Below are 56,794 nucleotides of genomic sequence, written 5' to 3'. Positions count from 1 at the left end.
ATCTCGCAGCGGATCTCGCCCTGCGGCGTGGTGACCACCCATTCGTCCTTCTCGCGGCGCACGCCGGTGACAGGACAGAAGCGGATGATTTTCGCACCCAGGTCGCGCGCGCCCTTGGCCAGCGCCTGGGTCAATTGCGCCGGGTCGATGTCGCCGTCGCTCGGGTCATAGAGCGCACCCTTCAGGTCGTGCGTCTCGATGAAGGGATAGCGGCGCTTGATCTCGTCGACGCCCACCACGTCGATATCCATGCCCTGATAGCGGCCCATGCCCTTGGCGCGCTGGAATTCCCGCATGCGCTCTTTCGTATGGGCAAGGCGCAGCGAGCCGGTGACGTGGTAATTCATGGGATAGTCGACCGCGTCGGCCAGCCCGCGGTAAAGCTCGGTCGAATAGCGCTGCATGTTCATCAGCGACCAGGACGAGGAGAAGGTCGGCACATTGCCGGCGGCATGCCAGGTCGAGCCCGATGTCAGCTCGTTCTTTTCCAGGAGCACGCAGTCGGTCCAGCCCGCTTTGGCGAGATGATAGAGCGAGGAGGTGCCGACGACGCCACCTCCGATGATCACCACGCGCGCCGTGCTCGGCAAACCCGCCATGTTCTTCTCCCAGAAATGAAGCGCGTTGCGCTTCCTTTTTTGTTGTGATGCATGTCGTTATCCCAAAACCGCTGCACACTTTTGGGCGACATGCATGTCAATAAACCGGTGGCGAAACCACCCAGATGACAACCGCCGGCTCGGTGCCTGGATTGCGCCAGCGATAGGGCTTGCCTTCGAAGCGGAAGGAATCGCCTTCGCCGAGCCGGTGCCAGACGCCCGCAATCTCGATCTCGAAAATACCCGAGGCGAGATAGCCGGCTTCCTCGGTCGGCCGCATCTGCTCGGTCTTCATCTCCGCGCCCGGCGCGAAGATCGAGCGCACCATCTCGAAACTACCACCGAGATCGGGCGACAGGAGTTCTTCCACCAGGCCGGATTCGCTGGTGCCAAGCGTGCGGCGCCTGCCGGCGCGCACCACCACGCCGCGCTCGCTTTCGACCGGCACGTCATGGCTGAAGAACAGGCTGATCGGCACACCGAACAGTTCGGCGAACGCCCTGAGGTCGCTGAGCGACGGCGTCGACAGGCCGCGTTCGACCTGGCTGACCCAGCCGACCGAACGGCCAAGCTTCAAGGCGATTTCGGCGAGCGTCAGCCCGCGTGCCCGGCGCAGCGCCCTGATATCGCCAGCCAGCACGCGTTCGTCAGGTCCCTGCAATGTTCGCGCGGTAGGAGACGCCAAAACGCTCACTTCATGAAAAATTCAATCCGAATTTCATGAGAAATCAAGCTCATGAAAAAATCAAGTAGATTTTCACCAATGCTCAAGATTTGCTTGCAGGATTTTGACGGTTCATGCAAAGGCTCCGCCGCGAGCGGCGAGTGGGGACGTCCGATCGACGCTATGGCGAAGGGACGGCCCATGTTGGAAAAGAAGGCTCGAATCGAGGATGAGGCCGAGATCGTCGACGAGGCGATCATGTCGCGCCGTTCGGTGCGCGCATTTCTGCCCGACATGGTCGACGACAACACCATTCGCGATATTCTGGTGGTTGCGGCACGCGCTCCGTCCGGCACCAACATGCAGCCATGGCGGGTCTACGTTACTAAGGGCGAGACCAAGCAGCGGATCTCGGACGCCGTTCTGAATTCCGGTATCCGCGCCGAAAAGGCCGACTGGGACGAGTATCGCTACTATCCCACCCAGTTCTTCGAACCTTATCTGACGCGGCGACGCGCCAACGGTTTCGGCCTTTACGGCGCGCTCGGCATCGGCCGCCGCGAGGTCGACAAGATGCGTGCCCAGCACGACCGCAACTTCGTCTTCTTCGACGCGCCGGTCGGCATGATCTTCACCATCGACCGCCGGCTCAACCAGGGCTCGTGGATCGACTACGGCATGTTCCTGCAGAACATCATGGTCGCTGCGCGGGGCAGGGGCCTGCACACCTGCCCGCAGGCCGCCTTCGCGCCCTATCACCGGCAGATCCGGCCGGTGCTCAACATTCCCGACGAGGAGATCGTCGTCTGCGGCATGGCGCTCGGCTATGAGGACATCTCCAAGCCGGAAAACGCCTTCCGCACCGACCGCGTGCCGCTGGAAGAGTGGGTGACGTTCAGCGAATAGCTCCGCCGGCGGTTGACTTTCTCTTGCGCATGCCGTTGTCCCAAAACCGCTGCACACTTTTGGGCGACATGCATTATTCCGTATTCAGCTGTGCGCCGTGACCGCTGACATGGGCGCCGTCCTGCGGCGTCAGCTTGAAATAGGCAAGCAGCGCGCAGAGCGTGATGATGCCTTCGATCGCGAACAGGATCCGGAAATCATTGGTCACGGCAGGCCCGCGGCCGGCCAGAAACGACAGCATGGCCGCCGCCAGGCCGACGCTGACCGCCACCGCCAATTGCCAGAGGATGTAGTAGAGCGCGCTGAAGCGGGCGAGCTGGTCGGGGGCGATGTCGGAATAGGCGAGGTTGCCGGTCGAGGCCCATTGGACGGACCGAAAGACGCCGAAAGCAAAGATATAGCCAAGCACGATCCACACCGGCGTCGCCGCCTGCATCAAGGCAAAGCCGGCGACCATGGCGGCAACGACAGGCGTGTTGAAGATCAGGACACGGCGGAAGCCGAACCGGTTGAGGACGCGCGGCATGAAGAAACGCATGATCACCGAGCCGAGCGCGGCAACGAAGGTCAGCGATCCCGCCTGCACCGCGCTCATGCCGAAGCCGAGCTGGAACATCAGCGGTAGCAGGAAGGCGACGGAGCTCAGCCCGATCGTGTCCAGCCCGCCGCCGGTGAGGAAGGAGATGCGGAAGGTGCGGATGCGCAGGAGCTTGAGGTCGAGCAGGGGATTTGGCACGCGCAGGCAGTAGAGCGAGGCTATCGACAGGATGACGACCGCCAGCGCCAGTTCGCCGGCGATCATGCCGCCGGCGGCGTCCTTTGCGGCAAGCGAGTCCATTCCGAACACCAGCAGGATCATGCCGCTGCCGACCAGCAGGAAGCCTGGAAAATCGAACCGCGTGCGAACGGGCCTGGTCACGGTCGGGAACAGCGAGGCGGCAAGGACCGCCGCCGCCAGCGCGAACGGCACGTTGATGAAGAAAATCCAGCGCCAGGAAATGTAGGTGGTCAGCGCTCCGCCTACGAGCGGCCCGACCAACGGCCCGGTCTGGCTGGCGACCGAGATATACATGTTGATCTTCAGCGTCCGGTTGCGCGGAAAACTCGACAGGATGACGACCTGGCCGAGCGTGCCCATCAGCGCACCGCCAAATCCCTGCAGCGCGCGGGCGCCGACCAGTGTCCAGATGTTATCAGACAGGCCGCAGAGCGCCGAGGAGGTGGCGAACACCAGCAAGGCAAAGCAGTAGACGTTGCGCAGGCCGAAGCGGTCTGCGGCCCAGCCGCCGAGCGGCATCGAGATGATCAGGCTGGCGACATAGACAGTGATCAACAGGCCAAGCTGGCTCGGTGGGCGGGCAAGGCTTTCGCCGATGCCGGGCAGTGCCGTCACCACGACATTCTGGTCGAGGCTGGTCATGAACACGCCGCAAGCGACCGTCAGCGGTAGCAGGAGCAAGGCTCTGGCTGACACATCGGCGCGATCCGTGGCGCCGGCGGATAGTTCTGCGGTCATGGAGATGTTCGAACCAAACGAATTTGCCGAGCCTGAGACGGGATTTTTATCCCTTGGGCCGATCTGGCGGCCACGTTTTCCACAATGGCCACCCGCGGTGCGATTCTCTAGCGGCAGAAACGGCCGGCATTGAGGCCAGAAGCAGCCCCTTTGGGTCTCACCGCCTACTGCACCTCGTAGCCGACTTCCTCGCTGGCATGGCAGAGCGCCTTCCAGAACGAAAGTGCGAAGGAGCGGAAGACGTAGATGTCGAACTGGTCGGCGCTGGTGCGCTGGATCTGGGCGAAGACGTCGTGATGGGCGGTCGAGCGACCGGCGCCGACGGGGAAGGCCGGCAGCGCGAAGTCGATGGCGAAGAATTTCGCCAGCACCCACTCGGCCTTCGGCCCGGCGATGCGGATCGCGGTGCATCCGTGCGAGAGGTCCGTCACTGTGCCGATGGCCGGTGTCACCGCCTTGGCAAAAGCCGCGGTCAGCCCTTCGGCCTCGTCGGCCACGGTGAATTTTCCCGGCGCGAAGCCGAACACCGATTTTACGCCATCGCTCGAGCCGCCGCCGGCGCCGTCGGGCAGCGCCAGCCCGGTGACAGTGCGGATGGCAGCGATCAGTTTCTTCTCCTCGCCCGGCCAGGCGGCGAGCTGCACGATCGAGCCCGGCCTTGTCTCGGTCAGCAGGATCTCGATGCCATGCTCGAAATTGCCATGCGAGCCGACATGAAACGCCGGCTCGAGGGGGGATTGGCGCTCAACCATGCATGCGGGTCCCTTCCGGATCGTAGAAATGGTTGGAGACGATCTCGACCGGCCCGAACCTATTGCGCAACGGATCGGAGACATGGGCGCGGGTGCCGTGCCTGGCCTTGCCGCCCTCGACCAGCGCCAACGCGATGTGCTTGCCGAGCGCCGGCGAATAGCAGCAGGCGGTGATGTGGCCGATCGAGCCGTGCGGATTGGCTTCGTCCAACGCCTCGACAATGTGCGCGCCACCGTTCAGCGGCCGGTTGTCCAGCGCGATCAGGCCGACCAGTTCCAGGCGGTCGGACGCGATCAGGCCTTCGCGATCCATCATGGCCGAGCCGATGAACGGCTTCTTCTTCGACAGCATCCAGTCGAGATGCAAGTCGCGCGCCGTGGTGCGGCCGTCGATCTCGGCGCCGGTGACGTGGCCCTTCTCGATGCGCATCGTGCCCAGCGCCTCGAGCCCGTACGCGACCAGCCCGAACGGCTTGCCGGCTTCGATCAGCGCTTCCCAGACATGGGTGCCGTGGCCGGCGCCGGAATAGACCTCGAAGGCCATTTCGCCGGAGAAGGAAAGCCGGCAAATCATCACCGCCACGCCTGCTATCTGGCCATGGACGATGCCCATGAAGGGCAGCGTCGCATTGTCGACCGCGGTGCCGGTGACGCAGGCGGCGAGGATCTGCCTGGCTTTCGGGCCGCCGATCGCCGCACCCGCCCATTCGTCGGTCACCGAGGTGACGTGGACCTTGAGGTCGGGCCAGATCACGTCGAGGAAGTATTCCAGATGCTGCATCACCTTGCCGGCGTTCGCCGTGGTGGTGGTCATCAGGAAATCCTGTTCGCCGAGCCGCCAGGTGGTGCCGTCGTCGAAGGCGAAGCCGTCCTCGCGCAGCATCAGCCCGTAACGCGCCTTGCCGACGGCGAGCGTCGAAAACATGTTGGTGTAGACGCGGTCGAGGAACGCGGCGGCGTCAGGGCCCTGCACGGCGATCTTGCCTAGCGTCGAGACATCGACGATGCCGGCACTTTCACGCGTCGCCTTGGCTTCGCGCACATAGGCCTGCTCGATCGTTTCGCCTGAAAGCCCGTAGATCATCGGCCGGTACCAGAGGCCGGCGGAATACATGGTCGCGCCATTGGCGAGGTGCCAGTCATGCATCGGCGTCAGCCGTTCCGGCTTCAGGTCGCCAAAGCGCTCCGCCGCCAGCGAGCCGATCGACACCGGCGCAAAGGGCGGCCGGAAACGCGTCGTGCCGACTTCCGGGATCGGCTTGCCCAGCGCCTCGGCCATGATGGCCAGGCCGGGAACATTGGAGCTCTTGCCCTGGTCCGTGGCCATGCCGAGCGTGGTGTAGCGCTTGAGATGCTCTACCGAGACGAAGCCTTCGCGGTGCGCCAGCCGGACATCCTCCGCCGTCACGTCATGCTGGAAGTCGACAAAGCTCTTGCCCTTGGCCCTGATCTCGAAGACAGGCGCCGGATCGGGATCTCCGTGGACGGCTTCGACCGCGGGCAATGCCGCCGGCGTGCTCGTTCCACCGGCCGCTGCAAGGCCGGCGGCGCGGCCTTCGGCGATCGCCTCGGCCGTGGAAAAACTGCCGGTAAAAGCGCCGGCTCCGATCCATTGCTGCGCCGGCTTCGGCGGCAGGAAGGCCTGGCGTGCGGCATTCCATTCCGCTTTGGCGCCGGCCTGGCTGGCCAGATGGATGGTCGGCGACCAGCCGCCCGACATCAGCAGGCAGTCGGCATGGATGCTACGCTCATCGCCGGTGAGCGCGCCGGTGACCATGTCGAAACGCTGCACCTTGACGCCGGAGAGCGCCTTGCCACCCTCGGTGGCGACGACGGCGTGGCCGGCAAAGATCTCGGCCTCGGCCTCCGTGGCCAGCTTGCGCATCTCTGGCGAAAGCTCGGACCTGACGTCTGCGATGGCGACGACCGCCGCACCGGCCTTCTTCAGGGCGATGGCCGCGCGATAGGCGCTGTCATTGTTGGTGAACAGCGCGATCCGCTCGCCCGGCAGCACGCCGAACTCGTTGGCATAGCGCTCCGCCGCATGCGCCAGCATCACGCCCGGTCTGTCATTGCCCGGGAAGACCAATGGCCGTTCGAAGGCGCCGGTGGCCAGCACCACGGATCTGGCACGGATCGCCCAATAGCGATGGCGCGGCTCGCCCTTGGCGGGTTGTTCCTTGTGGTCGCTGACCCGTTCGAGCGCGGCAAGCGTGTTGTTGTCGTAATAGCCCCATACCGTCGTGCGCGGCAAAAGCCGGACGTTGTCGCGACCCTCGAGCTGGGTGACGGTGCGGCGCGCCCAATCGGCTGCCGGCGCGCCATCGATGGTTTCGTCCGACCAGTTGGTCGAACCGCCAAAACGCGGCTCGAGATCGGCCAGCATGACGCGCGCGCCCTGATCGGCGGCCGCCTTGGCGGCCATCAGGCCGGCCGGCCCGGAGCCGACCACCAGCACGTCGCAAAAGGCGTTCATGCGCTCGTAGCGGGCGGGATCCTTCGCTGATCCGGCGCTGCCGAGACCAGCGGCGCGGCGGATGAAGTGCTCGCAGAACATCCAGAAGCGCGTGCCTTTCAGCGGACCGATCACCGGTCCCATGAAGGTCTTGTAGTAGAAGCCGGCCGACAGGACCTTGCCGCCGAGCTGGTTGACGGCATGGATGTCCCAGGCGAGCGAAGGGAAGCGGTTCTGGCTGATCGCCACCAGCCCGTCATGGATCTCGACCATGGTCGCTGGAATGTTAGGCTCGCGCACCTCGCCCTTCAGCACCGTCACCAGTGCATTGGGCTCCTCCACGCCCGCGGTCAGCAGGCCGCGCGGACGGTGGTATTTGAACGAGCGGCCGAAAAGCGTGACGCCCTTGGCCAGGAGGGCGGAGGCCAGCGTGTCGCCGGCATGGCCGGTATAGGCAACGCCGTCGAAGCTGAAGCGGATCGTCTTCAGCCGGTCGATGCGGCCGCCGGTGTCGGTGCGGCGCGGGCTCATGCCTTGTCCTCCGCCTTGCGGCGCGCGGCCGAGGCATGATCGCCGCGCACGAAGGCGACGCTCGAAATCTCATGCGTCAGCGTGTTGCGCACGACGCGCAGATGCGCGCGGCAACCGCCGGAATGCTGCCAGATCTCATTGTGGTCGCCGGCCGGGTTCAGCCGGTCGTAGACATAGGCGTTCCACGCCTCGAAATTCTGCGAGGCCGGGTCGGGACGTTCGCGGTTGCCGTCACCCTGATAGGTGAATTCGATGACGTCGCGCGGGCCGCAATAGGGACAGGTGATCAACATCGGATATTCCTAATGCAGCCTTGCTTAGTGAAGTCTGGGGTTCGCGCCCTGGCCTTTGTCGTCGATGACGAGGCCGCGGTGGAAGCGATCGAGGGTGAACGGCGCGTTGAAATCGTGCGGCTCATCCTTGGCGATGGTCCAGGCAAAGGTCCAGCCGGAGGCCGGCGTCGCCTTGAAGCCGCCATAGCACCAGCCGCAGTTGAGATACATGCCGGGCAGGGGACCGGTTGTGATGATCGGCGAACCGTCCATCGACATGTCGCAGACACCGCCCCACGAACGCAGCATGCGCACACGCGCAAGGCCCGGAAACAGCGCCAGCATCTCGCTCATCACCTCGTCGACGATGGGCAAGTTGCCGCGCTGCGCGTAGCTGTTGTAGCCGTCGATATCTCCGCCATAGACAAGGCCGCCCTTGTCGGACTGCGACATGTAGAAATGGCCCATGCCGAAGGTCACGACCGTGTCGATGAAGGGCTTTAGCGATTCCGTCACGAAAGCCTGCAGCACATGGCTCTCGATCGGCATCGTTTCGACGCCGGCCAACCGCATGACGCGCCCGGTGCTGCCGGCCACGGCGACCGCCACCTTCCTGGCCCTGATGTCGCCGCGCGACGTGGTGACGCCGGTGACGCGATCGCCATCGCGCAGGAAGCCGGTGACCTCGCAATTCTCGATGATGTCGACGCCGCGCCGGTCGGCGCCGCGCGCATAACCCCAGGCCACCGCATCGTGACGGGCGGTGCCGGCGCGCCGCTGCATCAGGCCGCCGACCACCGGAAAACGTGCATCGCTGGAGATATCGAGCGCCGGGATCAGGCGTTTGATCTGCGCCGGCGTCATCAGTTCGGCGTCGACGCCGAGATGGCGCATGGCGTTGCCGCGCCTGGCATAGTCGTCGAACTGCGCCGGGGTGTGCGCCAGGTTCAGGCAGCCGCGCTGCGAGAACATGACGTTGTAATTGAGTTCGTGCGACAGGCCTTCCCACAGCTTCATCGAATGTTCGTAAAAGCGGGTGTTGGCGGGCAGCAGATAGTTCGAGCGCACCGCCGTGGTGTTGCGGCCGACATTGCCGGAGCCGAGCCAGCCCTTTTCCAGCACGGCGACATTGGTGATGCCGTGCTCCTTGGCCAGATAATAGGCGGTCGCCAGCCCGTGACCGCCGCCACCAATGATGATGACGTCATAGGAAGCCTTCGGGTCCGGCTTGCGCCAGGCCGGCTTCCAGTCCTTGTTTCCCTTGAGCGCGTTCGCGAGCAGCGAAAAGGCCGAGTACTCTGCCATCATTGTCATCCGGTTCGGGCGATGCGGCAGACTATAGAGCAGGCCGCATCCGCAAAGCCAATATTGCGCCATGGCCTTTCGACTGGCCGACGCTGTGATGCGACGGCTTGCCCCACGATATGGCCGTCTTTATCAAGGACAGGCTTTTTAAGTGCCTTTGCCGCCGCGAGTCGCCGATAGTCATGCTTTTGAGATTGCTTCGCCTCATTTTGGTTTTCATGCTGGTCATTTCGGCGTCGCCTTCGTTCGAGGCGATGGCGCAGGCGCTTGGCCAGGGCTCCATCGGCCTGATCGCCGATCAGCAGAAAGCCATCCAGGGCCTGTCGGCCAAGACCGACGATCTTGAGAAGAAAATCCAGCAGGACGCTGAGGACGATGCCTCGCTCGTGGATATCCGCCTGCAGCTGGAGGATCTATCGCGGGCGGCACTGACCAGTGCGCTGGCGTTTCGCACGCGCCTCACCGACATCAACAATCGCACCGAGGTGCTCGGCCCGCCGCCGGCGGCGGGCCAGCCGCAGGAGCCCGACATCGTGACCGGCGAGCGCCAGGCGCTGGCGTCGGAAAAGGCCGAGATCAACTCGGTCGTCGCCAGCGCCCAGAACCTGTCGATCCGCATCAGCGGGCTGGTCGACAAGATCGGCAACATGCGCAGCGCGCTGTTCCGCAACCTTTTGACCAAGCGCTACGTGCTGTCGGACGCACTGAGCTCGCAGGTCTTCGCCGACGCCCAGGAGGAATACGCCAACTTTTATAAGGCAGTGTCGTCCTGGCTGAGCTTCGCGTTCAAGTTTAAGTTCCAGGCCATCCTCGCCGCTACCTTCGTGGCGCTCGGCCTGGCGCTGGTGCTGCTGGTCGGCGGCCGGCGGCTGTTCGGGCGGGTATTCGAGGCCGATCCCGCCAACGAGGACCCGTCCTATCTCAGCCGCTTGTCGGTGGCCTTCTGGTCTACCATGCTGCCGACCCTGGCGGTCGGCGTATTCCTCGCCTCCACGGTGTTCTTTTTCAATTATTACAATGTGTTGCGCGGCGACATCGGAGTCTTTCTGAATGCTCTGGCAATCGCCATCGGGGTGATCTTCTGCGTCAACCGGCTGACCAATGCCGCGCTTGAGCCGCAGTTGCCGAACTGGCGCCTCATCCCGGTCGAAACCGGGGCGGCGCGCTGGCTGGTGCGCCTGTCCACCGCCATGGCGGTCGTCATCAGCGTCAACACCTTCCTGTCTGTCGTCAACGACAAGATGGGCTCGCCGCTGTCGCTGACCATCGCGCGCAGTTTCGTCGCCACCATTGTCGTCGGCATCATCCTGATCCTGATGGCGATGCTGCGGCCGTTCAGGGCACGCGACGGAAGCTGGCGCCCATGGCCGGCATGGCTGCGCTATCTGGCGCTGGCGCTTGGCCTGTTCACCATCATCGCCGCCCTGCTTGGCTATATCGGCCTTGCCCTGTTCGTCTCGCTGCAGGTCGTGGTCACCGGCACGGCGCTGATCACCGCCTATATCGGCTTCCTGTCGGCGCGGGCGATCGGCGAGGAAGGGGCGTTCGCCAACACCACCGTCGGGCGCTGGCTGTCGACCCATTCCAGCTACGAGGACACGGCACTCGACCAGCTCGGCCTCGTCGTCAGTGTTGCCATCAACCTGTTGATAGTGCTGGTTTTCCTGCCGCTTATCCTGCTGATGTGGGGGTTCCAGCCCGGCGACATCCAGGCCTGGGCCTACAAGCTGGCGACAGGGATCAATATCGGTTCGGTGACGATTTCGGTCACCGGCATTCTTTCGGGCATCGTCGTCTTCATCATCGGCTATTTCCTGACGCGATGGTTCCAGGGCTGGCTCGACGGCTCGGTGATGGCGCGCGGCAAGGTCGATACCGGCGTGCGCAACTCGATCCGGCTGGCTGTCGGCTATGCCGGTGTGGCGCTGGCGGGGCTGGTCGGCATATCGGCGGCGGGCATTGATCTTTCCAGCCTCGCTCTGGTCGCCGGTGCCCTTTCCCTGGGTATCGGTTTCGGCCTGCAGAATGTCGTCTCCAACTTCGTCTCCGGCCTGATCCTTTTGGCCGAGCGGCCGTTCAAGGTCGGCGACTGGATCGTCGCCGGCGACGTCAGCGGCACGGTCAAGAAGATCAGCGTGCGCGCCACCGAGATCGAGACTTTCCAACGGCAGTCGGTGATCCTGCCCAATTCAAACCTGATCAACAACGCCGTCGGCAACTGGACGCATCGCAACAAGCTCGGCCGTGTCGAGATCAAGGTCGGCGTCGCCTATGGCAGCGACGTCAAGCAGGTGCATGCCCTCCTGCTGGAAATCGCGCGCAGCCATGCGATGGTGCTTAAGAACCCCGAGCCCTTCGTGCTGTTTTCCAATTTCGGCGCGGCCGCGCTGGAGTTCGAAATCCGCGTCTTCCTGGCCGATATCATGAACGGCAGCGTGGTGCAGAACGACATTCGTTTTGCCGTGCTGGAGAGATTCAACGACCAGCATATCGAGATCCCGTCGACGCCGCGCGCTGTCGTCGAGGTGAACAAGCCCAAGGCCTGGCCAACCGACGACGACAAGATCGAGGCCGACTTCGCCGAACAGGAACAGGCGAAGGTGGAAGCCGCGGCCGAAGCGAAAAAGCTCGCCAAATCCGGACGCAAGGCGCGCAAGCCCGATCCCAGCTAGGGCCGGTTCCCGTCAGCCCGTTGCCGCCTCGCATCATATCGTGCCGGCCGGCGAAATTAACAGGGTCGGGCGTATGCTTGCGGACAGGCCAAACCAATTGCGGCATGAATGCGGCATTCAGTTGCGGTTCAGCTTCCATCTCATATAAGCTCCCATGCAAAGGGCGAAAATGCCTTGCGAAATGCAACAGAGGCGGTGGGAACACCGATATTGCAACATGTGGAAGTCTCTCGTCGCTGCCGTGGCCTTGCTCGCCGTGAGCGGCTCGGCCCATGCCGCCAGCGCGGTCAACAAGGACGCCGAGACCCGCACGCTGGTCGTGACGGAAGGCGGCAGCAAGACCGAACTTGCGCTGGCCGGTGGTGAAACCGTCGAATTCTGCCAGAACGGCTGCTTCGTCACCTTGCCGAACGGTGACCTTGAAGCCCTGACCGGCTCGGAAACCGTCGAAATCTCGGGCGGCGTCGCCCGCATCAAGTAACCCGGGCGGCATGATTGGAAAGGCCGGGCATTTGCTCGGCCTTTTATCGTTTCCGGTAGCTGTTGTTTTACAATGACGCCGGAAATACCGCCGCGGCAGCCGCCTGCAACCAGGCGTTTTAACGTTCGTTACGCCATCCCCCGCTATACCAGCCTGAAGACGCCGAAAAGCGGCGCTCAACGGGATTCCGGCTTTCCGGATCATAGGCTGGCAGGGCAGGACGGGCATGGATGCGCGGTCGGACAGGAACGCAATACCGCTTGCGGTCGATCTCGATGGCACGCTGATCGCGACCGACCTGTTGTGGGAAGGCATGTTCCTCCTCCTCAAGAAGAACCCGCTCTATATCTTCCTGGTGCCGTTCTGGGCCGCCGCCGGGCCGGCGCGGCTGAAGCAGGCGATCGCACAGCGCATCGATATCGACCCCGCGACGCTGCCCTATCGCGCGCCGCTGCTCGACCGGTTGCGCGCCGAGCACGGCGAAGGCCGCAAGATCGTGCTGGCGACCGGTACGCCGCGCAAATTCGCCGACGCCATATCAGCCCATCTCGGCATTTTCGACCGTGTGATGGCGACCGACGGCCTCGACAATCTCACCTCCGGCAAGAAGCGCGCCTCGCTGATATCAGCCTATGGCGATGGCGGCTTCGATTATGCCGGCAACAGCCGCCATGATCTCCAGGTCTTCGACGCCGCGCGCAATGCAATCGTCGTCGCGCCCGACCGTCATGCGGCGCGCTGGCAGGCAGCGCATGGCGCCGAAACCATGCCGGCGCCAAGGCTGACCTTGAGAACCATCATCAAGATGCTGCGCGTGCATCAGTGGCTGAAGAACTCGCTGATCGCCGTGCCGATGGTGCTGTCGCACGAATATTTCAACACCAACATGATCTGGGAATGCCTGCTGGCGTTCGTCTCGTTCAGCGCGGTGGCGTCGGCGATCTATATCGTCAACGATTTCTTCGATCTGGCGCTCGACCGCAAGCATGTCACCAAGCGCAACAGGCCGTTCGCCAGCGGTGCGCTGTCGATCCCGTTCGGTCTGGGCGCCATCGCGGTGCTGCTGGCGATCGGCGTCAGTACCGGACTGTTCCTGTCGCCTGAATTCCTGGGGGTGCTTGGCGGTTACATGGTCGTCACGACGGCCTATTCGCTATCGTTCAAGCGCATGCTGCTGGTCGATGTGCTGACGCTTGCCGGCCTCTACACGATCCGAGTGATCGCCGGTGCGGCCGCGACCGGCGTCGCCGTCTCGTTCTGGCTGCTCGCCTTCTCGATCTTCTTCTTCCTGTCGCTGGCGCTGGTGAAACGCTTCGTCGAACTGCGCACAACCGCCATTCCGCACGGCGAACGCATTGCCGGGCGCGGTTATCGCACGGAAGACCAGGATATCGTCGCCCAGGCCGGCATGGCCTCCGCCTTCTCCTCGGCGCTGGTTCTGGCGCTCTACATGGACAGTGTCGCGGTGCGCGAGCTTTACCCGCATCCGTGGCTGATCTGGCCGCTGCCGCCCATCGTGCTTTACCTCACCATGCGCGTCTGGATACTGGCGCGCCGCGACGAGATGAATGACGACCCGGTCGTCTTCATCATCCGCGATTGGCGCAGCCAGATCGTTGTGCTGATCGGCGCCGTGCTGCTGGTCATCGGGGGCTGGTAGCATGTCAGAACGCTTTCGGAGCTTTGGCCTTGCCACGCCGCCGGCGCCGCGTGCGATCCACGCCGGCGATGCCATCGCGCTGCTGAAGGGTGGGCAGGCGAAGGAAGCCTCGCTGCTCGCCTATGGCAACGGGCGTTCCTACGGTGATTCCTGCCAGAACCAGGCCGGCACGGTCGTCGATATGCGGACGCTGAACCACATCCGCGCCTTCAACGCCGAGACGGGCGTGCTCGAAGCGGATGCCGGTGTGCTCCTGTCCGATATCATCGCGCACGCCGCACCTTACGGTTTCTTCCCGGCGGTGGTTCCGGGCACGCAGTTCGTCACGCTCGGCGGCGCCATCGCCAATGACGTGCACGGCAAGAACCATCACCGGCGCGGCACGTTCGGCTGTCATGTCGAAAGCTTCACGCTGCTGCGGTCCGATCGAAAGACCTATCGCTGCTCGGCCACCGACAATCCGCGCCTGTTCCGGGCCACCATCGGTGGCATGGGCCTGACCGGCCTGATGCTCTCGGCCTCGATCCGGCTGATGCGGGTGCCTTCGCTCGACATCGTCGAGAAGACGACGCCGTTTCGTGATCTCGGCGAATTCTTCGATCTGGCCGAGGCGGCCGATCAGGCCAATGAATATGCGGTGGCCTGGATCGACCAACTCGCCGGCGGCCGCAACAGCGGGCGTGGGCTGCTGTTCACCGGCAACCATGCCGAGCACGGCTCGCATGCGGCCTCGCGCCCCGGCGGCAATCTTTCCGTGCCGTTCCAGCCGCCCTTCAATGTGCTCAACCGGCCGTTCCTGACCGCTTTCAACGCCGCCTACCGGTGGAATAAAAGTCGCGCGACCGCGCCGCGTCAGACCGGCTACCACGGTTTTTTCTTTCCGCTCGACAGCGTGCGCGACTGGAACCGGCTCTATGGTCCCAATGGGCTGTTCCAGCACCAGAGCGTGGTGCCGGAGGAGGTGGCGCGCAGCGTCGTGCCGCAATTGCTCGCGGCGGCCCGGCGAGCGCGGCAAGGATCCTTCCTCACCGTGCTGAAGCGCTTCGGTTCGATCCGCTCGCCGGCGCTGCTGTCGTTCCCGCGCCCCGGCTACACACTGACGCTGGATTTCCCCAACAAGGGAGCGGCGACGCTTGCCCTGCTTGGCGAACTCGACCGCATCACGGTCGCGGCCGGCGGGGCGGTCAATCCCTACAAGGATGCGCGCATGGGCGCGGCAATCTTTGCTGCTTCCTTTGCGGACTGGCCGAGGCTGGAAGCGCTGCGCGATCCTGCCTTCATGTCCGATTTCTGGGCGCGCACGGCTGGCAGCATCGACCTGCGGCGGCGCGGCGTGGAGGCCGCCGAATAGATAAAAATGGAATGAATCGTGGTTAGCGAACGGTTAATCGTAAGATTTACTTAAAACAGTCCTGTCAGTTCACGAAATCTTTTCGGCTTTGTATTACTGGAAATCACGGGGGTGGGCGCGCGAGCATGAAATATATCGTCTTTATTCTCTTTACGGTCATGACCAATGCCGCTGCGCAGCTTATGCTGAAGCAAGGCATGATGTCGCTTGGGCCGATCTCGTTCGAGGGCGTCAATCCGCTCGTCAAGCTGCTGCAGATCGTCTTTAGCCCCTGGGTGTTCCTCGGGCTCTGCACCTTCGTGATTTCCATGGCCTCGCACCTCTATGTGCTGTCCAAGGTCGAGCTTTCCTTTGCCTATCCCTTCCTCAGCCTCGCCTATGTCGCCGTCGCCATCTTCGCCTATTTCGTCTTTCGCGAGGACCTCAATGGCTGGCGCATCGCCGGCATCGCCTTTATCTGCGTCGGCACGGTGCTGATCGCGCAAAGCGAGCGAGGGCATGAGGACCAGACCGCTTCCATCACGCCCGACAAGATCCCTGCAAACGAGACCGTTCGATGAGACATGTGATTTTCGGCGGTGACGGCTTTGTCGGCCGCCACCTTGCGCCCAAGCTCGTGGCGGATGGCGAAGAGGTCATCGTCGCCGACATCGCCAGGAGCGACCTTGCGCACTACCGCAACGTCCGGTTCGTCCAATGCGACGTCACTGATCGGACGTCGGTCGCCGCCGTCGGGCTCAAGGCCGACGACATGGTCTACAATCTGTCGGCCAAGATGCTGTCGCCGATCCAGGTGCGCGCCAAGCGGCACGACTTCTTCTTCCCGGTGAATTTCCATGGCACCGAGCACATCATACAGGCCATGGACAAGGCTGGTGCGCCAAGGCTCGTCCACTACACGACGGACATGATCTACGGCCACACGGTCACCCAGCCGATGACCGAGGAGCATCCCGTCGCGCCGCTCGGCGAATATGGCTGGTCGAAGCAGAAGACCGAGGAACTCGCCGCCGAATGGCGCAAGCGCGGCATGTCGATCTCGCTTTTCCGGCCGCGCCTGATCATCGGCCCAGGTCGGCTCGGCATCCTTGAAAAACTGTTCAAGCTGATCGACTGGAACCTTCCAGTGCCCATGATCGGCTCAGGCAGGAACCCCTATCAGTTCATTTCCGTTTTCGATTGCGCGGAAGCTGCCCGCGCGGCCTGGAAGGCTGGCGTGCCCAATGAGGCCTATAATCTCGGCTCGCTCAACCCGCCGCCGGTGAAGAAATTGCTCGGCGATCTGATCCGCCATGCCGGCTCGAAGTCGATCCTGCTGCCGACGCCCGGCTGGGCGGTCAAGCGCACGCTCGACCTGCTCGATCTCGTGAACATGCCGATCATGGATCCGGAACAATATCTGATCGCCGACGAGGAATGCGTGCTCGACGTGTCCAAGGCCGAGCGTCAGCTCGGCTGGGTGCCGCAATATCGCGACGAGGACATGCTGATCGCCGCCTACAGCGAATACCGCGCCAAGAAGGGCGGGCCTGCTGTCGCCACCAAACATGTGCCCGCCGAATAGCGGTCCCGCCAAACAATTCGTGGCGCACGACGCTGGTCGTAGCGCGGACAGGAGATTGAAATGACCGTCATGGCCAAGCCCGAACAGACGAATGCGCGCACCATGGTGAGCGCGCCGGCACTGTCGCCCGCAGCAATAGCCAAGCCCGACCTGATCAGCGTCGAGCAGGCCAAGGCGATGGATGTCGCTCTCATGACCGACCTGTTCAAGGCGCATCTCAATCCTGGCCAGCTGCATTTCATGAAGCTGCTCGGCTTCCACAAGATCAAGATCGAGCGTGCCGAAGGCATGTTCTACATCGATCAGAACGGCCGCAAGATCCTCGACTTCTTCGGCGGCTTCGGTTCGCTGGCCTTCGGCCACAACCATCCCCGTATCCTGGACGCACGCAAAAAATTCCAGGAGGAGAAGCGCCAGGAAATCGCCATCGCCTTCATGTCGCAATATGCGGCAGCGCTCGCGCACAACCTCGCCAAATGCTCGCCCGGCGATCTCGACATGGTGTTCTTGGGTTCGTCCGGCTCGGAGGCGATGGAAGCGGCGGTGAAGCTCGCCGAACGCGCCGCCGGCCCGAAACGGCCGAAAATCGTCTATGCCGAGAATTCCTTCCACGGCAAGACAAAGGGCGTGCTCGGCATCACCGACGGCCAGCTCTACCGCGCCGATTTCAAGGTGGCCGACAATACAATGCGCATTCCCTTCGGCGACATCGAGGCGGTCGAGAGCCTGTTTCGTTCCGATCCGGAGGTTGGCGTCATCGTGCTCGAAACCATCCAGGGCGGCGGCGGCATCATCCAGGCAGAGGCGCAATACTGGCAGAAGCTGCGCGCGCTGTGCGACCAGTATGGCGTGCTTTGGGTCGCCGACGAAGTGCAGTGCGGCTATGGCCGTTCGGGCCGCTTCTATGCCTTCGAACATTACGGCGTCGTGCCTGACGTGACGGCGCTGGCCAAGTCGCTCGGCGGCGGCAAGGCGGCTGTCGGCGCGATGATCGCCAAACGCGACGTTTACATGAAGGCCTATGGCACGCCGAAAACGGCGATGATCCATGCCATGGCAACCTTCGGCGGCATGGGCGAGGGCTGCGTCACCTCGATCGAGGCGCTCAACGTGCTTTATGACGAGGGGCTGATCGACAACGCCGCCGTCACCGGCGACTATCTGCTGCAGCGACTGCAGGCGCTCAAGGAAAAGTACCCGAAGATCATCAAGGACGTGCGCGGCAAAGGCCTTATGGTCGGCCTGGAGTTCCACGATTTCTCGCAGACCTTGCCGATGGTGCTGCGCCCGGTGGTCAGCATGCTCGACGACAAGCTGAAGGGCTCGCTGTCAGGCTTTGTCGGCGCGCTTCTGCTGCGCGACTACGACGTGCTCGTCGCCTTTACCGAATACAATCGCAACGTCATCCGGCTCGAGCCGCCGCTGATCTGTCAGCGCGAGCATGTCGACCACTTCGCCGATGCCTTCGACAGCTTGCTGTCGCGCGGCATCGTGTCGATCGTGAAGGATTTCGTCAAAAGCCAGGTCCGTTAGAAGAGAGTCCGTTGAGCACAAAAAGATGCTGACCAAGTCTCCCGCTGCGAAAAACCCGCTCGACCGACTCACCGAGACCGGTCTTGCGTGGGGCGAGGGGACCTATGCGCGCTTCGCCGCACCCATCGGCGCGGTAGCCTTCGCGCTCTACATCCTTCTGACGGCATTCACGGCGTGGGTGATGCCCGACGCCAATTGGGACATGCTGCCCTACCTTGCCATCGCCGAAGAGGGCGCCCATCCCGACGCGCAGGCGCTGCATGATTATGCCTACAGCACCGTCAAGGCAGGCGTGTCGGCGGGTGACTACAAGGCGCTGACCGATGATGGCGGCGGCTTCCGCAGCCACATGATGGAGAATGCCGCCGACTTTCATTCGCTGCTCGGCATGTACCGGATAAAATTCCTCTATGCCGAGATCCTGTCGACGCTGAGCGCGGTGATGTCGCCGGTCGAGGCGATGCGGCTGGTACAGGTGTTTTCGGTGCTCTTGTTCGGCGCGATCGCGCTGCTTTGGCTGCACAGGGAAAAGGCCCTGGCCTTGGCGCCGGTGATCGGCGCGGTGCTGATCATGGCTAATTTCGGCGATGCTGCGCGCGCTTCGACGCCGGACCTGCTGACGTCGGCGCTGCTGCTCGGCGGGCTCTACGCCTATGTCAGAGGCCGCGAGGCGGCGACGGCGATCCTGCTCTTCCTCGCCTTCATGGTGCGGCCGGACAATATTGTTTTCCTTGCCATATTCGCGGTGATGCTGGTCGCCTTCCGGCAGAGGGCGTGGGGCGCGCTGGCCGGCTTTGCCGCGTCCTTCATCGCCTATTTCGCCATTTCGCACTGGGCCCAGCATCCCGGCTGGTGGCCGCATCTGTGGTTCTCCAGCATCGAGCAGCACTACAATATGGACGGGTTCGAGCCGGCGTTCTCGGTCACCGCCTATCTCAGGGCGTTTGCGACATCGTTGCTGCGCGCCGTCAATTTGAACAGCTGGGTCGGCGTTTCGGTGCTGGCACTGGTCGGCTGGTTTGCCACCAGCCGCGCCGGTTTTCGGCTCGAGGGGCGTGCAGGTATCCTGTTCGCGGCGCTGGTGCTGGGTGCGCTGGCGAAGTTCACGGTCTTTCCGATCCATGACACGCGTATCTATTTCCCGCATCTGATCCCGCCCTTCCTGCTGCTGGCAACGCCGTTCATGGCGCTGTGGGCAGCATCGGTCCGCGGCCAGCACCGCGCGGCCTTGCACGTCATTCCGGGAGACAAGCCATGAGTTCGCTATCCAGCCTGGCGCGCATCGCCTTGTCGCTCGGCCTTCCCTCGGGCCTGCTCGATCGCGGGCCGTCGCTGCGCGGCACCAAATTCCTGGCGAAGGCGGCGCTGAAAGCGCGCTTCGGCGGGGCAGGGCTGGCGTTCCAGATGGTCAATGTCGGCGCCTGCGACGGCGCGCTGTTCGACGATGTGACGCCGTGGCTGCACAGGATTGCCGGCGCCCGCGCCATGCTGGTCGAGCCGATCCCGTACAACCAGAAACGCCTGCGCGCCAACTATCCCGATACGGAGCGCTTCATCATCGAGCCGGTGGCAGTGACCAGGACCAAGGGCACGATCACCGTCCACACTTTCGATGCCGCGGCGCTCGAGGCCGGTACGCTGCCGATCGAGTTTATCGGCTGCTCCTCGGTCACCGACACCAATCTGATGTCGGGCAAGAACGCCTGGGGCGAGGCCGACGCCAATTTCAACAAATTCGCACCGCACCTCAGGGATATCGAGGTGCCGTCGGAAACGCTGCAGACGCTGCTCGACCGCAACGGCATCAGCTATATCGACGCCTTCCTCGTCGATTGCGAGGGTGCGGACTGGATCGTCTTCGAACAGCTTGATCTGAAACGCTATCGTCCCGGCATGATCAAGGTCGAAGTCGGCGCACTGCCGGCGGCGGAGATCGGCCAGGTCGTGGTCAAGCTGAAGACGGCGGGCTACCAGGTCGGTTTCCAGGCCGAGGATATCTGGGCCTTCGCGTAAGACATCGGCGGCCGGACGGAAATGAATCGGCCGGGGGCCATGCCGCCGATATTTCTTTATTTGGCGTTGTCTTGGAGTGAAGAGCCGCCAATGGGGCGTGGACAGCTGCTTTCCGCACGGATATTGTTTAGACCGTTCTGTGGTTCTCTTGTTTCGGTTGTTTCTCGGATTTCTTGCGAAACTTGGCACACGAAATACTGGACGTGAGCAAAGATGGTCAAAGCCGCGGCGAAGAAGCCTGCCAGCAACCCCCTTGGCCCAGGGCTCCAGCCCGCGATTGATGACCGGCTGAAGGAGGCGGATCTTGGCCTGAAGAGCGCCGACATAAAGCTGAAAGAAGCAGAACTCGTTGAGAAAACGGCATGGTATAGATTCCTATCAGCGCCGCTGACGCCAGTTCTGATAACGGCCATTGCAGGATTTGTGGTCACGCAGGTGACGAATTCCATGCAGGCGAGCGCAAATCTGGCGGTGGAGCGCGAGAAGAACAAGGGGTCCCTTATTCTCAAAGCGTGGGAAACAGGCGATCCGGCGGTTTCGCTCAGGAATTTGCAGTTTCTGGTGAAAATTCAGCTCATCGATGATCCGGCAGGCGTGATCGGCAAACTCACGCCTGAAGATGCGCCTTTTCTGCCACGTCCTGGCGGTCCCGTTGTTCCCGTAAGCGCGAGCGATATGAAGGTTTTCTTTGAGCGTTACAAACAGGCATTCGGAACCATCACGCAACGCACCGTTGACAATCTGACCCAGCTTTTCCAGGACATTTCAAAGGACGCGTCAGCCCAAGACATCCGCCAGGTGGCATACGTTCTGGCAACCATCAGGTTTGAAACAGCCAATTCTTTTTCGACGGTTACCGAGATGGGGACGGATGCTTCGCTGGAAGGGAGGTATGGACCGGATTCGCCTTTTGGTTCCGCCCTCGGCAACACTTCACGTGGCGATGGTGCCCGATACAGGGGGCGCGGCTATCTTCAAATAACCGGCCGAAAGAATTATCAATTCATGGGCTCGGCATTGAACATCGATCTGGTCGACCATCCTGAACTCGCGGTCGATCCGCAAATAGCCTATCGCATCACTTCCCTGGCGATGTTCGATGGCCGCCTTACCAACAAGAAGCTTGCGGATTACATCACCGCCGACAAAGCAGACTATTACAACGCCCGGCATGTTGTGGATGGAGGGGGATTGGGCCACGCGTCAGATATCGCGGATGCTGCAGTCAAGCTTGAGGCAATCCTGCGCGAAACCGTTGGAGATCAATCCGCGCAGGCTTCGCAGCCGTAGCGCCTTCGAACGACCCAATGCGCTTGAGTTGCCTCTGGCGACAAATCGCCTTGTCCGCAGCTGTCTGGTCGCTCGGCTTTTTGCCAATGTCGCAAACAGGCTTCATCAGCGCTATCGCTCCGCCCTATAGTCCGCCCGCTTTATCACTTTGGAGTCGCGGGCAATGGCAGAGTTTCCGAAAAGGGCGAAGGTCGTCATCATTGGCCTCGGCGGTATCGTCGGCGCGTCGATCGCCCATCACCTGATCGAACGTGGCTGGACCGATATTGTCGGCATCGACAAGTCGGGCATCCCGACCGATATCGGCTCGACCGCGCACGCTTCCGATTTCTGCTACACCACCAGCCACGATTTCCTGTCCTGCTGGACGACGCTTTATTCCATCGATTTCTACGAGAAGATGGGCCATTACGCCCGCATCGGCGGCCTCGAAGTGGCGCGCGTCGGCGACGACAGCCGCATGGACGAGATCAAGCGCAAGATCGCCTCGGCGAAGGCCTTTGGCACGCGCGCACGCCTGATCGAGCCGGCCGAGATCAAGGAAAAGTTCCCGCTGATCGAAGAGGGGATGGTGCAGGGCGGCCTTTGGGATCCGGACGCAGGTCTGGTCATCCCGCGCTCGCAAACCGTCGCCGGCAAGCTGGTCGACCAGGCGGAAGCGTCGGGTAAGCTGAAATCCTTCGCCAACACGCCGGCCAAGTCGCTCGTGGTCAAGGACGGCCGCATCAGCGCTGTGGTGACCGATCGCGGCACGATCGAGGCCGACTATGTCATCGTCTGCGCCGGCATCTGGGGCCGGCTGATCGCCGAAATGGTCGGCGAGGACCTGCCGGTCATGCCGATCGACCATCCACTGACTTTCTTCGGCCCCTACAATGAGTTCGCCGGTACCGGCAAGGAGATCGGCTGGCCGCTGCTGCGCGACCAGGGCAATTCGGCCTATATGCGAGACACCGGCGACCCCAAGACCGCCGAGGGCGGCCAGATCGAGTGGGGCTACTACGAAGAAAACAACCCGCGCCTTTGCCATCCGCGCGACCTTCTGGAGAAGGACCAGGCGCGTTTGTCGCCGTCGCAGCGCGACCTCGACATGGAGCAGATCCTGGCGCCGCTCGAACGGGCCATGGAGCTGACGCCGATCCTGGGCGAACTCGGCTACAACGAAAGCCATTCCTTCAACGGCCTGCTGCAGGTGACCGCCGATGGCGGCCCGTCCATGGGCGAAAGCCAGAGGGTGAGAGGACTGTGGTATGCCGTCGCCATCTGGGTCAAGGATGGCCCCGGCATGGGCAAGCTGATCGCCGACTGGATGACGGACGGCCGCACCGCGATCGACCATCACGCCATCGACTATGCGCGCTTCTATCCGCACCAGACGAAGGAACAGTTCATCTGGGATCGCTGCACCGAGACGGCGATGAAGGTCTACAATCCCGCGGTGCATCCGCGCGAGCCCTTCTCCAAGGGCCGCAACATCAGGCGCTCGCCATTCTGGGAGCGCGAGAAGGAACTCGGCGGCTATTTCATGGAACTGGGCGGCTGGGAGCGTGCCCATGGTTACGCCGCCAACGAGCCCCTGCTGGAGAAGTACGGCAATCGCGTCCCCGTACGCGAGAACGAGTGGGACAACCGCCATTTCTGGCGCGTCTCCAATGCCGAGCATCTGGCGATGAGCGAGGATTGCGGCATCGTCAACCTGTCGCATTTCTCGATGTATGACGTCGAAGGTCCAGACCACGTCGCGCTGCTGGAATGGCTGTGCGCGGCCAAGATCGGCGGCGACAACAACATCGGCAAGGGCATCTACACCCACTTCCTCGACGAGGAAGGCATGGTGCGTGCCGACTTCACCGTCATCCGCATGGCCGACCGCTGCCGCGTCATCGACGGCGCCGATGCCGGCCCGCGCGACTTCCGCTACATGCAGCGCACCGCGCAGGACAAAGGCTTTGACGTCACCGTCACCGATGTGACGGAGAAATACGTCACCATCGGCATTTGGGGTCCGAATGCCCGCACCACCTTGCAGAAGGTGGTCGAGAATCCCGAGGGCCTTTCGCCGGAGAATTTCCCCTTCGCGGCGATCAAGCCGGTCAGGATCGGCGGCAAGGATGTCACCGCCTTCCGCATCTCCTATGTCGGCGAGCAGGGCTGGGAACTGCATATGCGCTACGAGGATGGCCTCGCCGTCTGGGACGCGCTGCGCTCGACCGGCGTCATGCCGTTCGGCGTCGAGACCTATGCCAACACGCGCCGCATGGAAAAGAGCCTGCGCCTGCAGAACGCCGACCTTCTGACCGAGTACAATCTGTTGGAAGCCGATCTCGCGCGTCCGAAGGTCAAGGAGAATGATTTCTGCGGCAAGGCCAAGCATGTGGAATACCGCGCCCGCGAGCACCAGCCGGCGACTTTGTGCACGCTGGTGATGACCGAAAACACCGATTCCAAGGGCGTGGCGCGTTATCCCGTTGGCACGATGCCTGTGCTGGATCCGGCCACCGGTGAGACGCTGGTCGATGAACTCGGCCGCCGCTCCTTCACCACCTCGGTCGCCTATGGGCCGACGATCGGCAAGAACATCGCGCTCGCCTATCTGCCGCATTCGTTTGCGCAGGAAGGCCGCAAGCTAGAGGTGGAATATTTCGGAGAGACCTATCCCGTCGAGGTCGCAGGCGTCGGCTACAAGCCGCTCTATGACCCGGAGAACCTCAAGCCGCGCAGCTGATCGGTCGGGCGGACCACGGGACTCATTGCAAAAGCCTGGCTTCGAGCCGGGCTTTTGTCTTTTTAAGCGGGCGGTTTTCGCTTACCCTCGCGGCATGTCTGCTTTATCGCGCGCAAGACATCTGCTTTCCGGCAGCGCCGCGCTGGCGCTGATGCTTTCGCTGACGCCGGGGTCTCGCGCGGATGAGCCGGTCGATGTCGAGCTGGTGCTGGCGGTCGACGTTTCGCTGTCGATGTCGGCGGACGAGCTCGAGATCCAGCGTCATGGCTACGCGGCGGCGCTGACGCATGACAATGTGCTGCAGGCGATCGCCGATGGCGTCCATGGCAAGATCGCCGTCACCTATGTCGAATGGGCCGGCACCACATGGCAACGCGTGATCGTGCCATGGACTGTCATCGCAACCCGAGCCGACGCGGAGCGGGTGGTCGCGCAACTGTCCGCGCAGCCGCCGAACAGCGCGCGGCGCACCTCGATCTCCGGCGCGCTGGAATTCGGCAGCGATCTTTTCGCTGAAAGCGGCTACCAGGGGACCAAGCGCGTCATCGACATTTCCGGCGACGGGCCCAACAACCAGGGCGCTCCGGTCAATCTCACCCGCGACGGGGTGGTGAGACAAGGCATCGTCATCAACGGCCTGCCGCTGATGACCCGGGGTGGCCTTTCCGGCGCCTACGACGTCAACGATCTCGACCGTTATTACAGCGACTGCGTCATCGGCGGCCCGGGCGCCTTCATGATCCCGGTCAACGACTGGACGCAATTTCCCGAGGCCATTCGCCGCAAACTGGTGCTGGAGCTTGCCGGCCCGGCCTCACCGCAATGGGCGGCGGAGGAGGGCGATCACCCGCCGGTGGTACTGGCGCAGGACAAGCCCGCCGCCGACTGCCAGATCGGCGAGAAAATGTGGCGCAACCGCAACTGGATGCTCGACAGCCGCTGAGCCGAGCGAGCCAACCAACGGTGACGACTGACACGATCGCAGCTCTTCGGCCGAGCGCCGTTGCGGCGACTGTCCGTGGGCAGGGCTTCAATCCTGTCCAACGCGGGTAGTGAGGCGAGCCTACAGGCAGCAGCCGAACACGTTCCTGTTGATTGACAAGCCGACAGGCGTCTGTGAACAATTTCGCCCAGAGAAAAAAGGGGAACCGACATGAACCGAATCGCCGTTTTCGCCGCGACTTTGACGCTTGCCGCCGGTCTGTCCGTGCCGGTGATGGCCGCCACATCGGTCACTATCGGCATCAGCGGCTGGACCGGCTTCGCGCCGCTGACGCTTGCCAAGCAGGCAGGCCTCTTCAAGAAGCACGGCCTCGACGTGACCTTGAAGAAGGTGCCGCAGGCCAGCCGTCCGCTCGCCATCGCCAGCGGCGACCTGCAATGCGCCGCCACTACCGTCGAGACGTGGCTGGTGTGGAACGCCAGCGGGGTCACCACCAAGCAGATCTTCCAGCTCGACAAATCCTATGGAGCCGACGGCATCGTCGTGCGCAATGACATCAAGACGGTCGCCGATCTCAAGGGCAAGAGCGTCGCCTCCTCGGCTCCGGGCACGTCGCCCTATTTCCTGCTCGCCTGGGTGCTGAACAAGAACGGCATGTCGACCAAGGACGTGACGGTCGTCAATCTGGAGCCGGACGCGGCGGCGCAAGCCTTCCTCGCCGGCCAGAACGATGCGGCGGTCACCTATGAGCCGTTCATCTCGGCCGTGCGCGACAAGGCCGACCAGGGCCACATACTGGCGACCACGCTCGACTATCCGATGGTGCTCGATACGGTCGGCTGCACGCCCGAATTCCTCAAGGCCAATCCCGACGCCGCCAAGGCGCTCGCCGACAGCTATTTCGAGGCGCTCGACCTGATCAAGAAGGACCCGCAGAAATCCTATGAGATCATGGGCGCCGACGTGAAGCAGTCGGCCAAGGAATTCGAGGATTCGGCGAAGTACCTGAAATGGGCCGACAAGGCCGAGAACCAGCAGTTCTTCACCAAGGAATTCCAGGATTTTTCCAAGACCTGGCCGACACCAGCGCGGTGGCGAACTGATCGTCCGGCCTTTGCCCATCGTGCGGCGGCGTCCGGCGCCGCCGCTCTTTCCTGGACACGTGACCATTTGATGGGGACGATGTGAAGATGCGCCCCTTGCATCCAGTGTCGCCGGGCCTGCGAACCGTGCTCGGCATTTCCTTTTTCGTGCTGTTTATTGCCTTCTGGGCCTGGATCACGCTTGGCGGCCACGTCAACCGCATCTTCCTCGCCGATCCGCTGTCAATGCTCAGGGATGGCTGGCGGCTGCTGATCGAGGACCGCTTCTGGCTCGACATAGTGATCACCATCTGGCGCGTCTTCGGCGGGTTCGTGCTGGCCTCGGTCGTCGCCGTGCCGATCGGCATCGCCATGGGCGCCTGGAAGCCGGTGGAAGCGTTCCTGGAACCCTTCGTCTCCTTCGCCCGCTATCTGCCGGCCTCTGCCTTCATTCCGCTGCTGATCCTATGGGCCGGCATTGGCGAAATGGAAAAGCTGCTGGTCATCTTTGTCGGCTCGGTGTTCCAGATCATCCTGATCATCGCCGTCAAGGTCGGCTCGACGCGACGCGATCTGGTCGAGGCCGCCTATACGCTGGGCTCGACCAACAACGGCATCGTCAAACGGGTGATCATGCCGGCCAACGCGCCCGAAATCGCCGAAACGCTGCGGCTGGTGCTCGGCTGGGCCTGGACTTATGTCATCGTCGCCGAGCTGATCGGCTCGTCCTCCGGCATCGGCTACATGATCATCAACAGCCAGTCGCGGCTGGCGACCGGACAGATCATTTTCGGCATCATCGTCATCGGGCTGATTGGGCTGTTGTCCGATTTCGCCTTCAAGGGGTTCAACCGCTGGCTCTTTCCATGGAGCCTGGCGTGAACAAGCTTCTCATCGAGGGCGTCTCGCGCACCTTTGCCGGCGTGCGTGGCGGACTGCCGGTCAAGGCGCTGATGCCGATCGATTTGGCGGTCGCCGCCAACGACTTCATCACCATTCTGGGGCCGTCCGGCTGCGGAAAGTCGACGCTGCTTAGAATTGTCGCCGGCCTGGAAGCGCCGAGTGAGGGCCGCGTGCTGCTCGACGACAAGGCCGTGACGCGGCCGGGACCCGATCGCGGCATGGTCTTCCAGTCCTACACGCTGTTCCCGTGGCTGACGGTGACTGAGAACATCGCCTTTGGCCTACGCGAACGCGGCATGGCGCCAAGGGAGCGGGACGACATCGTCGCCTCGTATGTCGATCTGGTCGGGCTGAGGGGTTTTGAAAATCATTGGCCGAAGCAGCTTTCCGGCGGCATGCAGCAGCGCACGGCGATCGCCCGTGCGCTCGCCAACGATCCCGAGATCCTGTTGCTGGACGAGCCGTTCGGTGCGCTCGACAACCAGACGCGCGGGCTGATGCAGGAGCTGCTTCTCGGCATCTGGGAGCGACGCAAGAAGACGGTGCTGTTCGTCACCCACGATATCGAGGAGGCGATCTTCATGGCCTCGCGCGTCATCGTGATGACGGCGAGGCCCGGCAGCATCAAGTCGGATGTCGCCATCGACCTGCCGCATCCGCGCCACTACACGCTGAAGACCAGCCCTGAATTCTCGGCGCTGAAAGCGCGGCTGACCGAGGACATCCGGGTCGAGGCGATGCGCACGGCACAGACGCAGCCGGCCGAGGCCTGATCCGGCGATCAGGCCGCCAGCAACTGCTTGCGGTCGACACGCTCCTGCTGCGGCGAACGGGCGTAGAGCTCGCGGTAGCACTTCGAGAAATGCGAGGCCGAGACGAAGCCGCAGGCGACCGCCACCTCGACCACCGGCATCGAGGACTGGATCAGCAGATGCCGGGCGCGGTCGAGGCGGATCTCCAGATAGTAGCGGGCAGGGGAACGACCCATCTCGGTGCGGAACAGGCGCTCGATCTGGCGACGCGACAGGTCGACATGGTCGGCGATCTCGATCAGCGACAGCGGCTCCGAGAGATTGCCTTCCATCAGCTCGATAATGGTCAGCACCTTCGAGTTCTGCACGCCGAGACGGGCGCGCAGCGGTAGGCGCTGACGGTCGGTCGGGCTGCGCACGCGATCGGTCAGCACCTGTTCGCAGACCCGGTTGACGAGGCTCTCGTCGAAATCGTCGCCGATCAGCTTCAGCATCATGTCGAGCGCGGCGGTGCCGCCGGCGCAGGTATAGATGTTCTGGTCGACTTCGAAGAGGTCGGCAAAGACATTGGCCTTCGGGAACGCCTCGGAAAAGCCCGGCAGGTTTTCCCAATGGATGGCGCAGCGCTTGTTGGACAGGAGGCCGGCGGCTGCAAGGATGTGTGCGCCGGTGCACAGGCCGCCAACGGCGACGCCACGATTATACTCCTCGCGCAGCCAGGCGAAGGCCGACTTGTTCTGGTAGCGCTCGACATCGATGCCGCTGCAGACGATGGCCATGTTGGGCCGGTCGGGGCCCGCCATCTTCTTGCGCTCTTCCTCCAGCGAGGTGTTGACCGCGCATTCGACGCCGTTCGAGGCGCGCACCGGCTTGCCGTCGATGCTGGCGAGGCGCCAGCGATAGGCCTCGTAGCCGAGCATGCGGTTGGCGGAGCGCAGCGGGTCGAGTGCGGTCGCAAAAGCGATCATGGTGAAATCGGGGACAAGGAAAAAGACAAACGATCGCTTGATCGGATGCTTGATGGCGTTCACGGGAACCTCATCTGGCCATGGCGCGAACAGGATGTCGCGAATAGCATAGCGACATCAGGAAAAACCTTGGCTGTCAATCGGCTACGCTGCCTCAGTGAGACAAAATTTGCGACATGGGTCGCAAATGGGCAATCGGTGTGCGGCAATGCCCACGGGAGCTGCATCAACTGTTCACGCGACAGGCAAAATGTACAAAGGCAAAACAAAAACGCCGCCGTGGCTGGAGCCAGGCGGCGTTACAGTCGTGAAGCAGCGGCAGGGAGACGCTGCCTGGAAAATGGTCAGGCGACGAAGCCGAGGCGAGCCGCAGCCATCGCACCGGTCTGGCCGGGCATGGTGTTGGCAAGGCGCTGACGCTCGAGAGCGGTGGTCAGGTTCATTTCGCGGCGGGTAAAGAGGCGGGCAAAAAGCTTCATCATCATCTCCTATCGGTTGCTCAGACGGGTCGCCTTCGCTTGATGGAGTGGGGCAGCTCGTTTGCTGGCGGTGATATAGGCTTGTGTTGTGTAAAACTAAATCGCAAAAACGAAGCGCTTGATATGAAATGCGACACGGATTGCGACAAATTTGGGCAAGGTGCCTAGGATTTGCGATTGTTTACAGGAAGTTAGTTCGAAAACAGGCTGCTATGCGGCTTGTTCATATGCGCCATGCAACGGCGGCATGGCTCAGGAAAATCATTTGAACGCAAATAAAATAGAAAAGGCCTGCCGGCGGGCTTCGCGGCAGGCCTTCAGCACAGGGTACACACGATCTACTTTGCTCCAGCCCAGGATCCGACGCCGTTGCGAATGCCGGTCTTGGTGTCGGCGGCTTCTGGCCAGCCGATATCCTTCTGCAGTTCGATCGGCAGGGAGCGGATAGCGCGTTCGGTCTGGTAACGGGCGCGTGCCGCGCTGAATTCAGTCGCGATGCGACCGAGGGACGAGAGGATAGACATTTCATTCTCCTTAGGTGCCGGGCCGGAGACATTCCGGCCTTTGATATGGGGGGCTTACACGCGGCGTGTTTCAACCCCATTTCATGTCGATTGCAGGCCTGTGACATGGTCGTTTCACGGCTGCTTGTGGCAGCAACCTCAATCGATGGAGTTGACTATCCTCCTGATCCGGTGTTCAATCAAACGAAATGGAATGATGCTTTGTATCAGAAAAATTGAAGGTCGCTTCCCATGAACGCCCCGCTCAATCATCCGCTGCCGCTCCTCGATCTCGACGTTTTGCGCACTTTCGTGGCGATTGCCGAGACCGGCAGCTTCACCACCGCCGCCAATGCCGTCTTCCGCACACCGTCCGCGGTGTCCATGCAGATCAAAAAGCTGGAGGACATTCTCGGCCGTTCGGTGTTCGCGCGCGACGCGCGTTCCGTATCGCTGACCACGGATGGCGAGATGCTGCTCGGCTATGCCCGCCGGCTGCTGTCGATCAACCGCGAGGTGGTGTCAAAGTTCATCATTCCCGAGATTGTCGGGGTGGTGCGGCTCGGCTCGCCGGATGATTACGGCGAGCGCGTGCTGCCGCATGTGCTGAAGCGTTTCGCGCAGTCGCATCCCTCGATCGCCGTCGACGTCACCATCGACCAGAGCAGCAATCTGCGCCGGCGCATGGACGACCGCGCGCTCGACATCACGCTTCTGACCAACTCCTACAAGACCAGCGCGCTCGGCGCCGAAGTGCTTTTGACCGAGCCGATCGTCTGGGCCGGCGCCAAGGGCGGCTGCGCGCATCTGCGCGAGCCCTTGCCGGTTTCGCTGTGGGAAGAGGGCTGCGCCTGGCGTGCCGGCGCGCTCGAAGCGCTGGGGCGCGAGGGCCGCAACTACCGCGTCGCCTATATGAGCGCGCATACGGCAGGCCAGCGTGCCGCGATCATGGCCGACCTCGCGGTCGCGCCGCTGCCGCGGTCATTCCTCGGCAACGACATGGTCGAGCTCTGCCCGAAGGACGGCATGCCCGATATCGGCACCTACAATCTTGCCATGGTGGTGGCGCCGGACGCCAGCGCGCCGGTCAAAGCCGTCGCCGACCACATCCGCGCGACCTTTGAAGTGTTCCGGGAAACCGGCAAGTTCTGATCTGCCGCCGGATCGAAAGCGCTACTCCGCCGCCTCGGCGGAGGGCGCTTCAAACCTCGTTTCCCTATCTTGCCTGACCGGTGAGCGGCTCTCGCAGAGGAAATTGACGATGTGCTGTCGCGCGCGTCGCGATTCCGGCATGTCGATCAACGGCCAGGCGTGGAACATGCCTTCCTCGTGGACGACATCAACCTCGACACCGGCCTCCCGCGCCTTTTGCGCGAAGATCAGATTGTCGGGCGTCAAGAGATCGCGCGAGCCAGTCAAAAGCAGCGTTTTCGGCAGCACCGACAGGTCGCCGTAAATCGGGCTGATGTGCCAGTCGCTGCGATCGATGCCGGCGCTGTACATCCGGATCGCTTCGAGACCGCCCGGGATGCCGAGCCAGGGATCGTTGCGCTCGGCCTCGAACAGATCGGGGTTGGAAAGCGACATGTCGAGGCCGGGCGAGATAAGCACGTGGCGCGAGGGCAGGGACAAGCCTTCTTCCGCGGCCATCATGGTCAGCACCACCGCCATGTTGCCACCGGCGGAGTCGCCCATGAAGACGATGTCTTCCGGCTCGGTCTCGTCGAGCATCTGGCGATAGACGTCGCCGACCATGCCGAACATGGCGTGGAAATCGTGCTCCGGGGCGATGGGATAGATCGGCACCGTGATGCCATGGCCGAGCCGGTCGGCCATGTCGGCAATCAGGTGCCAGTGATAGGGCGTGATTTCAAAGACATAGGCGCCGCCATGCAGGTAGAGAATCCGCTTCTGCTCGCCAGCTCTTGGGGCGATTTCGTAGACCGGAAAGCCACAGACGGTGCGTGTCTGGATGTCGAAACGCTGATGCAGCGAGGCCGGCGGATGGTGATCCTCGGTCTTGCGTGCGGCCGCGATCCAGCGCTTCAGGTTTTCGGGGCTGGCAAACGCCTTCTTGCGGCTGTACCTGAGCACGAAGGACACGAAGTGGCTTTTGAAACTTGGCATGCGGATACACGAACTTCGGCTGCAGCCGACTAAGAGAAACCTCCACTATCTCCGAAGATCGTACGATCGCCCGAAATGTCAAGTTTTGCGCTCTGTCCACACGGCGGTGTGATCGGCGCGGCCGACGTCAGCGGCGCGGCAAAAGAGCCGCGTGCAGCCGGTTGCTGGTGGCGACCGGGGATTTCCGAGATCCCCGGCGCCTGCCGAGCAATTTGCATTTGTCGGCAAAGGTCATCAGCGCGCCGTGCCCAGAAGCAGCGACGTGAGCGCGGCCTGCGGATCGCTGGGCGGCGATGCCGGCCAGCCAATGTCCTTCTGCACATGCGCCGGCAGGCTGTTCAGCGCGCGGATCGCCTTGTTCCTGGCGTGGTTCTGCCTGATGGTCACACCGAAGCGGCCGAGATTTTCGAACATCGACATTTTCATCTCCCTTGAAGAACGGCGACGACCGAGGATTATCTTCGGCCGCCGTTCGATGCGGGGTAAATGCGCCTGCCATGTATCGGATGGATTTCGCGAAAGCAGCGTTTCGGTTTCCGGATCGGTCGATCCGGAAACATTTGCATGCAAATGAGTTTAAGGTTGGAGACGGCCTGTGAAGGTCGCGTCTATTCGCGGCCGCGCCTTGCCGCGTGGCCTTCGCGCGAGCGCCGGCGCGGCGTTGCGTCGCCGGCGATGCCGTCCTCGCTCACCGTCTTGCGCGGCGGCAGTTTCACGGCCGCCGACAGTTTCGGGAACGGGCCGACCTTGTTGGGCAGCGCCATGGCGTAGACGAAATGCTCCTGGAATTTCGGTTCCAGCGCGGTCTCGATCTTCTCGATCTGGCTCACCGTCTCCTCGATCTCGCGGCGATAGCCGCGGTTCAAGAGCGCCATGCGTGCGCCGGCACCGGCGGCGTTACCGACGGCGGAAACCTTGTCGAGCTCGCAATCGGGGATCAAGCCCAGCACCATGGCGTATTTCGGGTCGATGAAGGAGCCGAAGGCGCCGGCGAAGTGGATGCGGTCGACATGGTCGGTATTCTGCTTTTCCATCAACAGCTTGGTGCCGGCATAGAGTGCTGCCTTGGCGAGCTGGATGGCGCGTACGTCGGTCTGGGTGATGGTGATCTTCGGTTCGCCTTCCTTCAGCACATAGGAGAAGGTGCGGCCATTGGCGGTGACGCGCGGCGAGCGCGCACTCAGCGATCCGTCGACGACGCCGTCCTCGGAAATGATGCCGGCAAGATACATTTCCGCCACCACCTCGATGATGCCGGAGCCGCAGATGCCGGTGACGCCGGTCGCCTGCACGCTTTCCAGGAAGCCCGGTTCGTCGGACCACAGTTCCGAGCCGATGACGCGGTATTTGGGCTCCAGCGTGTCGGGATCGATGCGCACGCGCTCGATGGCGCCGGGCGCGGCACGCTGGCCGCCGGAGATTTCGGCGCCCTCGAAAGCCGGACCGGTCGGAGAGGAGGCCGCCACGACCCGCGCACGGTTGCCGAGCACGATCTCGGCATTGGTGCCGACGTCGACGATCAGCATCATCTCGTCCTGGCGATGCGGGCCTTCCGACAGCGTCACCGCCGCCGCATCGGCGCCGACATGGCCGGCGATGCAGGGCAGCATATAGAGGCGCGCGCCCTGGTTGAGCTTGAGGCCGATGTCGGAGGCCTTGATGCGCACCGCGCCCGAGACGGCGAGCGCGAAGGGGGCGCCGCCGAGTTCGGTCGGATCGATGCCGAGGAACAGATGGTGCATGATCGGATTGCCGACGAAGACGGAATCCAGAATGTCGTTGCGCTGGACATTGCCCTCCGCGCAGACCTTGTCGACAAGGCTGGAGATCGCCTCGCGCACTGCCACCGTCATGCCTTCGCGGCCGTCCGGGTTCATCATCACATAGGAGACGCGGCTCATCAGATCCTCGCCGAAGCGGATCTGCGGGTTCGAGATGCCGGACGAAGCGGCGACGCGGCCCGACAGCAGCGACACCAGATGCATGGCGATGGTGGTCGAGCCGATGTCGCAGGCCAGCCCATAGGCCTCGTTCTTGAGGCCAGGCCACAAGGCGATGACGCGCGCGATATCGCTGTCGGCATCCTTGTGGATGGCGGCGGTCGCGGTCCAGTTGCCCTTGCGCAATATGCCTTGCACCTGCGGCAGCAGGTAGAAGTCGAATTCGAGGTTTTTGAAGCCCCAATCCTTCATCAGCGCGATCTTCAGCCGGTCGAGGTCGCCGAGCGGCTTGTGCATGTCGGGCTCTTCGATCTCGACATAGCACATGCGGATCGCCGTATCACGGGCGATCACCCTGGTGTCGGCATCCTTGCGGATGGTCTGCGCGTTGATGACCGTGTCCTGCGGCACGTCGATGACAAGGTCGCCGAGGATCTGCGCCGAGCAAGAGAGGCGGCGCCGCTCAGGCAGGCCGCGCACGCGCTCATAGCGCTCTTCCTTCGGCCCCTTGGGCGAGATGTGGTCGTTGGAGGAGACGATCTTGTGCTTGGCGAAATTGCCTTCCTGCACCTCGATCTGGCAGCGCCCGCACGTGGCGCGGCCGCCGCATACGCTCTCGACATAGACGCCGAGTTGGCGCGCGGCATCGAGCACCGGCGTGCCGACAGGAAACCGCCCGCGCTTGCCCGACGGCATGAACAGCACGAGTGGATCGGTAATGTTGGCAGGCGAGTTCATGCGTACACGTGTCTCGGAAGGGATTGTCGATACCGTTTAACGGATCGTTTCATTATTGGGCGGAATGTCTGATGGTCCAGAGGCCAATCATGTCCGATCTCCTGCTGTCCAGCATATTTACCGCCTTTACCATGGTGCGGGTGCTGAAGGGGCCGTGGCTGCGCAATCCGCAATATCTGGCCACCGGAATTCTCGGCGCGATCGTCGCGGTGCTGCTGCTGCACGGGCCGTGGCCCGCCTATGACGATGACTTCGTCATAGGCGGCGTGACCGGCATATTCGGATCGTGGGCGGGAATGGCGTTGTTCGACGCCATATTGGGGGTCGCCTGACCGCAGCGCAGACGCGTCCGACCGCATCGATGATGCGATCGGTCCAGCGTGGTTTGCAGTCCGGTTCACGATTGCGCGCTTACCCCCGACCCATGCGGGCTTCACGGCCGCCGCGGCGGCGGCCACCGTTGGCAGCGCCGTCGCCTGGGGCATTGACCTGCGTCGGCGCCGCGACCGCATGGCCGCCTTCTGCCGGCTTGTAGTCCTTGTAGGTCCTGATCCAGTTGGTGCAGTTCTCGTCGGTGCCGTTGAGCACATTGGCGCCGCGCACGGCTTCCATTTCCTGCGGACGCACCGGGTTCATGATGGCGCTCGTCATGCCGGCGCCGATCACCATCGGGATGAAGGCGGCGTTGATGCCATGGCGGTGCGGCAGGCCGAAGGAGATGTTGGACAGGCCGCAGGTGGTGTTGACCTTGAGCTCTTCGCGCAGGCGGCGCAGCAGCGCGAATACCTGGCGGCCGGCGTCACCCAGCGCGCCGATCGGCATGACCAGCGGGTCGACGACGACGTCGTGCGCGGGAATGCCGAAATCGGCGCAGCGCTGGACGATCTTCTTGGCGACGGCGAAGCGCACGTCCGGATCCATCGAAATGCCGGTCTCGTCATTGGAGATGGCGACGACCGGGACGTTATATTTCTTGATCAGTGGCAGGATGGCTTCGAGTTTTTCTTCCTCGCCGGTGACGGAGTTGACCAGCGGGCGGCCCTTGGCGACCTTAAGCGCCGCCTCGATCGCGGCGGTGACCGAACTATCGATCGACAGCGGCAGGTCGACCAGCCCCTGCACGATCTCCAGCGTCTGCACCAAAAGGCCGGGTTCGGTTTCGTTCGGGTTGACCGAGGTGACGCCGGCATTGACGTCGAGCATGGTGGCGCCACAGGCGGCCTGTTCCAGCGCGTCCTTGATGACGGTCTCGAAATTGCCAACCACCATCTCGGCGGCGAGCTTCTTGCGGCCGGTCGGGTTGATGCGCTCGCCAATCACGCAGAAGGGCTGGTCGAAGCCGATGATGATTTCTCGTGTCGCCGAGGCGACGATGGTCCGGGTCATGAAATCTCTCCGTCGTGATATAAAGAGTTCTTTATATCGTTATCTCTTCTTGATCAAGCGAATGGTGGTCCTCCGCGCGGATCAATGCGCGGTCTTGACCATATCCACCTGGGTTTCGGTAATCTCGTCGTGCAGGATGTGGTCGAGCCGGTCGGCAACCATCTGGTCGTCGCGACGGATCTCGCGCTTCCAGGGCTGGCGGCTCTTGAGCACGCCCGATTCATCGACGATCTCGGCGACATATTCCTCCTGGCGGTAGGCCATCACATGGACGCCCGAGATCCCAGGGATTTCCTTCACCTCGTTGATGATGTCGATGCAGAGCTGCTTGCCTTCCTTCTTCTGGTCCTGCGCGCCTTCCAGCCGCTTAATGACGGCATCCGGGATGTGGATGCCCGGCACGTTGGAGCGAATCCACTTGGCGGTCTTGGCCGAGGCAAGGGGACCGACGCCGCACAGGACGAACACTTTTTCGGTGTGGCCGAGATCGCGTGCCTTCTGCATGAAGGTCCTGAACATCGGCACGTCGAAGCAATACTGCGTCTGTACGAACTGCGCGCCGGCGGCGATCTTCTTGCCGAGATGGATCGGGCGGAAGTCGAAGGGCGGCGCGAACGGGTTGACGGCAGCGCCGAGGAAGACCTGCGGCGGCGTCGTCAGCTTGCGGCCGGACAGGAACTTGCCGTTGTCGCGCATGATGCGGATGGTTTCGAGCAGCGACATGGAATCGAGGTCGAACACCGGCTTGGCGCCGGGCTGGTCGCCAGCCTGCACGCCGTCGCCGGTCAGGCACAGCATGTTGGCGACACCCATGGCAGCGCCGCCCAGCACGTCGCCCTGGATGGCGATACGGTTCTTGTCGCGGCAGGCGATCTGCATGATCGGGGCATAGCCCATGCGGGTCAAAAGCGCGCAGATGCCGACCGAGGACATGTGGCAGTTGGCGCCGGAGGCATCGACGGCGTTGATGGCGTCGACCCAGCCGTCGAAGATCTTGGCCCTGTTGTAGACGTCCTCGGGATCGGCGCTGTCAGGGGGATTGAGCTCGGTCGTCACGGCGAACTCACCGCGCCGCAGCACGCGCTCGAGCCGGCCCCTGGACGAATGGCCGGGAAGGGGGTCGAGCGGCAGGTGAATGCCGGCCGGGTTCTCGTCGCGCTGACGGGCACTCATGTGGCGGCTCCGGTCTTTGGCGCCGCCGCGGTTTCACGGGCGGCGGCCGCCTGCGCGGTGACCCGCAGCCAGGCGGAGGTCTCGCGCAACGACTGGTCGACCGGCTTCTGCACGGCCAGAATCTTGTCGGAGTTGACCATGTTCTGCGAGCCTTCCCAGGCCTTGACCCAGACGCAGGGCATATCGGGCTCGACCTCGCAATTGCCGTTGGCGCGCACGCCGCCGCAGGGGCCGTTGCGCAACTGCTTGGGGCAATTCATCGGGCATGACATGCCGGTCGAAGACAGGATACACTGGCCGCACATGCGGCAGTCGAACATGAAACCCTTAACGCGTTTCTCGACGAATTTGATCGGGGCCTCGACGCGACCGTAGCCGATGCCTTTCCACAGAGGGTGGAGGAGCAGAAACATGTCGGCGAAACGGGAATAGAACCATTCGAGCAGGCGCGAATGCCGGATCGACCATAGTCTCACCGCGAAGGAGCGCTGCACGCGCCGCTGCGGCGACACGTCGGCCGGCTTGTAGTCGGATTTCGGCGCCGCCTTCTTCACCAGGGTGGCCTGGGTAACCGTCGGCCCATCGTTTTTGACAGGGGTGGTCTCAGACATTTTCTTTGCCGCCCGCCTTGACCAGAGCGACCAATCTTTCACGGTCATATTTCGTATCGAGGTCCTGGAAAGCCTTTTCGACCTCGGCGTCGAGATCGTCGCCGACAGGAACCGGATCGGCCTTGCGCCATTCGGCCAGATAGTCGTCGGTGCCGCCGGCGCCGGTGCGCATGGCACACATGTCGATGGCTTCGGTGAAGCGCAGCGGCAGCTCGCGCTTGGCATTCTGCCGGCCCTTCTTGACGATGACCTGGGCAGGGATGTCGCGCCAGTAGACGACGATAAGATCGGCCATGAATTCTCGCTCCTCGATCTCAGAGCATTGCCGGATGCGCAATGGAGCCGCTTGTTATGGGACGACGCGCGCGCATTCAAAAGCGACGCATTTCAATGTCGTAAAATGAAAGGCGTGTTTATTCGTTCGCGGGGCGCACCGGCGGCAGGGTCGGCGTGCCGAAAAGCCGCCTTAGCCCTGTGCGGCTCCGGGCTGATGAGACCCTACCAGATTCCGGTTCTGAGGCCGGTCCAGAGGTAGAACCAGATCGTCGGATGATACCATTGTTTGGAAGGCTCGCCGGGATCGAAAGTCGTGAGTTTTCCGGCCAGGGCATCGCTGACCGCCTCGATGCAGATATCGCGCGAGAACGCCGCCTGGCGCAGCGCGTGGCTTGAGATGGTGTCGCCTTTTTCCGGTCTGCCGCGTGCCTGCTTCAGTACGCCGCCAGTGTCGACGCCGGCGTCGACGAGGTGGACGGTCGTGCCGAAATTCTGCGCATCACCTGATGCCAGGGCCCAATAGCCGCCATTCATGCCGCGATATTTCGGCGTGATGCCCGCATGGTAGTTGAGCACCGGGCAGGGCATTTTGCGCAGTATCTCAGCCGAAATCAGACGGCAACCGTTGAGCAGCACGACGCCTGGCTGGATCTTCTGGATCGCCTGCAGGCACTCAGGCCCATTGGCCGAGGCCACCTGGATGATCTCCTGGCCTGGTCGCGGCTCAACCTCCAGTCTCTCCTCGGCAATCAATCGCGCGCTATGGCCGGCCCGCAGCCGCTTGCCCAACCTGCTCAGCACCATCGTGCCAAGCTGGCCAATGGCCGAGATCCAGCCCTGGCGGCGAGCCCGACCACGCAGCAATTGCTTTTTGGATTCAGGGGTTTCGAGGATGACGCTGACAGGACCAATGCGATCGGTGATTGCGTTGATCATGGCCCAGACATGCTGGCCGCCGCCGGTCACGACGACGATCGACGCGCTGGTTGCAACCGGTGAAGACATGGCCCGCTTTCCTGCCTTGCACGCGGCCGGCTGCCGCATGCTGGCCGGATTTGTGCCGGAATGGGGTTAAATCTTGATGACCGCGCTCAGCGCTTGAACTCGATGATATCGAGCTTCGATTCGTAGTAGGGCGCGGGAAGTTCGACGCGCCATTCGCTGGCACCGGTGCGGAAGGCATAGCCGACCTGGTCGGTCTGCGGACCGCTGCCATAAGGTTTTGCCCGATCATTGTTGACGGAGCCGGAGCCGAGATAGATGGCGCGCTTCTCGCCGTCGTCGAAAAAGCGGCCCTGGGTTCGCTGCGAGCCGCTGATCTTTTCAAGCCGCCAGCCGGAACCATCATCGGTCACCTTGCACTTGAACCAGCCATAGATGACGAGCGGGCTCAAGCCGCCTGCCTTGATGGTGCGGCACTTCCAGTTGCCGGTCAGGTCCTTGTCGGAGAACGACGCCAGCGGCTTGGCCAGCAAGGCATCGAGTTGTTTGACCTCGGCCGGGCTGCCCGCCTTCGCCTCGGCGAGCGCCGCCTTGCGCGTCTCGCCATATTTTTCGAGGCGGACCTTGTCGGCAGGCGTGATCAGCTTCTGCACCTCGCCGTCGGCAAGAGCGGGCAGGGTGCAGCAGAGCAGGCCGATGGCGGCAAAAAGGGGGCGAAGGATCATCTGGAACTCCCTGAGTCTCTAAAATGGCAGTCGAAAAAATGGCAGTTAATGTCTGGAGCGGCGCCGTTGCCGGTCGATGGCTGATTTTATCGGGTCGCCCGCGCCTGTCATCCGTGCTTAACAGCGTCGCCGTCAGAAATCATGGTGTGACGCATGCGAATCTTGCTCACGGGATCGTCGGGTTGGCTGGGCAGCGCGCTGGCGCCGCGCCTGCGCGCGCTTGGCCATGAGGTGATTGGCCTCGACCCTGTTCCTTCGGTGGAAACGCGGATGATCGGCTCGATCGCCGACCGCGATCTGGTCATGCGGGCGGTCGGGGACAACCGAATCGAAGCCATCATCCACAGCGGCGCGCTGCACAAGCCCAATATGGAGAGCCGCGCCAACAGCGATTTCGTCGCCACCAACGTGCAAGGCACGCTGAACCTTCTGGACGCCGCGGTGGCGAGCGGCGTGCAGCGCTTCGTCTTCACCTCGACCACCTCGCTGATGATCTCGCAGGCGATACGCGACGGCTTCAAGGGCGGTGCGCGCAAGGCCGCCTGGCTGACCGAGGCGATGTCGCCCGAGCCGCGCAACATCTATGGCGTGACCAAGCTTTCGGCCGAACATCTCTGCCGCCTCTATCATCTGCAGCATGGCCTGCCGGTGGTCGTGCTGCGCACGGCCCGCTTCTTTCCAGAAGCCGACGACATGGCGCATGCGATCGAACAGTCTGACGCCAATACCAAGGCGAATGAATTGCTGTTCCGGCGGCTGACGGTGGAGGATGCGGCGGAAACTCATGTCGCTGCGCTGGAGAAGGCGCCACAGCTTGGCTTCGACATTTTTATCGTCTGTGCGCCGACGCCGTTCCGGCCTGATGATTGCGCCGAACTGATCGCCGATGCGCCGTCGGTGGTCGCGCGCTATTTCCCGGACTTTCCGGCGCTGTACGCGCAAAAAGGCTGGACGATGTTTTCCTCCATCGACCGCGTCTATGACGCCTCGCGGTTGCGGGAGAGGCTCGGTTTTGTCTGTAAGACGAGCTTTGCCGATGTGCTGGCGGCGCTAAGGGCGGAGGAGGCCGCCTAGCGCATTGCGCTCACGCGACCTTCGCCGCCTGCGCCAAGCCCGCCGTCAGGTCGCCATAGCCGGTCGCGCGCCGCTCATAGGCAAGACCGAGCAGGGCGGCGGCCTTTTCCGCAACCTTGTCGAGTTCCGGGTCGTCGGTCTGGGCGAGATAGACCAGCTTCTCGTAATTGCCGAAATAGTCCTTGATCAGCTCCGGATGCTTGTCGAGGCCGAGCGGCTTCATGAAGAAGGCATCGAACTGGCGGCACAGGAAGTCCGTCATATAGAAGGACATCATGTCGTCGTCGGCGATCTTCGCGTAGGCGTCCATGCCTTGATAGAAGGCGAAGCAGTGCGGGCCGGCCATGCGCTCGACACCATGCTTCTCGATGACGCGGTCGAGCAGGCCACCGGTGCCGCAATCGGCATAGCCGACGAAGATGTGCTCGTACCCCTCCGCCTTGGCTTTCTCGATCGCCTTGTCCATGGCGGGTGCGATGCGGTCGGGATAAAAATGAAACTCTGCCGGCAGGCAGGTCAGTTCCAGGTGATCCAGCCCGAGCTGTTCCTTGACGCCCAATACCTCACGCGCAATCATCCCACAGGCGATGACAAGCAACCTGTCCGTTTGATTCGGTTTCGTTTTTTGCGTCTTGACCAAGTCGATCAGGCTTTCGCTGCGGGGCTAATTTATCTGTCGAGGGAGACACCATCCATGAAACTGCTACGCATCGCGCCGATAGCCATCCTTGCCTGCGCACTTGCACTTACCGCCTGCGCCAACACCATTCGGGGTGTCGGCAAGGATGTCAAATCGACGGCGAGGGCAGTCAAAGACACTGTCGCCAACTGATCGGCAGCCTCTCCCATCATCTGGGAACAAAAAAGCCGCGCTGCAAGGCGCGGCCTTTCTTATCGGTCATCCTGATGCCTTGGGTCAGGCCGAAGCGCGGACATTGTGCTTGCGCTTCATGAAGTCCTTGGCGGTCTCGACGGCCACCGCGGCATCGCGGCAATAGGCGTCGGCGCCGACGGCCTTGCCGAATTCCTCGTTGAGCGGCGCGCCGCCGACCAGTACGACATAGTCGTCGCGAATGCCCTTTTCCTTCATCGTGTCGATGACGACCTTCATGTAGGGCATGGTCGTGGTCAAAAGCGCCGACATGCCGATGATGTCGGGCTGATGCTGCTCGATCGCATCGAGATATTTCTCGACCGCATTGTTGATGCCGAGGTCGATGACGTCGAAGCCGGCGCCTTCCATCATCATGCCGACGAGGTTCTTGCCGATGTCGTGGATGTCGCCCTTGACGGTGCCGATCACCATCTTGCCCTGCTTCGGCGCGCCGGTGGCGGCGAGCAGCGGGCGCAGGATGAACATGCCGGCCTTCATGGCGTTGGCGGACAGCAGCACCTCGGGCACGAACAGGATGCCGTCGCGAAAATCCTCGCCGACGATGCGCATGCCTTCGACCAGCGCCTCGGTGAGCACCTTGTAGGGCGCCCAGCCGCGCTCGAGCAGAATGCGCGTGCCTTCCTCGATCTCTTCCTTCAACCCGTCATAAAGGTCGTCGTGCATCTGCTGCACCAACTCGTCGTCGGAAAGTTCAGAAAGGATGATCTCGTCGTCGGACATTTATCCAGCTCCTCACGGCATCGCGACTGTGTCGCAAGGCACAAAATATTGGCGTTCATACCTAACCCGCAACGGGCGGCTATCCATAGCTGATTTGCGACTTCCCGCAAAAGGAAAGCGACTGGAAAATCTATTGGTTTTCTTGTCGATTTTGCGACAGGCATTGGCGCGGACGGGCCGTTTCGAATAGGGTGCATGGCTACGATCCGGCGAAAGCCGCGCCATGCGGCCACAACGGCTACGGACCAGCCATCGTCAGGCCAGGCCATATTCAGGGAAGAGCGATCATGAGCGAACACGCGGCAGTCGACCAGGAAGCGTCAAACGCGCGGCGTGGGCGAGCCGCGAGCGGCGGAGCGGCGGCAAGGCGCGCCGCGCGTTCCGGCGGCGGACCCGGCACCCAACTCACCTACATCAAGCGCAAGATCAACATCTATGAGGTGCTCGACGAGGAAGGCCTCGCGCTGATCGAGAAGAACACCGACACGGTGCTGGAGGAGATCGGCATCATCTTCCGCGACGACGCCGAAGCGTTGCAGCTGTGGAAAGAAGCCGGCGCCGACGTCAAGGGCGAGCGCGTGCATTTCCCGAAGGGGCTTTGCCGTTCGCTGCTGAAGACCGCGCCGTCCATCTATACCCAGCATGCCCGCAATTCCGAGCGCTCGGTGCAGATCGGCGGCAATGCTACCGTCTTTGCGCCGGTCTATGGTCCGCCCTTCGTGCGCGACCTTGACGGTGTCAGGCGCTACGCGACGATCGAGGATTTCCAGAATTTCGTGAAGCTCGCCTACATGGCGCCGTCGATCCACCATTCGGGCGGCACGGTGTGCGAGCCGGTCGACGTGCCGGTCAACAAGCGCCACCTCGACATGATCTATTCGCACATAAAATACTCGGACAAGCCGTTCATGGGCTCGGTGACCGCGCCGGAACGCGCCGAGGACACCGTCGCCATGGCCAAGCTCGTGTTCGGCGATGATTTTGTCGAGAACAACACCGTGCTGACCAGCCTGATCAACGCCAACTCGCCGATGGTGTTCGATGAAACCATGCTGGGCGCGCTGAAGGTTTATTCGCGCCACAACCAGGCCTGTATCGTCACGCCGTTCATCCTTGCCGGCGCGATGAGCCCGGTGACGGTCGCCGGCACGTTGACGCAGGTTCTGGCCGAAGTGCTGGCCGGCGCATCGTTCACGCAGCTCATCCGGCCGGGCGCGCCGGTGCTGTTCGGCACTTTCGCCTCGTCGATCTCGATGCAGTCGGGAGCGCCGACCTTCGGCACGCCGGAGCCGTCGCTGGTGTCCTATGGCGCCGCACAGCTCGCACGCCGCCTCGGCCTGCCGTTCCGCACCGGCGGTTCGCTGTGCGCGTCCAAGGTTCCGGATGCGCAGGCGGCCTATGAAAGCGCCAACACGCTGAACTCGACGATCCTTGCCGGCACCAACTTCGTCCTCCACTCGGCCGGCTGGCTCGAGGGCGGGCTGGCGTCCTGCTATGAAAAATTCATGATGGACATCGACCAGCTCGGCATGCAGCAGAAATTCTCAGAAGGCGTCGACCTGTCGGAGAACGGCCAGGCGATGGACGCCATCCGCCAGGTCGGCCCGGGCAGCCACTATCTCGGCTGCGACCACACGCAGGCCAATTTCCAGACGGCGTTCTACCGCTCCAGCATCGCCGACAACAATTCCTACGAACAGTGGCTGGCCGAAGGCGAGAAGACCGCGCCGCAGCGCGCCAATGAACTCGCCCGCCGCTGGCTGGAAAGCTACGAGGCGCCGCATCTCGATCCGAGCATCGACGAAGCCCTGAAGGAGTTCATCGCCAAGAAGAAGGGGTCGATGCCCGACGCCTTCACTTGAAAGGAGCCCGAGTCAGGCGGGGCTAAAGTCGCCAACATCATCCACAAGGAAGTCTGGCGGAGCGCCTTCTCCGACCCGGACAACAAGGGTTGATTCCGTGCGCGGCATGATCGAAGAGATCACGGCCGCGCTTGGCGCCAACGGTCTCATCCTGCGTGGCGGTTTCTTTTTCCCCGGTGATGAGGATGCCCCTCATGGCACCTCGGGCGCGCCAGTGAAATCCGTGCTGCTGGTGGGGCAGGCGGGTGCGGCACCCTGGCCGCATTTCCTGCGCTGGCGGGAGCAGCAGCCGTCGACAATCGCCGATCCGCTCGACAGCTGGTCGCGACAGGTCATCGGCGATGTGGCGGAGGCATTCGGCGCGCGCGCCGTTTCTCCCTCCGACAAGCCCTATCTGCCGTTCCAGCAATGGGCTATTCGCGCTGAGGGGCTAAAACCGTCGCCGCTCGGCATTCTGATGCATCCGAAATACGGGCTTTGGCATGCCTATCGCGGCGCTTTGCTGTTCGAGGACGAGATCGCGCTTCCGGGGCAGGGCGAGGCAATTCATCTCTGCGACGCCTGTGTCGAGAAACCCTGCCTGAAATCCTGTCCGGTCGATGCCTATTCTACGGAAAGCTTCGCCTATCAGGCCTGCCTGGCGCATGTGCGGGGTGGGAATGGCGAACCGTGCCGGAGCGGCGGCTGCCTCGACCGCAATGCCTGTCCCTATGGCACGGAATATCGCTATCCGTCTGATATCCAGGCCTTCCATATGGCGGCATTCGCCGGCCTGTGATGGTCACGCGATCCTGCACGAAATGTTGACGGGTACTTTCAAGGAATGCCTTGCCGTGGCAGGCCGCGTGGATATGTATCGCGCATCCCACAAATGGAGCACGCAATGGCGAAGCAGGACCTCAGGATCAAGATCCGTGACGGCGTGGCGAAGGCGGGCCTGTTCCGATCGGCCAAGACGTCCCCTTCCAAGTCCGGCGTCATTCTCTACCAGGACGCCTTCGGTCCGCGTCCGGCGCTCGACGGCATGGCCGAACGGCTGGCGGGCGAGGGCTATGTGGTGCTGGTGCCTGACCTGTTCCATCGCAACGCGCCCTATGGTCCGTTCGACGCCAAGACCGCCTTCACCGAGGAAAGCACCAAGACGGCGCTGATGGCGCTGGTCACCGGCACGACGCAGCAGATGACCATCAGCGACAGCGAAGCCTTTCTCGATGCGCTCGCCGGGGAAGGCGTCACCGGGCCGATCGGCACCGTGGGTTATTGCATGGGCGGCGCGCGGGCGCTCAACGCCGCCGCGGCCTACCCGGACAGGATCAGCGCCGCCGCCAGTTTCCATGGCGGCAATCTCGCCAGCGATGCCGCCGACAGCCCGCACCGCAAGGCAGCCGCCATCAAGGCGCGTGTCTATGTCGGCATGGCGGGCGTCGACAGGAGTTTCCCGCCGGAGCAGTCGACGCGGCTGGAGGAGGCGCTGCGCAATGCCGAAGTCGACCACGTGATCGAGAACTATGTCGGCATGGCGCATGGCTGGTGCGTGCCGGACCACAGCGTCTACAACCAAGCCGGCGCCGAACGGCATTGGCAAAGGCTGATCACGCTGTTTGCGGAGACGCTGGGATAGGGTTCTGCCTGCTGGGATTAAGCTCCAATTTCGGGCACCCCGGCACGAACCTTCGAGAGTTGGCGCCGCCCCTCATCCGCCCTCCGGGCGCCTTCTCCCAGTGAACGGCGTGAAGGAGGAAGGCGCTTGCCAAAAAAATCTTTCCATCATCCCAAGGATTAGCCATTAGCCTTCGTCCAACAGGCAAATGATGGCGATGATGCTGGATGAGAGCGAAGCCTCCGACGCCGAACTGATCGGGCGGGCGAAGGGCGGAGACAGGGGGGCCTTCGGCACATTGCTGGAGCGCCACTACGACTTCGTCTATCGCGCCGCCTATCGCTGGTGCGGCAAGAAGGCCGATGCTGAAGACATCGCCCAGGAAGTCTGCGTCCGGCTCGGCAAGGCGATCCGCGACTATCGCGGTGGCGGTGCCTTCACGACGTGGCTCTATTCCGTGACGATGAACGCGGCGCGCGATATGATGCGCAAGACCGCCCGCGAGACCGTGAAGAGCGAGGCCTATGGCGTCCATGCGCTGATTTCGGGCGGGGCCCCGGCCGAGAGCGAGGATCCGGCCGAGGCGCTGTGGGCCGCCGTGCGGCAGCTTCCGGACAAGCAGCGCGACGCCGCGCTGCTGGTCTATGGCGAGGGCTTGAGCCATGCGGCCGCTGCCGAGGCGATGGCGATCTCGGAGACGACGGTTTCCTGGCACATCCATGAAGCGAAGAAACGGCTGAAGACGCTGATGCGCTCGGCCGGGGAAGTGTGACCATGGTCGACGACGACGAACTCAACAGACTGCGCGATATCGCGGCACCGGCGCCGGGTGAGAGCGCGAAGGCGCGCGCCTTCGAAGCCGCCCTGCGCGCCTATGATGAGGAAAATATTTCTGCCGTCACCCAAGGATCGGTCGGCGGCCTTCGTCTCACAGAGCGAGCACAAAAGCTCTGGAGAGAGATCATGCAAAAGAAACTCATCGCCACGCCGGCCCTTGCCGGGCTCGTCGCCCTGCCGATCGCCGGCTACGCCACTTTCCATCTGCTGAGGGAGCCGTCGCCGTTCGGCGGCGACCAGAAGATCACCGAGACGCTGGCCGACAAGCCGGCGACCGTGAAGCCGACGACCGCCGAGCCGAAGCCGGCCCGCACCGACCTGGAGAAGGACAAGAAGGCCGACGCGGATGTGGAAAGCCGTGACGCCACAGACGCTCTGGTGGCGCCGGCGTCGCCGCCGAAATCAGAATCGACTGCCGCCGGTGGCGCAGCACAACTGAACGCCCCGGTGACTCCCCCCCCGTCATCGAGGTTTGACCTGAAGACCTACAGTGGCAAAGAGGTGGAGTATGGAACTTTGCCAGCTTCTAGGCCGGCGCCTGCGCCCAGTGGTAAGGTTTCGCGGGAGATTTCTGGCCTCATGCCGAGTGCGCCCGATGCCGCGCGGGCCAGCCGTGTTCAGGGGGCCGCCGAGTCCAAGCTGATGGAGCCGCAGCAGCCTGCCATGGCGCCGGCGGATCAGATCGCGCCGCAAGAGGAAAACCGCAATCGCGTCCAGGATTTCAAGACCAATCCGGTGCATGCGGCACTGGAAGACCCGGTCTCGACCTTCTCGATCGATGTCGACACCGCCTCCTATTCCTTCGTGCGCCGTTCGCTGAAGGAAGGGGCCGTGCCGCAGGCCGACACCGTCCGTGTCGAGGAGATGATCAACTACTTCCCCTATGACTGGAAGGGGCCGGACTCGGCGTCGACGCCGTTCAATTCGACCGTCAGCGTCATGCCGACGCCGTGGAATGGGCACACCAAGCTTATGCATGTCGCCATCAAGGGCTTCGACATCAAGCCGACCGAGCAGCCGAAGGCCAATCTGGTCTTCCTGATCGACGTCTCGGGCTCGATGGACGAGCCGGACAAGCTGCCGCTGCTCAAGTCGGCGTTCCGGCTGCTGGTCAGCAAGCTCAAGGCCGACGACACGATCTCGATCGTCACCTATGCCGGTGAGGCCGGCACCGTGCTGATGCCGACCGGGGCTGCCGAGAAGGACAAGATCCTGAACGCCATCGACAATCTCACGCCCGGCGGTTCGACCGCCGGCGAGGCCGGCATCAAGGAAGCCTACAAGCTTGCCCAGCAATCCTTCGTCAAGGACGGCGTCAACCGGGTGATGCTGGCCACCGATGGCGACTTCAATGTCGGACAGAGCGACGACGATGATCTCAAGCGCCTGGTCGAACAGGAGCGCAAGAGCGGTGTCTTCCTGTCGGTGTTCGGCTTCGGCCACGACAATCTGAACGACCAGATGATGCAGACCATCGCCCAGAACGGCAACGGCACCGCCGCCTATATCGACACGCTGGCCGAGGCGGAGAAGGTGCTGGTCGAGGATGCCTCCTCGACCCTGTTCCCGATCGCCAAGGACGTGAAGATCCAGGTCGAGTTCAACCCCAACAAGGTCTCGGAATACCGGCTGATCGGCTACGAGACCCGGGCGCTTAACCGCGAGGACTTCAACAGTGACCGCGTCGATGCCGGCGATATCGGCTCGGGCCATTCGGTCACCGCGATCTATGAGATCACGCCGAAGGGCAGCGGTGGCGAGCAGATCGATCCGCTGCGCTATGGCCAGGCCACGGTCAACAATGGCGGCGTCGCCAATGCGGACGAATATGCCTTCGTCAAGATCCGCTACAAGCTGCCCAACGAGGACGTCTCGAAGCTGATCACCACACCGGTGACCTCGACCAACGAGGTGGCGTCCTTCGACCAGGCCAGCACCGACCAGCGTTTCTCCGTCGCGGTCGCCGCCTTCGGCCAGAAGCTGCGTGACGAGGATGCGACCGCGAAGTTCGGCTACGACAAAATCATGGAGATTGCCACTGCCGCCCGAGGAGCCGACCCGTTTGGGTACAGGTCCGAGTTCCTCTCGCTTGTGCGCCTTGCCTCGGCGCTGGGCGATAACCGGTAGTGGCGATGACGGCCGGTTTCCTTCAGGTGGGATCGTTCTGACAGGGGAAACCGGCCCACGGGCGGGTGAGGCAGGCCGGCGAGGGGTCATTCCCTTGCCGGCCTTTTTCTCGGATTTTCCGAGGTCGTTAAATTGCGCGTTATTTCCGGTAGAGGATCGCAACCCCGGTCCATTATTCAGGACTGGCCTTCGGGCTTGAGGGAGCCGCAATTGCAGATCACCACCATCGCCAACTCGTTGCCGCCGGCGCGAGAGATTCCAGCACAAACATCGACGGCTTCGCCCGGACCATCAGCCGAATCCAGACGCATCAGCGACGATGTCGCCCAGGCGCGCCACACCGCCATGTCGGCGCTGACCAACGACCGCTTCCGCGCCATGCTGGAACAGATCACCGATCCGGCTTCGTCCGGCGCGCTGATGACGATGCGCGGCGACAATGTCGTCGATTTCAAGTCGGCGCAGTCGAGCTACGCCGACAACAGCGAATAATCGAAATCCTCAGGCCCGGCTGCGGCGACGCTCGCGGCGGGCTTCGCTGGTCTCGGCGGTGTTTTGCGTCGCCACCTTGTTGCGCATCGGACCGATGCGCTCGACGATCGTCTCGACCGTCGGGCGGCTGGCCTTGGTATGGGCATCGAGCGCCTTGCGCATGGCGGCGAGGTGCTGGAACGAAGTGCCGCAGCAACCGCCGACAATCTTGGCGCCGGCATCGACGGCGAGGCGAACATAGTCGGCCATCAGTTCCGGCGTGCCGGAGTAATGGATATCGGTGCCGCGGAATTCCGGAATGCCGCAATTGCCCTTGACGATCACCGTCGCCTGCGGCTTCGCCTCGGTCATGTCGAGCAGCGAGGCCAGGATGTCCGAGGCGCCGACGCCGCAATTGGCGCCAACGCCGAGCGGTGCTTCCGACAGCCCGTCGGCGACGCCATGGATGTCTTTCGGCAGCAAGCCCATCATGGTGCGGCCGGCGGTGTCGAAGGAGCCGGTATAGGTGTAGGGGAGGCCGACGCGGATGGCGGCTTCGGCGGCGGCGCGGATCTCGTCGGGCGCCGACATGGTCTCGATCCAGGCGACTTCGGCGCCGCCTTCCTTGAGACCCTCGATCTGCTCGGCGAAGGCGTCGACCGCATCGTCATAGGTCATGGCGCCAAGCGGCACCAGCAATTCGCCGGTCGGGCCGACGGAGCCGGCAACGATCACCTTGCGGCCGGCCTTGTCGGCGACGGCGCGGGCAATTTCGGCGGCGCGCTTGTTGAGTGCATGCACGCGGTCCTGCGCATGGTGGAGTTTCAGCCGGTGGCGGGTGCCGCCGAAGGAGTTGGTCAGGATGATGTCTGCGCCGGCATCGACGAAATTCTGGTGCAGGCTGGTGATGGTGCCGGGCGCCGTCTCGTTCAGCAGTTCCGGCGCCTCGCCGGCCTCAAGACCCATCGCGAATAGATTGGTGCCGGTGGCGCCATCGGCCAGCAGCACGCCCTTTTCAGCCAGCAGGGCATCGATCGGATTGGTGGTGGTCATCGGATTGGCTTTCGTGTTTCAAATTCGAATAAGGATATAAAGAAGTCTTTATGTCTAGTCAATGATTTGTGGCGACCTTCGGCAATGCGATGGCGTGGCCCTCGACCGTGTCGGAGTCTAGCAATCGAATGACCATGATTGCCGTCGATCAAGATTGCCGTCGATCAGACAGGGCCTGACGGGAACGACATGCCGGCCAGATTGCGGGCGAAGTTTGCTGCCTCGTGCGGATTGACGTCGGCGGCGCGGATCAGATTGTCGAAATGCCGGGTCAGTGCCTGAACCGGCTGGGTGGCGTTCAGCACGACATACATGTCGCCGACATAGATGGCGGCGCGATAGGGGCCGAAGATGGTGAGCGGGATCGAATAGCGCATGCGGCCGTCATAGAGAAACAGGCGGAAGGTCGGATAAAGGTCGTCGAGCAACGTCGCCATATGGGCGAGCTGCTGCCTGCGGTCGGCCTCGGGAAAACGATCCCACACGCCGAGGCCGCGGGCGAAGATCTCCAGCGTGTGGCGCGGCATGCAGACTTCCATGTCGGTTTCCGGGCGGCGGTTGTATTCGATGCGGTACTGCGTCTCGCTGGCCTGCGCCAGCCGGCTCCTGTTGGTGATGTTGGCTTCGTAGTCGACCAGCGCGCGGGTTCGCAGCAGATCGGGAATGCCCGCGGGCACGTAGCGGATCTTGGTGCCCGCTGCCTCGGCGAACCATTTGGCGAGCAGCGTGCGGTCGAAACCATCGGGCGCTTCCTCGATCTCCAGGCTTTCGCGGATTTCGCCGGTGACGCCTTCGTCCTGACTGAGGCCCAGCAGCCAGTCCAGCGACACCTTGAATTCGGCGGCGATGTTGAGCAGCGTTTCGGCGCGCGGCAGGCGCGTCGAGGCACCTGACATCAACTGCGACAGCGCCGACCGGTCGATGCCGACAGCCGACGCGAAGGCCGACTGGTTGAGGTCGGAGCGTGTCAGCAGCAGCTTCAGACGCTCCCGGAAAATTGCTGACAGATCGCGTTTGTCCATCGTCCCACTTCTCCGAATCTTGAGGAAAAATTTGCGCCAAGGCAGCCTGGTGAGGCGTCTCAGGCGTAAATGAATCCCTAAGATTGTTTACAATGTGTAACACATGCGGTCAAAAATGCGCAATCGCAACATTTTGTATACTTTGTCGCGTTGAGTGGAATCGCTTCTCCTGACACTATGTTGTCAGGAACCAGTTGGGGTTCCGACGACTGAGGGGCAGTGGTCGATAGCATGACAGGCAAGAGCATCAAGCGACGCAACGCACCGGCCATCGAGTGGCCGACAGTGGTCCTCGCTTTCTTCTGTTACGGAACATGGCTTGCCACCGGTTTCCTGCTCTGGCCGTCCTATCCCATCCTCGCGCTCGCTCTCCTTGGCTTCATCCTGGCACTGCAGTCGTCGATCATGCATGAAGTGCTGCATGGCCATCCGACGCGCAGCGTGTTGATCAACGAGGCCTTCGTCTTCCTGCCGATCGGCCTGGTCTGGCCGTTCCGCCGCTTCAAGACATTGCATTTGCGCCACCATGCCGACGAGCGGCTGACCGATCCGCTCGACGATCCGGAAAGCTATTACCAGGCGCTGTGGCAGCATGAAGATTTGCCGCCGACGATGAAGTTCCTGCTCAAGATCAACAACACCATGGTCGGCCGTTTCTTCCTTGGCCCCTGGCTGTCCTGCATCGGCTTCTTCATCGACGATTTCAAGCAGATGATGGCCGGCGACAAGGCGATCCGCAAGGCTTGGCTGCTGCATGCGATCGGCCTCGCCATCGTGGCGCCGATCGTGCAGTTTGGCTTCGGCATTCCGCTGTGGCTCTACATTCTGGCGCCGGTCTGGCTCGGCCAGTCGCTGATCGCGATCCGCACCTTTGCCGAGCATCAGTGGTCCGAGCATCCGGAAGGGCGCACGGTGATCATCGAGCGCTCGCCGCTGTCGTTCCTGTTCCTCAACAACAATCTGCACTTCGTCCATCACAAGACGCCTACGGTGGCCTGGTACAGGCTGCCGAAACTGTTTCGCGAGCGTCGCGACGAATGGCTGCGGATGAACAATGGCTATGCCTATCCGAATTATTTCGCGCTGATCAAAGCCTATGCCTTCAAGGCAAAGGAGCCGATCGTGCATCCGGTGCTGCGGCGTGCGCCCGAGCACGGCCGGGCGTTCAAGCCGCGCATCCGGGCGCGCAACATCAATGGCCTCGGCACCGCGCCGGTGCCCGCCGAGCCGCCCAAGGAATAATTCGGAGAATACCTCGGGTTCCGTGTCGGCCAATTCTGATTGGACGCCGCGTTTTTGCGACCCTTTCGACAGATATGATGATTGAGTGTCGGCATGAGTGAATCGATTGCGGCCCTGCCAATGTATGATTGGCCGGAAGTGCGCGGCGAGGTCGATGCGCAGTGGGCGCTGCTGCGCGACGCCTTCCGGCAACAGGGCATCGACGCACCGCAGACCATCGTGCGCCGCAATGGCGATCTGCCGCCGGTGCCGGGCGGCATCCATGATGCCAAGGAGGCCCTGATCGCGCCGGACCCAGCGACATTGCCACCGGATGAACTCGATTATCAAAAGCTCTGGCTGCACCCGGCGCTGCTGTTCGCGCAGACCTGCTGGGGGCCGATGGAACTCGGCCTGTCGAGCCATGTGCAAGTGGTCGGCCAGCCGAGCTATGACGCCTATGAAGGCGGGCAGGGCGAACTTTATTCGAGCGCGCTGGTGATGCGGACGGGCGAGGGGCCGGAGGCGCGATCGCCCGCGGACGGCAAGGCCGTGCTGCCGCTCGACCTGCTCCGCGGCAAACGCTTCACCTTCAACAGCCTGGATTCGATGTCGGGCACCATCGGCCTGACGCGCGATCTGCAGGCGGCCGGCGAAAGCCTCGATATCTTTTCCTCGCGCAGCGAAAGCGGCGGTCATCGCAGGTCGATCGTCACTGTTGCCGAGGGCAGGGCAGATGTCGCCGCGATCGACTGCGAGAGCTGGGCTTTGGCGCAGCGTTTCGAGCCGGCGGCGCGCAAGGTTGTGATCGTCGGCTGGACGGCACGGCGCAAGGGCCTGCCCTTCATCACTGCCAGGACGACGCCGGAAAAGACCGTCCGGGCAATGCGTGAAGCCTTGCCTGGGTTAGCCGAGTAGCCTCACATCCAACGGGTAGGTTGAAAGCTGCTCGTTGCCGGTCTCGGTGATCAGGATCTGCTCCTCGATCTTGACGCCTTCGCGCCCGCCAAGCCTGCCGATATAGCTTTCGACGCACAGCACCATGCCCGGTTCGAGCATGCCGTCCGGCGTGTCCGGCGTCCAGTCGCTGGCATGCGGCAGCGTCGGATATTCGTCGGCCAGGCCGACGCCGTGATAGAGTACGCCGTAGCGGGTCGGGAAGCAGTCTCCAGGCGGTACGGCCGAGCGCTCGACAAGGTCGCGGAACGAGATGCCCGGCTGCATCAGTTGCGTGTTGTGTTCGATCTGGTCGGCGGCGATGCGGAACAGGCCGCGCTGTTCGTTGGTCGGCTTGGCGTCGCCGCACAGCCAGGTGCGCGACAGGTCGGCGCAGAAGCCGTAGGGGCCGATCAGGTCGGTGTCGAAGGCGACGAGGTCGCCGGCCTTGATGATGCGCGACGAGCATTCCTGGAACCACGGATTGGTGCGCGGGCCTGAAGCCAGCAGTCGCGTCTCGATCCATTCGCCGCCGCGCGCAATGTTGCCGCGGTGCAGTTCGGCCCACAACTCGTTCTCGGAAATGCCAGGCTGCAGAGCCTCTTCCATCTCGCCCATCGCCGCCTCGCAGGCAACGATGGCGCGGCGCATGGCGAGGATTTCGTCCGGTGATTTGATCAGCCGCGCATTCTCCATCACCGCTTCGCCATTGCCGACGGAGATGCCGAGACGCGCGAGTTCCTCGACGCCTTCCGGATTGATGTGATCGACCGCGATGCGGCTGTTGCCGCCGCCATGTTCCCTGACCAGATCGGCAATGCCGGCGGCCCAGCGGCGGACTTTCTGCTCCGTGAGTTCGCCGCCATAGAGATAGATCCACGACACCGCCGGACGCACCTCGTCGACGACGCCGGAATGGTCGGACAAGTGCTCGCAGGAGAAATAGTCGAACAGCACCACCGGACCCTCGGTGGCGACGAAACAATGCCGAGTCCGGTTGTGCGCCACCCACAGCTGCATATTGGTGCTGTCGGTGGCGTAGCGGATGTTGACGGGGTCGTAGAGCAGGGCGCCGGCATAGCCGCGCCGCTTCAGCTCGGCGCGGATGCGCTCCAGCCGGTATTTGCGCATCGCCGGAAGATCGGGCGCGGCAATGCCCACCGCTGCCCATTCCGCTTCAGCTTGGAGGCCGTAGCCGAGCACATGCTGGTTGAGCGACGCCGCCTTCTGGCGGGAGGCTTCGCGCAGTGCCTCGATCGAGCCAGGCTCGAACGGCATGATCTTGCGATGGCGACCGAAGCTGCCCTTTGGCGCCGCGCTGTCCATGGCTGAACCTCAGGTCCGCATCTTCTCGCCGCTCGGGTCGAAAGGCGCCTCGACATTGATGCGCGCCGGGCGGCGATGCCCGAGGATCTCGATCTCGAACAGGCCGGCGCTTTCGTCCTCGGCCAGTGCCGCTGGCACATAGCCCTGCGCCATCGACTTCTGGACGTAGTGGGCATAGCCGCCCGACGTGATCCAGCCGACCACGCGCCAGTCGCCATCGACGATGCCGCGCACGGCGGAAGCGCCTTCGGCGGCCTTGGAGCCGCGCACTTCCTTGCCCTTGTCGTCGAAGCGCGGCGCGCCATAGCCATGCGGCTTGTCCACCGTGCCGTAATCCTTGCTGACCTTGGCCCAGATCGGCTCGTCGCCCATGACATCGGCGTCCGCCGCATCGACGATGAAGGAGACGCGGCGCAGTTTCGGGCCTTCCGCCTGTTCCTTGGCAGCGGCTTCGCGGCCGATGAAGTCGTTCTTCTCCAGCTTGATGAAGCGGTCCATCGAACCTTCGAACGGGCCATAGATCGGACGCAGCTCGCGGAACCAGGTCGGGAAGTTCTTTTCGAGACGCATCGACAGCAGGGCGCGCATGCCAAAATCGACCAGGCCGAACTCTTCGCCAGCATCCTTGATCGCTTTGTACACCAGCCGCTGGTAGGCCGGCGCCATCCATATCTCGTAGCCGAGATCGCCGGTGTAGGTGATGCGGTTGACCATGCAGGGCGCGCCGCCGACGGCCATTTCGCGGAAATCCATGAAGCGGAACGTCTTGGTCGAGATGTCGACATCGACCAGCTTCTGCAAGAGGTCACGCGATTTCGGTCCGGCGATGGAGAGGCCGACCAGCGTCTGGTCGAAGCGATGGATGCGCACCGAACCGTCCTTCGGCAGGTGCTTCTCGAACCAGCGCATGTGGTATTTCTGCGCGGCGGACGAACCCCAGATCATGAAGCGGTCCTCGCCGGCCTTGGCGATGGTGAAGTCGCCGATCAGCTTGCCGAATTCGTTGATCATCGGCGTGAGCACGATGCGGCCGGTCTTCGGCATGCGGTTGGTCATCAGCCGGTTGAGGAACTCTTCCGCGCCGGGTCCCGACACTTCGTATTTGGCGAAGTTGGCGATTTCGGTGACGCCAACGCGCTCGCGCGTGGCGCGCACTTCCTCGCCGATCGGGCTGAAATCGTTGGAGCGGTGGAACGAGACGATATCCCTGGGCTCCTTGCCCTTCGGCGCGAACCACAATGGGGTTTCCAGGCCCCAGGAGTCGCCCATGACGGCGTTGTTGGCGAGCATCGTGTCGTAGAGCGGCGTCGTCTGGGCCGGCCGCGCGGCCGGCAGTTCCTCATTGGGGAAACGGATGGAGAAGCGGCGTGAATAGTTTTCGCGGACCTTGGCGTTGGTGTAGCGCAGGCCGGCCCATTCGCCGAAGCGGGCGACATCCATGCCCCAGACGTCGAAGCCCGGATCGCCATGCACCATCCAGTTCGACAGGGCGAGGCCGACGCCGCCGCCCTGGCTGAAGCCGGCCATGACGGCGCAGGCGCACCAGAAATTGGTCAGGCCCTGCACCGGACCGACCAGCGGGTTGCCGTCGAGCGCGAAAGTGAAGGGGCCATTGATGATCTGCTTGATGCCGGCCTTCTCGATGCCGGGGAAATGCTTGAAGCCGATCTCCAGCGACGGCGCGATGCGGTCGAGATCGGGGGGAAGCAGTTCATGGCCGAAATCCCACGGCGTGTTGACCGGGGACCACGGCTTGCAGGCCTTTTCATAGGTGCCGAGCAGGATGCCGTTGCGCTCCTGGCGGGTGTAGATC

General features: G+C 63.0%; 53 protein-coding genes (1 of these 53 cut by a window edge). 28 read left to right on the top strand and 25 right to left on the bottom strand.

Going from position 1 to position 56,794, the window contains the following annotated elements; translation table 11 throughout:
• Together FJ546_RS10860 and FJ546_RS10855 are read right to left on the bottom strand one after the other, a co-directional pair.
• Positions 1–599, bottom strand: partial view of an FAD-dependent oxidoreductase gene (locus tag FJ546_RS10860; RefSeq protein ID WP_140889333.1) — the 5' portion only. It extends 1,855 nt beyond the left edge of the window; only the first 599 of its 2,454 coding nucleotides appear in the window; the start codon lies at positions 597–599; its stop codon lies off the left edge, out of view.
• 97 nt (positions 600–696) lie between these two features.
• Positions 697–1,260 (bottom strand): XRE family transcriptional regulator, encoded by a 564-nt coding sequence (locus tag FJ546_RS10855; protein ID WP_140889559.1) that lies wholly within the window; start codon positions 1,258–1,260, stop codon positions 697–699.
• A 204-nt stretch (positions 1,261–1,464) separates the two neighbouring features.
• On the opposite strand from FJ546_RS10855, the gene FJ546_RS10850 reads away from it, so the two are divergent.
• Complete coding sequence (locus FJ546_RS10850) at positions 1,465–2,169, top strand: nitroreductase (RefSeq protein WP_181167898.1); 705 nt, start codon at positions 1,465–1,467, stop codon at positions 2,167–2,169.
• 73 nt (positions 2,170–2,242) lie between these two features.
• Here FJ546_RS10850 and FJ546_RS10845 read toward each other — a convergent pair whose 3' ends face one another.
• The 5 genes from FJ546_RS10845 to FJ546_RS10825 form a co-directional block, all read right to left on the bottom strand.
• Positions 2,243–3,685, bottom strand: coding sequence for an MFS transporter (locus tag FJ546_RS10845; protein WP_140889331.1), 1,443 nt, complete (start codon positions 3,683–3,685; stop codon positions 2,243–2,245).
• 164 nt (positions 3,686–3,849) lie between these two features.
• The gene (locus tag FJ546_RS10840; protein WP_140889330.1) at positions 3,850–4,437 is read right to left on the bottom strand and encodes a sarcosine oxidase subunit gamma; all 588 of its coding nucleotides are present in this window, start codon (positions 4,435–4,437) and stop codon (positions 3,850–3,852) included.
• A complete protein-coding gene (locus FJ546_RS10835) occupies positions 4,430–7,423 on the bottom strand; it encodes a sarcosine oxidase subunit alpha (RefSeq protein WP_140889329.1) in 2,994 nt (997 codons plus the stop codon). The genes FJ546_RS10840 and FJ546_RS10835 overlap by 8 nt, the downstream gene beginning before the upstream one ends.
• A complete protein-coding gene (locus FJ546_RS10830; protein ID WP_095772970.1) occupies positions 7,420–7,716 on the bottom strand; it encodes a sarcosine oxidase subunit delta in 297 nt (98 codons plus the stop codon). Before FJ546_RS10830 ends, FJ546_RS10835 begins: the two co-directional genes overlap by 4 nt.
• Before the next feature lie 24 nt (positions 7,717–7,740).
• Complete coding sequence (locus FJ546_RS10825) at positions 7,741–9,000, bottom strand: sarcosine oxidase subunit beta (RefSeq protein WP_140889328.1); 1,260 nt, start codon at positions 8,998–9,000, stop codon at positions 7,741–7,743.
• 182 nt (positions 9,001–9,182) lie between these two features.
• On the opposite strand from FJ546_RS10825, the gene FJ546_RS10820 reads away from it, so the two are divergent.
• From FJ546_RS10820 to FJ546_RS10750, 15 genes are all read left to right on the top strand, one after another.
• Entirely contained in the window at positions 9,183–11,672 is a 2,490-nt protein-coding gene (locus tag FJ546_RS10820; RefSeq protein ID WP_140889327.1) for a mechanosensitive ion channel family protein, read from the top strand.
• Positions 11,673–11,889: 217 nt separating this feature from the next.
• On the top strand, positions 11,890–12,153 hold the full coding sequence (locus FJ546_RS10815) for a hypothetical protein (protein ID WP_027145877.1): 264 nt from the start codon (positions 11,890–11,892) through the stop codon (positions 12,151–12,153).
• A 226-nt stretch (positions 12,154–12,379) separates the two neighbouring features.
• On the top strand, positions 12,380–13,813 hold the full coding sequence (locus tag FJ546_RS10810; protein WP_140889326.1) for a UbiA family prenyltransferase: 1,434 nt from the start codon (positions 12,380–12,382) through the stop codon (positions 13,811–13,813).
• A gap of 1 nt (position 13,814) precedes the next feature.
• On the top strand, positions 13,815–15,164 hold the full coding sequence (locus tag FJ546_RS10805; RefSeq protein WP_140889325.1) for an FAD-binding oxidoreductase: 1,350 nt from the start codon (positions 13,815–13,817) through the stop codon (positions 15,162–15,164).
• Between the two features lie 125 nt (positions 15,165–15,289).
• Positions 15,290–15,724 (top strand): EamA family transporter, encoded by a 435-nt coding sequence (locus tag FJ546_RS10800; RefSeq protein ID WP_140889324.1) that lies wholly within the window; start codon positions 15,290–15,292, stop codon positions 15,722–15,724.
• Positions 15,721–16,728, top strand: a complete 1,008-nt coding sequence (locus FJ546_RS10795; RefSeq protein ID WP_140889323.1) for an NAD(P)-dependent oxidoreductase — start codon at positions 15,721–15,723, stop codon at positions 16,726–16,728. Before FJ546_RS10800 ends, FJ546_RS10795 begins: the two co-directional genes overlap by 4 nt.
• A gap of 102 nt (positions 16,729–16,830) precedes the next feature.
• Positions 16,831–18,261 (top strand): aspartate aminotransferase family protein, encoded by a 1,431-nt coding sequence (locus tag FJ546_RS10790; protein ID WP_181167904.1) that lies wholly within the window; start codon positions 16,831–16,833, stop codon positions 18,259–18,261.
• Positions 18,262–18,286: 25 nt separating this feature from the next.
• Positions 18,287–19,519 carry a glycosyltransferase 87 family protein gene (locus FJ546_RS10785; RefSeq protein ID WP_140889321.1) on the top strand — a complete coding sequence of 411 codons (1,233 nt, stop codon included), beginning with the start codon at positions 18,287–18,289 and terminating at the stop codon, positions 19,517–19,519.
• Positions 19,516–20,274, top strand: a complete 759-nt coding sequence (locus FJ546_RS10780) for an FkbM family methyltransferase (protein WP_140889320.1) — start codon at positions 19,516–19,518, stop codon at positions 20,272–20,274. The genes FJ546_RS10785 and FJ546_RS10780 overlap by 4 nt, the downstream gene beginning before the upstream one ends.
• Before the next feature lie 213 nt (positions 20,275–20,487).
• Entirely contained in the window at positions 20,488–21,564 is a 1,077-nt protein-coding gene (locus tag FJ546_RS10775; RefSeq protein WP_140889319.1) for a glycoside hydrolase family 19 protein, read from the top strand.
• A 163-nt stretch (positions 21,565–21,727) separates the two neighbouring features.
• Positions 21,728–24,289, top strand: coding sequence for an FAD-dependent oxidoreductase (locus FJ546_RS10770; RefSeq protein WP_140889318.1), 2,562 nt, complete (start codon positions 21,728–21,730; stop codon positions 24,287–24,289).
• 94 nt (positions 24,290–24,383) lie between these two features.
• Positions 24,384–25,232, top strand: coding sequence for a DUF1194 domain-containing protein (locus tag FJ546_RS10765; RefSeq protein WP_140889317.1), 849 nt, complete (start codon positions 24,384–24,386; stop codon positions 25,230–25,232).
• Positions 25,233–25,442: 210 nt separating this feature from the next.
• Positions 25,443–26,420 carry an ABC transporter substrate-binding protein gene (locus tag FJ546_RS10760; RefSeq protein ID WP_246686808.1) on the top strand — a complete coding sequence of 326 codons (978 nt, stop codon included), beginning with the start codon at positions 25,443–25,445 and terminating at the stop codon, positions 26,418–26,420.
• 2 nt (positions 26,421–26,422) lie between these two features.
• Positions 26,423–27,196, top strand: coding sequence for an ABC transporter permease (locus FJ546_RS10755; protein WP_140889316.1), 774 nt, complete (start codon positions 26,423–26,425; stop codon positions 27,194–27,196).
• Positions 27,193–27,990 (top strand): ABC transporter ATP-binding protein, encoded by a 798-nt coding sequence (locus tag FJ546_RS10750; protein ID WP_140889315.1) that lies wholly within the window; start codon positions 27,193–27,195, stop codon positions 27,988–27,990. The genes FJ546_RS10755 and FJ546_RS10750 overlap by 4 nt, the downstream gene beginning before the upstream one ends.
• Positions 27,991–27,998: 8 nt before the next feature.
• Here the strand turns inward: FJ546_RS10750 and FJ546_RS10745 are convergent, their stop codons facing one another.
• The 3 genes from FJ546_RS10745 to FJ546_RS10730 all read right to left on the bottom strand — a co-directional run bounded on the left by FJ546_RS10745 (position 27,999) and on the right by FJ546_RS10730 (position 29,940).
• Positions 27,999–29,000, bottom strand: a complete 1,002-nt coding sequence (locus FJ546_RS10745; RefSeq protein ID WP_019858712.1) for a GlxA family transcriptional regulator — start codon at positions 28,998–29,000, stop codon at positions 27,999–28,001.
• A gap of 281 nt (positions 29,001–29,281) precedes the next feature.
• A complete protein-coding gene (locus FJ546_RS31895) occupies positions 29,282–29,416 on the bottom strand; it encodes a hypothetical protein (RefSeq protein ID WP_080512035.1) in 135 nt (44 codons plus the stop codon).
• Between the two features lie 338 nt (positions 29,417–29,754).
• On the bottom strand, positions 29,755–29,940 hold the full coding sequence (locus tag FJ546_RS10730) for a hypothetical protein (RefSeq protein WP_140889314.1): 186 nt from the start codon (positions 29,938–29,940) through the stop codon (positions 29,755–29,757).
• 231 nt (positions 29,941–30,171) lie between these two features.
• On the opposite strand from FJ546_RS10730, the gene FJ546_RS10725 reads away from it, so the two are divergent.
• A complete protein-coding gene (locus FJ546_RS10725) occupies positions 30,172–31,071 on the top strand; it encodes a LysR substrate-binding domain-containing protein (RefSeq protein WP_010910020.1) in 900 nt (299 codons plus the stop codon).
• A gap of 21 nt (positions 31,072–31,092) precedes the next feature.
• On the opposite strand, the gene FJ546_RS10720 is transcribed toward FJ546_RS10725, so the two are convergent.
• From FJ546_RS10720 to FJ546_RS10710, 3 genes are all read right to left on the bottom strand, one after another.
• Positions 31,093–32,046, bottom strand: coding sequence for an alpha/beta hydrolase (locus FJ546_RS10720; protein ID WP_140889313.1), 954 nt, complete (start codon positions 32,044–32,046; stop codon positions 31,093–31,095).
• A gap of 234 nt (positions 32,047–32,280) precedes the next feature.
• Entirely contained in the window at positions 32,281–32,466 is a 186-nt protein-coding gene (locus tag FJ546_RS31185; RefSeq protein ID WP_027046953.1) for a hypothetical protein, read from the bottom strand.
• Between the two features lie 188 nt (positions 32,467–32,654).
• Positions 32,655–34,724, bottom strand: coding sequence for an ASKHA domain-containing protein (locus tag FJ546_RS10710; RefSeq protein WP_140889311.1), 2,070 nt, complete (start codon positions 34,722–34,724; stop codon positions 32,655–32,657).
• 89 nt (positions 34,725–34,813) lie between these two features.
• Here FJ546_RS10710 and FJ546_RS10705 point away from each other — a divergent pair, with 89 nt between their 5' ends.
• Positions 34,814–35,056: a hypothetical protein gene (locus tag FJ546_RS10705; RefSeq protein ID WP_246686807.1), complete on the top strand. Its 243-nt coding sequence runs from the start codon at positions 34,814–34,816 to the stop codon at positions 35,054–35,056.
• A 79-nt stretch (positions 35,057–35,135) separates the two neighbouring features.
• On the opposite strand, the gene FJ546_RS10700 is transcribed toward FJ546_RS10705, so the two are convergent.
• From FJ546_RS10700 to FJ546_RS10675, 6 genes are all read right to left on the bottom strand, one after another.
• A complete protein-coding gene (locus FJ546_RS10700) occupies positions 35,136–36,110 on the bottom strand; it encodes a methyltetrahydrofolate cobalamin methyltransferase (protein ID WP_140889309.1) in 975 nt (324 codons plus the stop codon).
• Between the two features lie 81 nt (positions 36,111–36,191).
• Positions 36,192–37,283 (bottom strand): methylenetetrahydrofolate reductase, encoded by a 1,092-nt coding sequence (locus tag FJ546_RS10695; protein WP_140889308.1) that lies wholly within the window; start codon positions 37,281–37,283, stop codon positions 36,192–36,194.
• On the bottom strand, positions 37,280–37,894 hold the full coding sequence (locus FJ546_RS10690; RefSeq protein ID WP_095772948.1) for a methylenetetrahydrofolate reductase C-terminal domain-containing protein: 615 nt from the start codon (positions 37,892–37,894) through the stop codon (positions 37,280–37,282). The genes FJ546_RS10695 and FJ546_RS10690 overlap by 4 nt, the downstream gene beginning before the upstream one ends.
• On the bottom strand, positions 37,887–38,189 hold the full coding sequence (locus tag FJ546_RS10685) for a virulence factor (protein WP_140889307.1): 303 nt from the start codon (positions 38,187–38,189) through the stop codon (positions 37,887–37,889). The genes FJ546_RS10690 and FJ546_RS10685 overlap by 8 nt, the downstream gene beginning before the upstream one ends.
• A gap of 203 nt (positions 38,190–38,392) precedes the next feature.
• Positions 38,393–39,175: a formyl transferase gene (locus tag FJ546_RS10680; RefSeq protein ID WP_140889306.1), complete on the bottom strand. Its 783-nt coding sequence runs from the start codon at positions 39,173–39,175 to the stop codon at positions 38,393–38,395.
• Between the two features lie 86 nt (positions 39,176–39,261).
• On the bottom strand, positions 39,262–39,837 hold the full coding sequence (locus tag FJ546_RS10675; protein WP_140889305.1) for a DUF4893 domain-containing protein: 576 nt from the start codon (positions 39,835–39,837) through the stop codon (positions 39,262–39,264).
• Positions 39,838–39,990: 153 nt separating this feature from the next.
• Here FJ546_RS10675 and FJ546_RS10670 point away from each other — a divergent pair, with 153 nt between their 5' ends.
• Positions 39,991–40,911 (top strand): NAD(P)-dependent oxidoreductase, encoded by a 921-nt coding sequence (locus tag FJ546_RS10670; RefSeq protein WP_140889304.1) that lies wholly within the window; start codon positions 39,991–39,993, stop codon positions 40,909–40,911.
• A 10-nt stretch (positions 40,912–40,921) separates the two neighbouring features.
• On the opposite strand, the gene FJ546_RS10665 is transcribed toward FJ546_RS10670, so the two are convergent.
• Positions 40,922–41,551 (bottom strand): DUF1638 domain-containing protein, encoded by a 630-nt coding sequence (locus FJ546_RS10665; RefSeq protein WP_140889303.1) that lies wholly within the window; start codon positions 41,549–41,551, stop codon positions 40,922–40,924.
• 54 nt (positions 41,552–41,605) lie between these two features.
• On the opposite strand from FJ546_RS10665, the gene FJ546_RS10660 reads away from it, so the two are divergent.
• The gene (locus tag FJ546_RS10660; protein ID WP_019858698.1) at positions 41,606–41,743 is read left to right on the top strand and encodes an entericidin A/B family lipoprotein; all 138 of its coding nucleotides are present in this window, start codon (positions 41,606–41,608) and stop codon (positions 41,741–41,743) included.
• 84 nt (positions 41,744–41,827) lie between these two features.
• On the opposite strand, the gene FJ546_RS10655 is transcribed toward FJ546_RS10660, so the two are convergent.
• Positions 41,828–42,526, bottom strand: coding sequence for a B12-binding domain-containing protein (locus tag FJ546_RS10655; protein WP_032930649.1), 699 nt, complete (start codon positions 42,524–42,526; stop codon positions 41,828–41,830).
• A 287-nt stretch (positions 42,527–42,813) separates the two neighbouring features.
• On the opposite strand from FJ546_RS10655, the gene FJ546_RS10650 reads away from it, so the two are divergent.
• The 6 genes from FJ546_RS10650 (at position 42,814) to FJ546_RS31180 (ending at position 49,444) form a co-directional block, all read left to right on the top strand.
• Positions 42,814–44,388, top strand: coding sequence for a trimethylamine methyltransferase family protein (locus FJ546_RS10650; RefSeq protein WP_140889302.1), 1,575 nt, complete (start codon positions 42,814–42,816; stop codon positions 44,386–44,388).
• A 97-nt stretch (positions 44,389–44,485) separates the two neighbouring features.
• Positions 44,486–45,166: a hypothetical protein gene (locus FJ546_RS10645; RefSeq protein WP_140889301.1), complete on the top strand. Its 681-nt coding sequence runs from the start codon at positions 44,486–44,488 to the stop codon at positions 45,164–45,166.
• 105 nt (positions 45,167–45,271) lie between these two features.
• Positions 45,272–46,009 (top strand): dienelactone hydrolase family protein, encoded by a 738-nt coding sequence (locus FJ546_RS10640; RefSeq protein WP_140889300.1) that lies wholly within the window; start codon positions 45,272–45,274, stop codon positions 46,007–46,009.
• A gap of 190 nt (positions 46,010–46,199) precedes the next feature.
• Positions 46,200–46,760 (top strand): RNA polymerase sigma factor, encoded by a 561-nt coding sequence (locus FJ546_RS10635; RefSeq protein WP_140889299.1) that lies wholly within the window; start codon positions 46,200–46,202, stop codon positions 46,758–46,760.
• A gap of 2 nt (positions 46,761–46,762) precedes the next feature.
• Complete coding sequence (locus tag FJ546_RS10630; RefSeq protein ID WP_140889298.1) at positions 46,763–48,952, top strand: VWA domain-containing protein; 2,190 nt, start codon at positions 46,763–46,765, stop codon at positions 48,950–48,952.
• Positions 48,953–49,162: 210 nt separating this feature from the next.
• Positions 49,163–49,444: a hypothetical protein gene (locus tag FJ546_RS31180; RefSeq protein WP_181167896.1), complete on the top strand. Its 282-nt coding sequence runs from the start codon at positions 49,163–49,165 to the stop codon at positions 49,442–49,444.
• A gap of 9 nt (positions 49,445–49,453) precedes the next feature.
• Here FJ546_RS31180 and bmt read toward each other — a convergent pair whose 3' ends face one another.
• Both bmt and FJ546_RS10615 read right to left on the bottom strand, forming a co-directional pair.
• A complete protein-coding gene (gene bmt / locus FJ546_RS10620) occupies positions 49,454–50,476 on the bottom strand; it encodes a betaine--homocysteine S-methyltransferase (protein WP_140889297.1) in 1,023 nt (340 codons plus the stop codon).
• 164 nt (positions 50,477–50,640) lie between these two features.
• Positions 50,641–51,498 carry a helix-turn-helix transcriptional regulator gene (locus tag FJ546_RS10615; RefSeq protein ID WP_140889296.1) on the bottom strand — a complete coding sequence of 286 codons (858 nt, stop codon included), beginning with the start codon at positions 51,496–51,498 and terminating at the stop codon, positions 50,641–50,643.
• A 231-nt stretch (positions 51,499–51,729) separates the two neighbouring features.
• On the opposite strand from FJ546_RS10615, the gene FJ546_RS10610 reads away from it, so the two are divergent.
• Together FJ546_RS10610 and FJ546_RS10605 are read left to right on the top strand one after the other, a co-directional pair.
• Complete coding sequence (locus tag FJ546_RS10610; protein WP_181167895.1) at positions 51,730–52,740, top strand: fatty acid desaturase; 1,011 nt, start codon at positions 51,730–51,732, stop codon at positions 52,738–52,740.
• Positions 52,741–52,833: 93 nt separating this feature from the next.
• Positions 52,834–53,637: a PhnD/SsuA/transferrin family substrate-binding protein gene (locus tag FJ546_RS10605; RefSeq protein ID WP_140889295.1), complete on the top strand. Its 804-nt coding sequence runs from the start codon at positions 52,834–52,836 to the stop codon at positions 53,635–53,637.
• On the opposite strand, the gene FJ546_RS10600 is transcribed toward FJ546_RS10605, so the two are convergent.
• Together FJ546_RS10600 and FJ546_RS10595 are read right to left on the bottom strand one after the other, a co-directional pair.
• Complete coding sequence (locus FJ546_RS10600; protein WP_140889294.1) at positions 53,626–54,981, bottom strand: Xaa-Pro peptidase family protein; 1,356 nt, start codon at positions 54,979–54,981, stop codon at positions 53,626–53,628. The two genes, FJ546_RS10605 and FJ546_RS10600, sit on opposite strands and share 12 nt — an antisense overlap.
• A 9-nt stretch (positions 54,982–54,990) precedes the next feature.
• Positions 54,991–56,794 (bottom strand): FAD-dependent oxidoreductase (locus FJ546_RS10595; RefSeq protein ID WP_140889293.1); only part of this gene is annotated, 1,804 nt, incomplete at its 5' end.

The organism is Mesorhizobium sp. B2-4-19 (assembly GCF_006441315.1).
Taxonomy (GTDB): domain Bacteria; phylum Pseudomonadota; class Alphaproteobacteria; order Rhizobiales; family Rhizobiaceae; genus Mesorhizobium.
Note: the sequence above shows the minus strand (reverse complement) of the source record. Positions and strands in the feature narration are given on the sequence as shown.

Bases quoted from the DNA above. Each gene is read 5' to 3' on its own strand.
- FJ546_RS10755 (WP_140889316.1), top strand. From the start codon at position 26,423: ATGCGCCCCTTGCATCCAGTGTCGCCGGGCCTGCGAACCGTGCTCGGC.
- FJ546_RS10765 (WP_140889317.1), top strand. From the start codon at position 24,384: ATGTCTGCTTTATCGCGCGCAAGACATCTGCTTTCCGGCAGCGCCGCG.
- FJ546_RS10635 (WP_140889299.1), top strand. From the start codon at position 46,200: ATGGCGATGATGCTGGATGAGAGCGAAGCCTCCGACGCCGAACTGATC.
- FJ546_RS10790 (WP_181167904.1), top strand. From the start codon at position 16,831: ATGGTGAGCGCGCCGGCACTGTCGCCCGCAGCAATAGCCAAGCCCGAC.
- FJ546_RS10615 (WP_140889296.1), bottom strand. From the start codon at position 51,498: ATGGACAAACGCGATCTGTCAGCAATTTTCCGGGAGCGTCTGAAGCTG.
- FJ546_RS10725 (WP_010910020.1), top strand. From the start codon at position 30,172: ATGAACGCCCCGCTCAATCATCCGCTGCCGCTCCTCGATCTCGACGTT.
- FJ546_RS10825 (WP_140889328.1), bottom strand. From the start codon at position 9,000: ATGGCAGAGTACTCGGCCTTTTCGCTGCTCGCGAACGCGCTCAAGGGA.
- FJ546_RS10700 (WP_140889309.1), bottom strand. From the start codon at position 36,110: ATGACCCGGACCATCGTCGCCTCGGCGACACGAGAAATCATCATCGGC.
- FJ546_RS10785 (WP_140889321.1), top strand. From the start codon at position 18,287: ATGCTGACCAAGTCTCCCGCTGCGAAAAACCCGCTCGACCGACTCACC.
- FJ546_RS10650 (WP_140889302.1), top strand. From the start codon at position 42,814: ATGAGCGAACACGCGGCAGTCGACCAGGAAGCGTCAAACGCGCGGCGT.
- FJ546_RS10670 (WP_140889304.1), top strand. From the start codon at position 39,991: ATGCGAATCTTGCTCACGGGATCGTCGGGTTGGCTGGGCAGCGCGCTG.
- FJ546_RS31895 (WP_080512035.1), bottom strand. From the start codon at position 29,416: ATGAAGCTTTTTGCCCGCCTCTTTACCCGCCGCGAAATGAACCTGACC.
- bmt (WP_140889297.1), bottom strand. From the start codon at position 50,476: ATGACCACCACCAATCCGATCGATGCCCTGCTGGCTGAAAAGGGCGTG.
- FJ546_RS10820 (WP_140889327.1), top strand. From the start codon at position 9,183: ATGCTTTTGAGATTGCTTCGCCTCATTTTGGTTTTCATGCTGGTCATT.
- FJ546_RS10600 (WP_140889294.1), bottom strand. From the start codon at position 54,981: ATGGACAGCGCGGCGCCAAAGGGCAGCTTCGGTCGCCATCGCAAGATC.
- FJ546_RS10830 (WP_095772970.1), bottom strand. From the start codon at position 7,716: ATGTTGATCACCTGTCCCTATTGCGGCCCGCGCGACGTCATCGAATTC.
- FJ546_RS10640 (WP_140889300.1), top strand. From the start codon at position 45,272: ATGGCGAAGCAGGACCTCAGGATCAAGATCCGTGACGGCGTGGCGAAG.
- FJ546_RS31185 (WP_027046953.1), bottom strand. From the start codon at position 32,466: ATGTCGATGTTCGAAAATCTCGGCCGCTTCGGTGTGACCATCAGGCAG.
- FJ546_RS10660 (WP_019858698.1), top strand. From the start codon at position 41,606: ATGAAACTGCTACGCATCGCGCCGATAGCCATCCTTGCCTGCGCACTT.
- FJ546_RS10770 (WP_140889318.1), top strand. From the start codon at position 21,728: ATGGCAGAGTTTCCGAAAAGGGCGAAGGTCGTCATCATTGGCCTCGGC.
- FJ546_RS10705 (WP_246686807.1), top strand. From the start codon at position 34,814: ATGTCCGATCTCCTGCTGTCCAGCATATTTACCGCCTTTACCATGGTG.
- FJ546_RS10720 (WP_140889313.1), bottom strand. From the start codon at position 32,046: ATGCCAAGTTTCAAAAGCCACTTCGTGTCCTTCGTGCTCAGGTACAGC.
- FJ546_RS10840 (WP_140889330.1), bottom strand. From the start codon at position 4,437: ATGGTTGAGCGCCAATCCCCCCTCGAGCCGGCGTTTCATGTCGGCTCG.
- FJ546_RS10850 (WP_181167898.1), top strand. From the start codon at position 1,465: ATGTTGGAAAAGAAGGCTCGAATCGAGGATGAGGCCGAGATCGTCGAC.
- FJ546_RS10655 (WP_032930649.1), bottom strand. From the start codon at position 42,526: ATGTCCGACGACGAGATCATCCTTTCTGAACTTTCCGACGACGAGTTG.
- FJ546_RS10760 (WP_246686808.1), top strand. From the start codon at position 25,443: ATGAACCGAATCGCCGTTTTCGCCGCGACTTTGACGCTTGCCGCCGGT.
- FJ546_RS10780 (WP_140889320.1), top strand. From the start codon at position 19,516: ATGAGTTCGCTATCCAGCCTGGCGCGCATCGCCTTGTCGCTCGGCCTT.
- FJ546_RS10775 (WP_140889319.1), top strand. From the start codon at position 20,488: ATGGTCAAAGCCGCGGCGAAGAAGCCTGCCAGCAACCCCCTTGGCCCA.
- FJ546_RS10610 (WP_181167895.1), top strand. From the start codon at position 51,730: ATGACAGGCAAGAGCATCAAGCGACGCAACGCACCGGCCATCGAGTGG.
- FJ546_RS10710 (WP_140889311.1), bottom strand. From the start codon at position 34,724: ATGAACTCGCCTGCCAACATTACCGATCCACTCGTGCTGTTCATGCCG.
- FJ546_RS10800 (WP_140889324.1), top strand. From the start codon at position 15,290: ATGAAATATATCGTCTTTATTCTCTTTACGGTCATGACCAATGCCGCT.
- FJ546_RS10690 (WP_095772948.1), bottom strand. From the start codon at position 37,894: ATGTCTGAGACCACCCCTGTCAAAAACGATGGGCCGACGGTTACCCAG.
- FJ546_RS10680 (WP_140889306.1), bottom strand. From the start codon at position 39,175: ATGTCTTCACCGGTTGCAACCAGCGCGTCGATCGTCGTCGTGACCGGC.
- FJ546_RS10685 (WP_140889307.1), bottom strand. From the start codon at position 38,189: ATGGCCGATCTTATCGTCGTCTACTGGCGCGACATCCCTGCCCAGGTC.
- FJ546_RS10695 (WP_140889308.1), bottom strand. From the start codon at position 37,283: ATGAGTGCCCGTCAGCGCGACGAGAACCCGGCCGGCATTCACCTGCCG.
- FJ546_RS10805 (WP_140889325.1), top strand. From the start codon at position 13,815: ATGTCAGAACGCTTTCGGAGCTTTGGCCTTGCCACGCCGCCGGCGCCG.
- FJ546_RS10835 (WP_140889329.1), bottom strand. From the start codon at position 7,423: ATGAGCCCGCGCCGCACCGACACCGGCGGCCGCATCGACCGGCTGAAG.
- FJ546_RS10675 (WP_140889305.1), bottom strand. From the start codon at position 39,837: ATGATCCTTCGCCCCCTTTTTGCCGCCATCGGCCTGCTCTGCTGCACC.
- FJ546_RS10605 (WP_140889295.1), top strand. From the start codon at position 52,834: ATGAGTGAATCGATTGCGGCCCTGCCAATGTATGATTGGCCGGAAGTG.
- FJ546_RS10630 (WP_140889298.1), top strand. From the start codon at position 46,763: ATGGTCGACGACGACGAACTCAACAGACTGCGCGATATCGCGGCACCG.
- FJ546_RS10845 (WP_140889331.1), bottom strand. From the start codon at position 3,685: ATGACCGCAGAACTATCCGCCGGCGCCACGGATCGCGCCGATGTGTCA.
- FJ546_RS10815 (WP_027145877.1), top strand. From the start codon at position 11,890: ATGTGGAAGTCTCTCGTCGCTGCCGTGGCCTTGCTCGCCGTGAGCGGC.
- FJ546_RS10810 (WP_140889326.1), top strand. From the start codon at position 12,380: ATGGATGCGCGGTCGGACAGGAACGCAATACCGCTTGCGGTCGATCTC.
- FJ546_RS10795 (WP_140889323.1), top strand. From the start codon at position 15,721: ATGAGACATGTGATTTTCGGCGGTGACGGCTTTGTCGGCCGCCACCTT.
- FJ546_RS10730 (WP_140889314.1), bottom strand. From the start codon at position 29,940: ATGTCTATCCTCTCGTCCCTCGGTCGCATCGCGACTGAATTCAGCGCG.